At 39.5% G+C, this 57,671-nt stretch carries 46 protein-coding genes (2 of these 46 running past the window's edge); 21 read left to right on the top strand and 25 right to left on the bottom strand.

What is annotated here, in order from left to right:
- The 5 genes from trpB to B3600_RS05400 all read left to right on the top strand — a co-directional run.
- A protein-coding gene (gene trpB, locus B3600_RS05420) for a tryptophan synthase subunit beta (RefSeq protein WP_070562076.1) crosses the window boundary here: on the top strand, positions 1–453 show its end. Its footprint begins 732 nt before the window's first position; the window shows 453 of its 1,185 coding nt (coding positions 733–1,185); its start codon lies beyond the left edge, outside the window; it ends in the stop codon at positions 451–453.
- Between the two features lie 3 nt (positions 454–456).
- Positions 457–1,218: a tryptophan synthase subunit alpha gene (gene trpA / locus B3600_RS05415; protein ID WP_286752336.1), complete on the top strand. Its 762-nt coding sequence runs from the start codon at positions 457–459 to the stop codon at positions 1,216–1,218.
- 184 nt (positions 1,219–1,402) lie between these two features.
- Positions 1,403–3,868, top strand: a complete 2,466-nt coding sequence (locus B3600_RS05410) for a phosphocholine-specific phospholipase C (protein ID WP_286752335.1) — start codon at positions 1,403–1,405, stop codon at positions 3,866–3,868.
- Positions 3,869–4,038: 170 nt separating this feature from the next.
- Positions 4,039–4,638, top strand: a complete 600-nt coding sequence (locus B3600_RS05405; RefSeq protein ID WP_201639734.1) for an HYC_CC_PP family protein — start codon at positions 4,039–4,041, stop codon at positions 4,636–4,638.
- A 263-nt stretch (positions 4,639–4,901) separates the two neighbouring features.
- Positions 4,902–7,487, top strand: a complete 2,586-nt coding sequence (locus B3600_RS05400; RefSeq protein WP_286752334.1) for a TonB-dependent receptor domain-containing protein — start codon at positions 4,902–4,904, stop codon at positions 7,485–7,487.
- 55 nt (positions 7,488–7,542) lie between these two features.
- Here B3600_RS05400 and B3600_RS05395 read toward each other — a convergent pair whose 3' ends face one another.
- Together B3600_RS05395 and B3600_RS05390 are read right to left on the bottom strand one after the other, a co-directional pair.
- A complete protein-coding gene (locus B3600_RS05395; RefSeq protein ID WP_112373787.1) occupies positions 7,543–8,121 on the bottom strand; it encodes a Maf family protein in 579 nt (192 codons plus the stop codon).
- A 2-nt stretch (positions 8,122–8,123) separates the two neighbouring features.
- Positions 8,124–8,642, bottom strand: coding sequence for a KdsC family phosphatase (locus B3600_RS05390; RefSeq protein WP_070562067.1), 519 nt, complete (start codon positions 8,640–8,642; stop codon positions 8,124–8,126).
- Positions 8,643–9,559: 917 nt separating this feature from the next.
- On the opposite strand from B3600_RS05390, the gene B3600_RS05385 reads away from it, so the two are divergent.
- The 7 genes from B3600_RS05385 to B3600_RS05355 all read left to right on the top strand — a co-directional run bounded on the left by B3600_RS05385 (position 9,560) and on the right by B3600_RS05355 (position 18,806).
- Positions 9,560–12,985 carry a hybrid sensor histidine kinase/response regulator gene (locus B3600_RS05385; protein ID WP_286752333.1) on the top strand — a complete coding sequence of 1,142 codons (3,426 nt, stop codon included), beginning with the start codon at positions 9,560–9,562 and terminating at the stop codon, positions 12,983–12,985.
- Positions 12,973–13,812, top strand: coding sequence for a CheR family methyltransferase (locus B3600_RS05380; RefSeq protein ID WP_236560115.1), 840 nt, complete (start codon positions 12,973–12,975; stop codon positions 13,810–13,812). Before B3600_RS05385 ends, B3600_RS05380 begins: the two co-directional genes overlap by 13 nt.
- A gap of 6 nt (positions 13,813–13,818) precedes the next feature.
- Positions 13,819–14,379 (top strand): chemotaxis protein CheB, encoded by a 561-nt coding sequence (locus tag B3600_RS05375; RefSeq protein ID WP_070562064.1) that lies wholly within the window; start codon positions 13,819–13,821, stop codon positions 14,377–14,379.
- A 22-nt stretch (positions 14,380–14,401) separates the two neighbouring features.
- Positions 14,402–16,003, top strand: a complete 1,602-nt coding sequence (locus B3600_RS05370; protein WP_070562062.1) for a response regulator — start codon at positions 14,402–14,404, stop codon at positions 16,001–16,003.
- Between the two features lie 176 nt (positions 16,004–16,179).
- The gene (locus B3600_RS05365) at positions 16,180–16,713 is read left to right on the top strand and encodes a plastocyanin/azurin family copper-binding protein (protein WP_070562060.1); all 534 of its coding nucleotides are present in this window, start codon (positions 16,180–16,182) and stop codon (positions 16,711–16,713) included.
- Positions 16,714–16,928: 215 nt separating this feature from the next.
- On the top strand, positions 16,929–18,335 hold the full coding sequence (gene lpdA, locus B3600_RS05360) for a dihydrolipoyl dehydrogenase (RefSeq protein ID WP_070560648.1): 1,407 nt from the start codon (positions 16,929–16,931) through the stop codon (positions 18,333–18,335).
- Between the two features lie 66 nt (positions 18,336–18,401).
- A complete protein-coding gene (locus B3600_RS05355; protein ID WP_046674085.1) occupies positions 18,402–18,806 on the top strand; it encodes an acyl-CoA thioesterase in 405 nt (134 codons plus the stop codon).
- A 20-nt stretch (positions 18,807–18,826) separates the two neighbouring features.
- On the opposite strand, the gene B3600_RS05350 is transcribed toward B3600_RS05355, so the two are convergent.
- On the bottom strand, positions 18,827–18,955 hold the full coding sequence (locus tag B3600_RS05350) for a hypothetical protein (RefSeq protein ID WP_286752332.1): 129 nt from the start codon (positions 18,953–18,955) through the stop codon (positions 18,827–18,829).
- 19 nt (positions 18,956–18,974) lie between these two features.
- A complete protein-coding gene (locus B3600_RS05345) occupies positions 18,975–19,274 on the bottom strand; it encodes a DUF3817 domain-containing protein (RefSeq protein ID WP_046674086.1) in 300 nt (99 codons plus the stop codon).
- 245 nt (positions 19,275–19,519) lie between these two features.
- Between B3600_RS05345 and lpdA (B3600_RS05340) the strand changes: the two genes are divergently transcribed.
- The gene (gene lpdA / locus B3600_RS05340) at positions 19,520–20,908 is read left to right on the top strand and encodes a dihydrolipoyl dehydrogenase (RefSeq protein WP_070560650.1); all 1,389 of its coding nucleotides are present in this window, start codon (positions 19,520–19,522) and stop codon (positions 20,906–20,908) included.
- Positions 20,909–20,981: 73 nt separating this feature from the next.
- Here the strand turns inward: lpdA (B3600_RS05340) and B3600_RS05335 are convergent, their stop codons facing one another.
- The 4 genes from B3600_RS05335 to B3600_RS05320 all read right to left on the bottom strand — a co-directional run bounded on the left by B3600_RS05335 (position 20,982) and on the right by B3600_RS05320 (position 23,881).
- Complete coding sequence (locus tag B3600_RS05335; RefSeq protein ID WP_070560710.1) at positions 20,982–21,986, bottom strand: LacI family DNA-binding transcriptional regulator; 1,005 nt, start codon at positions 21,984–21,986, stop codon at positions 20,982–20,984.
- 127 nt (positions 21,987–22,113) lie between these two features.
- Positions 22,114–22,644: a hypothetical protein gene (locus B3600_RS05330; protein WP_070560652.1), complete on the bottom strand. Its 531-nt coding sequence runs from the start codon at positions 22,642–22,644 to the stop codon at positions 22,114–22,116.
- 77 nt (positions 22,645–22,721) lie between these two features.
- Positions 22,722–23,201, bottom strand: coding sequence for a hypothetical protein (locus B3600_RS05325; protein WP_070560653.1), 480 nt, complete (start codon positions 23,199–23,201; stop codon positions 22,722–22,724).
- Positions 23,202–23,230: 29 nt separating this feature from the next.
- Entirely contained in the window at positions 23,231–23,881 is a 651-nt protein-coding gene (locus B3600_RS05320; RefSeq protein ID WP_172462322.1) for an ABC transporter ATP-binding protein, read from the bottom strand.
- 172 nt (positions 23,882–24,053) lie between these two features.
- Here B3600_RS05320 and sucC point away from each other — a divergent pair, with 172 nt between their 5' ends.
- The 3 genes from sucC (at position 24,054) to B3600_RS05305 (ending at position 27,785) form a co-directional block, all read left to right on the top strand.
- A complete protein-coding gene (gene sucC, locus B3600_RS05315; RefSeq protein WP_046674091.1) occupies positions 24,054–25,247 on the top strand; it encodes an ADP-forming succinate--CoA ligase subunit beta in 1,194 nt (397 codons plus the stop codon).
- A 323-nt stretch (positions 25,248–25,570) separates the two neighbouring features.
- Entirely contained in the window at positions 25,571–27,016 is a 1,446-nt protein-coding gene (gene asnS / locus B3600_RS05310) for an asparagine--tRNA ligase (protein WP_286752331.1), read from the top strand.
- Between the two features lie 148 nt (positions 27,017–27,164).
- Complete coding sequence (locus tag B3600_RS05305) at positions 27,165–27,785, top strand: L-threonylcarbamoyladenylate synthase (RefSeq protein WP_070560659.1); 621 nt, start codon at positions 27,165–27,167, stop codon at positions 27,783–27,785.
- Between the two features lie 413 nt (positions 27,786–28,198).
- Here B3600_RS05305 and B3600_RS05300 read toward each other — a convergent pair whose 3' ends face one another.
- The 6 genes from B3600_RS05300 to tilS form a co-directional block, all read right to left on the bottom strand.
- Positions 28,199–28,363: a hypothetical protein gene (locus B3600_RS05300; protein WP_286710135.1), complete on the bottom strand. Its 165-nt coding sequence runs from the start codon at positions 28,361–28,363 to the stop codon at positions 28,199–28,201.
- A 100-nt stretch (positions 28,364–28,463) separates the two neighbouring features.
- Positions 28,464–28,790: a DUF721 domain-containing protein gene (locus B3600_RS05295; RefSeq protein ID WP_070560660.1), complete on the bottom strand. Its 327-nt coding sequence runs from the start codon at positions 28,788–28,790 to the stop codon at positions 28,464–28,466.
- The gene (recF, locus tag B3600_RS05290) at positions 28,783–29,886 is read right to left on the bottom strand and encodes a DNA replication/repair protein RecF (protein ID WP_070560661.1); all 1,104 of its coding nucleotides are present in this window, start codon (positions 29,884–29,886) and stop codon (positions 28,783–28,785) included. Before recF ends, B3600_RS05295 begins: the two co-directional genes overlap by 8 nt.
- A gap of 33 nt (positions 29,887–29,919) precedes the next feature.
- Positions 29,920–30,240 (bottom strand): DUF4834 family protein, encoded by a 321-nt coding sequence (locus B3600_RS05285; protein WP_286752330.1) that lies wholly within the window; start codon positions 30,238–30,240, stop codon positions 29,920–29,922.
- Between the two features lie 89 nt (positions 30,241–30,329).
- Entirely contained in the window at positions 30,330–30,824 is a 495-nt protein-coding gene (locus B3600_RS05280; RefSeq protein WP_070560665.1) for a hypothetical protein, read from the bottom strand.
- A gap of 192 nt (positions 30,825–31,016) precedes the next feature.
- Complete coding sequence (gene tilS / locus B3600_RS05275; RefSeq protein WP_286752329.1) at positions 31,017–32,348, bottom strand: tRNA lysidine(34) synthetase TilS; 1,332 nt, start codon at positions 32,346–32,348, stop codon at positions 31,017–31,019.
- Between the two features lie 99 nt (positions 32,349–32,447).
- Here tilS and B3600_RS05270 point away from each other — a divergent pair, with 99 nt between their 5' ends.
- Entirely contained in the window at positions 32,448–34,976 is a 2,529-nt protein-coding gene (locus tag B3600_RS05270) for an OstA-like protein (protein ID WP_286752328.1), read from the top strand.
- A gap of 157 nt (positions 34,977–35,133) precedes the next feature.
- On the opposite strand, the gene B3600_RS05265 is transcribed toward B3600_RS05270, so the two are convergent.
- The 7 genes from B3600_RS05265 to B3600_RS05235 all read right to left on the bottom strand — a co-directional run bounded on the left by B3600_RS05265 (position 35,134) and on the right by B3600_RS05235 (position 41,796).
- Entirely contained in the window at positions 35,134–35,709 is a 576-nt protein-coding gene (locus tag B3600_RS05265) for a non-canonical purine NTP diphosphatase (protein ID WP_112374049.1), read from the bottom strand.
- Positions 35,710–35,856: 147 nt separating this feature from the next.
- A complete protein-coding gene (locus tag B3600_RS05260) occupies positions 35,857–36,516 on the bottom strand; it encodes a hypothetical protein (protein ID WP_286752327.1) in 660 nt (219 codons plus the stop codon).
- A gap of 91 nt (positions 36,517–36,607) precedes the next feature.
- A complete protein-coding gene (locus tag B3600_RS05255) occupies positions 36,608–37,588 on the bottom strand; it encodes a deoxyhypusine synthase family protein (protein WP_286752326.1) in 981 nt (326 codons plus the stop codon).
- 129 nt (positions 37,589–37,717) lie between these two features.
- The gene (locus tag B3600_RS05250; RefSeq protein WP_286752325.1) at positions 37,718–38,557 is read right to left on the bottom strand and encodes a hypothetical protein; all 840 of its coding nucleotides are present in this window, start codon (positions 38,555–38,557) and stop codon (positions 37,718–37,720) included.
- Between the two features lie 51 nt (positions 38,558–38,608).
- Positions 38,609–40,084, bottom strand: a complete 1,476-nt coding sequence (locus tag B3600_RS05245) for an N-acetylmuramoyl-L-alanine amidase (protein WP_286752324.1) — start codon at positions 40,082–40,084, stop codon at positions 38,609–38,611.
- A complete protein-coding gene (locus B3600_RS05240) occupies positions 40,077–40,448 on the bottom strand; it encodes a BlaI/MecI/CopY family transcriptional regulator (RefSeq protein ID WP_070560671.1) in 372 nt (123 codons plus the stop codon). Before B3600_RS05240 ends, B3600_RS05245 begins: the two co-directional genes overlap by 8 nt.
- A gap of 250 nt (positions 40,449–40,698) precedes the next feature.
- Complete coding sequence (locus tag B3600_RS05235) at positions 40,699–41,796, bottom strand: mandelate racemase/muconate lactonizing enzyme family protein (RefSeq protein ID WP_115047246.1); 1,098 nt, start codon at positions 41,794–41,796, stop codon at positions 40,699–40,701.
- Positions 41,797–42,099: 303 nt separating this feature from the next.
- Between B3600_RS05235 and gltB the strand changes: the two genes are divergently transcribed.
- Both gltB and B3600_RS05225 read left to right on the top strand, forming a co-directional pair.
- Complete coding sequence (gene gltB, locus B3600_RS05230) at positions 42,100–46,614, top strand: glutamate synthase large subunit (RefSeq protein WP_046674106.1); 4,515 nt, start codon at positions 42,100–42,102, stop codon at positions 46,612–46,614.
- A gap of 17 nt (positions 46,615–46,631) precedes the next feature.
- Entirely contained in the window at positions 46,632–48,092 is a 1,461-nt protein-coding gene (locus tag B3600_RS05225; RefSeq protein ID WP_070560674.1) for a glutamate synthase subunit beta, read from the top strand.
- A 148-nt stretch (positions 48,093–48,240) separates the two neighbouring features.
- Here B3600_RS05225 and B3600_RS05220 read toward each other — a convergent pair whose 3' ends face one another.
- Positions 48,241–49,530, bottom strand: coding sequence for an esterase-like activity of phytase family protein (locus B3600_RS05220; RefSeq protein WP_286752323.1), 1,290 nt, complete (start codon positions 49,528–49,530; stop codon positions 48,241–48,243).
- Between the two features lie 347 nt (positions 49,531–49,877).
- On the opposite strand from B3600_RS05220, the gene B3600_RS05215 reads away from it, so the two are divergent.
- The gene (locus tag B3600_RS05215) at positions 49,878–52,916 is read left to right on the top strand and encodes a VIT domain-containing protein (protein ID WP_286752322.1); all 3,039 of its coding nucleotides are present in this window, start codon (positions 49,878–49,880) and stop codon (positions 52,914–52,916) included.
- 140 nt (positions 52,917–53,056) lie between these two features.
- Here the strand turns inward: B3600_RS05215 and B3600_RS05210 are convergent, their stop codons facing one another.
- From B3600_RS05210 to tgt, 3 genes are all read right to left on the bottom strand, one after another.
- Positions 53,057–53,968 carry a DMT family transporter gene (locus tag B3600_RS05210; protein ID WP_286752321.1) on the bottom strand — a complete coding sequence of 304 codons (912 nt, stop codon included), beginning with the start codon at positions 53,966–53,968 and terminating at the stop codon, positions 53,057–53,059.
- Between the two features lie 96 nt (positions 53,969–54,064).
- Positions 54,065–55,141 (bottom strand): LptF/LptG family permease, encoded by a 1,077-nt coding sequence (locus B3600_RS05205; protein WP_046674188.1) that lies wholly within the window; start codon positions 55,139–55,141, stop codon positions 54,065–54,067.
- 27 nt (positions 55,142–55,168) lie between these two features.
- Entirely contained in the window at positions 55,169–56,299 is a 1,131-nt protein-coding gene (gene tgt, locus B3600_RS05200; RefSeq protein ID WP_070560679.1) for a tRNA guanosine(34) transglycosylase Tgt, read from the bottom strand.
- A gap of 276 nt (positions 56,300–56,575) precedes the next feature.
- Here tgt and B3600_RS05195 point away from each other — a divergent pair, with 276 nt between their 5' ends.
- A protein-coding gene (locus tag B3600_RS05195) for a glycosyltransferase (RefSeq protein ID WP_115047238.1) crosses the window boundary here: on the top strand, positions 56,576–57,671 show its 5' portion. 47 nt of this gene lie beyond the right edge of the window; only the first 1,096 of its 1,143 coding nucleotides appear in the window; its start codon is at positions 56,576–56,578; the stop codon falls past the right edge of the window.

The raw sequence follows: 57,671 nt of genomic DNA, 5'->3' as shown, positions 1-57,671 counted from the left end.
TTCTATCATTACCTCGATGAAGAATCGGTTCAATTGTATGCCGTAGAGGCCGCTGGCCACGGTGTTGATTCAGGCGAATCCGCTGCTACAACAGCATTAGGAAAAGAGGGAGTTTTACATGGAAGCCGATCTATACTTATGCAAACAGCGGATGGCCAGGTCATCGAACCTTACTCCATATCGGCGGGACTCGATTATCCCGGTATTGGCCCCCAACACGCTTGGTTATTCAAATCCGGTAGAGGTAACTATGTCAGCGTAACTGACGACGAAGCGATGCGTGCAGGTCTTGAGCTTACGCGATTAGAAGGTATCATACCGGCTATTGAGAGTTCTCATGCGCTGGCTTATCTGGAAAAAATACCTTTTAAAGGCGATGAGACTGTCGTTGTCTGTCTTTCTGGACGTGGTGACAAGGATCTAGATAATTATATGAAATACTTTGATTTTTAAGGCATGAATACAATTGAGAAAAAAGAAGGTACCCCCCTTTTATCGATATATTTTACAGCTGGGTATCCAACATTGGACAGCACAATCCATATTGCAAAGAAATTGGAAGATGCCGGCGCGGACTTTCTGGAAATCGGTTTCCCTTATTCCGATCCAGTGGCAGATGGACCTGTCATTCAGCACAGTTCTGAAATTGCCTTGGCAAATGGTATGACTGTAGAAAAGTTATTTAATCAGTTGAATGACCTGCGTAAGCATGTCAGTATCCCCGTATTTTTGATGGGCTACTTTAATCCTGTACTTCAATTTGGTGTGGAAAGATTCTGTGAAGCATGTAAAAATGTAGGCATTAATGGTATCATTATACCCGACCTACCAATGGATGAATACGAAGAACTTTACAAAGAGACGTTCGAGAAAAATGGGATCGCCAATATATTCATCGTAACACCGCAGACTTCTGAAGAACGCGTCAGAAAAATAGACAGCCTTTCTAGGAGCTTTATTTATTTACTTTCTTCCAATGCAACGACGGGTAAAACACTTGATGTTGGAGACGATACAGCAGCTTACTTTAAGCGGATACATGATCTCCAATTAAAAAATCCATTGATCGTTGGCTTCGGTATCTCCGATAAACCGACCTTTCAAAAAGCAAGTAAGCATACGGCGGGTGCCATTATAGGTACTGCATTTGTAAAACGGTTAAAAGAACCGGATTATCTCGACCAAATCCCAGCATTTATCTCGTCTATCAAAGCTTAACCTACAGGCTAAAAATTAGCAAAGCATTATTTTTTTAATAAGAGTTCGATCTAAAGTCTTTTTTCTTGGATCGAACTCTTATTTTTAAGACGGTTTTTGAAAATGTATTTTTTCAAAGAGAATATCTTTGCTGCCTTAATTAACCAAGCAATAGGCGGCCCGTCAAATCTATACTGATATAACCATGGATACACGAAGAGATTTTTTAAAGAAAGCGGCTATGCTTGCCGGGGGAGCATCTCTCTCCCATGTTATTCCATCCGCTATTGCGAAGGCGATGGCTATTAATCCAGCATTGGGCAGCACCTTTTATGATGCCGAGCACGTCGTTTTATTAATGCAGGAAAACCGTTCATTTGATCATGCCTTTGGAACACTACGTGGTGTAAGAGGCTTCAATGACCCAAGAGCTATCCGTCAACCCAATCGAAATAAAGTATGGTTTCAGACGCAAAAATCCGGAGAAACATTTGCCCCCTTCCGATTGGATATCAAAGATTCAAAAGTTACCTGGATGGGCTGTCTTCCGCACAACTGGACCGATCAAACCGACGCAAGGAATAAGGGTAAAATGAACAGATGGTTGGATGTAAAACATTCTGGATTTAAAGAATTTGCCGATCTACCGTTGACTATGGGACATTATACCCGTGAAGACATTCCTTTTTACTACTCTCTGGCAGACTCTTTCACAATCTGTGACCAACACTTTTGTTCGAGCATCACCGGCACGAATCCAAACCGGCTTTATTTCTGGACGGCCAATATCCGGGAAAATCTGACAGGAAAAGCCTTAGTTTGGAATGGAGACTCCGAGTTTAGCGGGAAAGCAACATGGACCACTTTTCCTGAACGCCTTTCGGAATTAGGCGTAGACTGGAAAATCTATCAAAATGAAATTTCTTCAAGCAGTGCTGGTTATAGTGGAGAGGCAAACAGCTGGCTCGCCAATTTTGGTTGTAATCCGATGGAGTACTTCCCCCAATATCAGGTCAAATATCATCCCCGCTATCGCCAGCTCCTGACTCTAAAAAAAGAAGATCTCGAGCGCAAAATTAGCGAAACACCAGCTGCCGAAGCACTTGAAGATTTAAAGAAAAATCTCAAGCATATTCAAGAAGAATTACAGCGATATACAGCCGATAACTTTGAAAAGCTCGACGAGCGGACAAAAGATATTCATCGCCGTGCCTTTGTTAACAACAGTGCGCAGCAAGATTATATGGAATTGGAAACAATGCATTATCAAGAAGGGGGGCAACAGCGCGAGTTACAGATCCCTAAAGGAGATGTCCTGTATCAATTCCGAAAAGATGTTGAGGAGGGTAAACTTCCAACCGTATCTTGGTTAGCTCCGCCCCAGCTTTTTTCTGACCACCCCGATTCTCCTTGGTTCGGCGCATGGTATGTCAGCGAAATTATGGACATTCTCACCCAAAATCCAGAAGTTTGGAAAAAGACAATTTTTATACTTACTTATGATGAGAATGATGGGTATTTCGATCACTTTGCACCCTTTACAGCACCAAACCCTGATGATACAGAAAGTGGAAAAGTATCCGAGGGAATAAACCCTGCATTGGAATTTGTACGCCGCGATGAGCAATATTATCCTGAAAGCGGAAGAGAAAGCAATATCGGTCTTGGCTATCGTGTACCGATGATTATTGCTTCTCCGTGGACCAGAGGCGGTTGGGTCAATTCACAAGTGTTTGACCATACCTCCAGTTTACAATTCCTGGAGAAGTTTATTAATCACAAAATCAATAAAAATATAAAAGAAACCAACATCAGCACTTGGCGGCGTACTGTATGTGGAGACTTAACTTCGGCATTTAGACCCTATCATGGCGAAACCATGAACAAACCTATTGTGCTGGAGCGGGAACCTTTTATCCAAGAGATTCACCAAGCCAAGTTCAAAGGTCTTCCCATGGGGTTCAAAGCGCTTAGCGCAATGGAGATCAAACAAATAGAGCAAGACCCCGGCAGTTCACCCTATTTCCCAAAACAAGAAAAAGGGCTTCGGGATTCATGTATCCTTCCTTATGAACTTTATGTGCATGGCGAATACCAATCCAAAGGGGATTACCTGGTCACATTTGAGGCTTCAGATAAAATTTTTGGCAAACAGGCCGCAGGCGCACCATTTACAGTTTACCATGCTGCTAGCTACAAAGGAGAAGTTGGAACCTCCAGAAATTATGCGGTTGCTCCAGGAGATCATGTAACAGACCATTGGCCGCTAGATGCCTTCGACAAAAGAATGTACCACCTCGAAATCCATGGTCCAAACGGATTTTATCGGGAATTTAAAGGCGACGCGGATAATCCACATGTAAAGATCCGCTGTACGTATGAAAAAAGTAAAAATGAAGCAGCATTTACTGGCCGTTTGTCTTTCTCCTGTACAAACAATGGAAAAACAACCGAGCAACTTATTTTTGAGGATCTCAGCTATGGAAAGGAAAAAAGAAGTTTGCAACTTAAAGGTGGACAATCCATCACGATACATTTTGAATTGGCTAAACAAAACTTTTGGTACGACTTCAGCCTTACTTGCAATGGTTTTCTAAACTTCGAAGAACGATATGCAGGTCGTGTAGAGATTGGAAATGCCGGAAAAAGTGACCCTTTATTAAGCCGATAAACAACACGAATGGGAGCATCAAGAAAATGTTCCCATTCTTATAAAATCTTCCTTGAGTAGTCAAATTTAAGGGACTAAACTACATAGGCTGTTTCCCTGTAAAGTGCTCCTAAAAAACACCGAACATACTGTACTATTCCTGTATACGACGAGCCAGATGGTAAAATCCCTTGTACAATAGAATTGCCCCAACAATCAAAAAGATAGCTAGCAAATACGAGCTGACCGGATTGATAAATAATAAATTCATAACTTTGGTAAATTTTAGTTTTTCATTTGTTACTACAAGTTATAACATTTATCCAAAATATTACAAAAAAAAATTACATATTTTCTTTATTTTTGCTTCGATGAAGAAAATTGCACTATTAATCGGCCTATTTTTCTATTTGCTCGCAGCAAGTGGTGCCTCAGTGCATCTTCATTTTTGCCAAGGGGAAACACAAAGTGTATCGTTATCGGAAAGCCATAATATGGCCTGCCCTCTGTGTGCCAAGTCTGCAAAAAAACAGCAGAAACACTGTCATGAAACAGGAAGCTGTAAAGATGTTAAGATCGAAGCACAAAAGGTCGATAAATTCAGCAGAGTAACACAAAATCTTGATTTCAACCATTTTTCTCCTGCAATAATTACGCTTCATTGGATACTTAATTATTATCATTTCGCTGGGGAGGAAGACGATTTTTCTAAACTAACGTATACCGATTTTGCGAGTTACAATAGACAGAGCTCTCCTGTTTTTATTCTCAATCAAAATTTTAGAATTTAATATCACCTCTTTTCACTGAACGCAGTTCATTTTCTTGAATTGATCGAAGTCCACTATAGTTTTTATATCTCGCGAGAATAGCAGACTGTTATTCCCAACATTCATCTTTTCGTAGCTTATCACGGAACAAAAAAGTGGATTTTAAATAATTCAGCAAAAAAATTGTAGAACTGAAAAAAATAAATCCGTACCCCTTGCATGTGGTTGCGCGATATCATGAAGGTAAAATTAAATGCTAGTTGAAGCGAATACTCTTAATTAAAATGATGAATCAAATTTTCAAAAAAATATATACAACGACCATTCTATCCTTATTTTTTCTGGCATTTGTACAGGCACAGATCGACAGTACCCGCACACTTACAGTGGCTGGAAATTGCGCTATGTGTAAAAAACGTATTGAAACGGCCGCAAAAATGCATGGCGTAGAAACGGCCGTTTGGAATGCAGGAGACAACCTATTGCAAATCAAATATAACCCCCAAAAAGTTCAGTTGGAGGCAATCAAGAAAAATATTGCTCAGGTTGGTCATGATGTTGACAACCTGGTGGCCACTGATGAATCCTATGCTAAACTCCATGAATGCTGTATGTATCCGCGACTGGAAAATGGCAAAGTACCCGAAAAGAAAGCGGTGACAACCGATAACCATAATCATCCACATACCGTTACCGGTGTTGTTGTTGAAGAAAATGAAAAGGGGGATCTTAAACCCATCATTGGCGCCAATTTACACTGGGCCAACCTTCCAACCAAAAACACAAGGACAAACGAAAATGGTGTATTTAAATTGGACCACAAAGAAGGGTTCAACAAATTGGTTGTAAGTTATGTAGGGATGAAATCTGACACCATCACCATCAAAGATCTGCATGAAGTCATTATGATTACAGCGAAGGGTAATGTGTTGATGGAAGTCGAGGTTAAAGGAACACGACGCTCAAATTATATTGACCGTATGACACCTGCACGACTAGAAGTTCTTACCGGAAAAGAGTTATTCAAAGCGGCTTGCTGTGATTTAAGCGAAAGCTTTGAAACCAACGCCTCCGTCGATGTCGTCAGTGCTGATGCAGTAACAGGCAGTAAACAGATTCAAATGCTAGGCCTTAGCGGTATTTATACCCAATTAACCGTTGAAAATTTACCTGGGCCACGTGGGCTCGCTTCTCCTTTAGGTTTAAATTCTATTGCAGGGACATGGATTGAATCAATTCAAATTGCGAAAGGTATCGGTTCCGTAGCCAACGGTTTCGAAAACATGGCCGGACAGATCAATGTCGAATTGAAGAAACCTCAAAATTCAGAAAGATTGTTTTTTAATGCCTATGCGAACAACATGGGACGTACAGATGTCAACTTAAATCTTTCACAAAAAATTGGTCAGCATTGGTCCACTGCAGTGCTCCTGCATGACAATTTCATGTACAATAAATCCATGAACTTTAGTCACAATGGATTTAGAGATATACCCGTTGGCAATCTATTCTCTGGTGTCAACCGCTGGTTTTATGAAAATGGAAAAGGGCTTATGGTACAATTTGGGGTTAAATATCTCAATGACGACCGTACAGGCGGACAGATTGATTTTAACAAAAAGACAGATAAGGGTACGACAAATCGCTATGGTTTGGGATTTGATATCGAACGCGTAGAAGGTTTTGCTAAAATTGGTTATGTGTTCCCCGAAAATAAGCACCGCAGCATAGGTCTCCAGCTTGCAGGATCAAACTACAATCAAAAAAGCTATTTTGGGCTCAATAACTACGATTCGGAGCAACAAAATGGATATGCTAATCTCTTATTTCAAGATATTATCGGGACAGTCGCCCACAAGTATCGCGTTGGTGCCTCCATTAATTATGACAATTACAATGAGTGGTATTTAAAAGATCAAAACTTCAAAAGGAAAGAAGTGGTTTCGGGAGCATTTGCAGAATATACCTATAGTCCATCAGAAAAATTTGATGCCATTATTGGTCTTCGCCAAGACTACAACTCCCTGTATGGATGGTTTACAACACCACGCATCCATTTACGTTATGCCCCGCTTTCGGGAACAACAGTTCGAGCTAGCTCAGGAAGAGGTCAACGTACTGCAAATATATTTGCGGAGAACACGGCAGTATTGGCTAGTAGCAGAAAATTGGTTATCCAATCGCCTAATATATACGATAAGGCTTATGGCCTACAACCTGAAATCTCCTGGAATAGCGGAATAGCGATAGACCAAAGTATGCGGATCTTCGGACGTGAGGCTTCGGCATCAGTTGAATTTTTCCATAACAGCTTCTCTAATCAGGTCGTGGTCGATTACGAAAATCCCCGAGAGATCAATTTTTATAATTTGAATGGAAAATCTTTCTCCAATAGTTTGCAAACAGAATTTCGCTTGATGCCAGCACCACATTTTGAAACGAGGTTGGCCTATCGCTTACTTGATGTTCAAACTGATTTTGAAAGTGGCAGAAAGACCAAACCGCTATTGTCCAAACACCGTGGTTTTGTCAACCTGGCATATAATCACCATTCTGGCTGGAGTGTAGATTATACATTGAATGTCGTTGGACAAAAACGCATTCCATCAACAGCAGAGAACCCCGTTGAATATCAAATGCCTACAGCATCCAAGGCTTATGCGACAATGAATGCGCAGATTAGCAAAACTTTTGGGAAAGAGAAAAACTTCACCGTGTATGTGGGCGGAGAAAATCTGTCTAATTATTTCCAAAATATGCCAATCCTTGCCGCGGATCAACCCTTTGGAAACTATTTTGATACGTCAATGCTTTGGGGTCCTTTAACAGGACGCATGTTCTACACCGGCGTTCGTTATTTCATCAAATAACAGGTAAGCTAAAAAAAATCAAAGAGTAATAAAAAAGCGGCAAAAGCCGCTTTTTTTACATTAACTTTTTCAATTCTTGATAAAGCTTTGCTGTGGGTAATCCGACCACATTATTGTATTCCCCTTCTATCTTTTTTATGGCGATTAAGCCGATCCATTCCTGTATTCCATAAGAACCTGCTTTATCTAGTGGCGAAAATTGAGTAACATAATGATCGATTTCATCCAACTCTAGTTCGTAAAAATAAACAGTTGTCGTCTCGACAAAAGTGCTCATCTTACCCTCCCATGAGATCGCTACAGCAGTCAGCACCACATGTTTCTGACCAGACAAGTTTGTTAGCGTTTCTCTGGCTTCCTGTTCATCTTTGGGCTTACCTAAGATTTCGCCCTTATCCGATACCACAATAGTATCGGCACAGATAACCAAACAATCTTTTTTATCCGCAAATGCTTCCGCTTTACAAATAGCAATTTGACGAACGACCTCAGCTGCAGACAAATTCGGATCCACATATTCTGCCGTTTCCCGTACGTCGACTTCAAATGTCAGTCCAAGCCCTGCTAACAGCTGCTTTCTCCGTGGAGACTGAGACCCTAATATAATTGTTCTATTTTTTAGATTTTTCAACATCCCTATATGCTTTTTACCGTTTCATCCTCATACCAGTTGCCTTGTACTTTCATTACCTTTTCGATCAATTCACGTACAACTCCCTTTCCGCCACAAAAACCAGACACATAATGTGAAATTTTCTTGATCTCTTCTACTGCATCTGCCGGAGAAACAGCTATCCCAACGGACTTCATGCAGCTAAGATCAGGGATATCGTCGCCGATGTACATCAATTGATTTAATTCAAGCTTGTAATCACAAGCAAGTTCTTTCATTTTAGAAAGCTTGTCCGTAACTTTTGAATAGACTTCTTTGATCCCCAAACCTTTCATCCGCTGCTCGACGCCCTTCGAACCTCCACCTGTGATAATAAAAATCGGATAACCTTTCTTGATCGCCAACTGCATGGCATAGCCATCTTTTATATGAAATGTACGTAACTGATGCCCTTCTTCATTAACTTGCACAGTACCATCAGTCAGCACACCATCTACATCCAATACAAATGCTTTTATCGATTTAAATTCAGTCAATACCATAAATATATTTTTTGTAAAAGTAAGGCATTTCGAGTAATAATTCGCGAAGCGATACTGATCTAATTGACAACACTGTCAGATAATTATTCAGATAAGCCAAAATATCATTTGTGTGTCACAACATAGTTGTATTAGCAACTTATTCTTAAAAATATTTGGATGCTACGGTATATTTACCGTATCTTTGTAGAAGATAATTAAAGGTTATCTCGCTATGAAACACTAACAGCAAGCAGTCAGAAGAGTTATTGACTTAAAGTTTGCATAAGATTTAAAAAACAATCATTTTTAGTTTTCACGGCACAACACGGCAACTAATTTAGTTTAGAAGCCCTTAAAAAGTCTTTTCATAATTTAGGTTTATAATTGGTTAGTAACGAACCCTGGTGCCCATCATCAGGGTTTTGTTTTTATAAGTATTTTTTCTTCTTCTATTTTATAGATTCTACTATTTGATGATTATCATATCTTATTATCAATAATCGAAATAACAATCGGTTTGACAGACCTTCATATCACTTTAAAGCTTACTACAGTTTTCCATCTATTATTATACAGTGATCAGTCACTCAATATTCAGTTCATACTGAGTAATCACTGAACAAGCACTGAACAATCACTGAACAAATACTGTTGAAAGATCAAACCTGATCACTACTTGCCCCCAATGTGCTGCGACTAAGAATGAAAAGACAAAAAAATGGTCTAAGTTACGCTTACGCAATAAAAAGTCGATGTTGTGCGCAAATAGATTATATTGGTGGGGATCCTTGACTGCTGTATAGGTTTGTTTCTATGCTGACTTTTGATTATTTTAGGAATAGCAAGTTTTTTTGTTATTTTACATATATCTTTTTCCCCAGGTACCATCGAAACACAATACCTACAGAAAAGTAAAACGATAAACTCATTCTCACATGGATCGAAAAAATTATAGAAAGCAAATTACCATTGGAGTGATCATTTCTTTTTCACTTATCTTCCTTTCAGCCCTATATTTTTTCATATCGCTGCATCATAACTTAAATAACGAGCGAAGTATTGTTCGTGTCGCCGAAAATAGATTCAATATCATTAATGAAATCAAATCAAGTGTAGACGAGGTAAATGACATCAAACTTGATTACCTGAATAAGAAAGACGCTTCACTATTTATTCCTTATAAAATGGAATTAAAAAAAATGGATGAACTGTTACGATCTTTAAGTCTAAAAGATGATTTCTATCATGTTCAGCCAAACAGCACTGAAAACATCCGAAAGGATATTGTTGCATTTTACGACTTTGAGCAGGATATTGATAACACGAAGGAAACACAATCCATATCCCATAATATTCACGAGCGAAAAGCCTCGATATTAAATCAGATCGATCTCATGTCGAGAGACTTATTGGATCAAAGGGCAAGACTCTTAGAAAGATCTAGAAATGAACTACAACTGGCCCAGTACATTACTTACCTTTTCATCGCCATTGGCTTAAGTGGATTTTTCTATATTCTCGCCAAAATTTCCTCGATCTCTAGATTTCTGAGGTCTACAGTGAAAAGTCAGCAAGAATCCAACAACCGCCTCCAACTATTGCAAGACCAGACCAACAGTGATAACTGGATTTTGAATGCTATTAATGGCATCGACGAACAATTACGCGGTGACTATACAGACAAGAAAATTGCCGAAATAAGCCTACATGCTATTGCTTACACGACAAAAGCTTTAGGTGGGACTATTTATATTTTCGATGATAACTATCAGGAGTATCAGCTTTGCCACAAAATTGGCATTTCCTCCACACAGTTTATCAAACGAACGTTTAAGGAAAACGATGGTATTTTGGGCGAAGTCGCAAACAATCATGAAGTCGTTAAAATAAAGGACGTCGACCACAAGCATCTTATCTTAGAAACCTCATTATCCGACCGCTTAGAAACTGAGATTTATATTGTACCCTTCTCTTATGAAAACCAGTGTGTCGGTATCATGGAAATTTGTTGCCCAATTATTAATGCGAAGGACGAGCAACTGCGATTTAACTTCTTGGATAAAGCAAAAGATAACATTGCCGTTATCATAAAAGTAGCCCAAACGCATGGAAAGCTTGCTGATCTTTATGAGGAACTTCAACAACAAACAGAGGAATTAGAGACTCAACAGGAGGAATTGAGAACAACGAATGAGGAGTTAATCCATAAGACACATTTGTTGGAGGCTTCTGAGGAAGAGCTTAGAGTACAGCAGGAAGAGCTTATCCAAACCAATAATGAGCTGGACGAGAAGGCCAAATTGCTCTTTGCACAAAATGAAGATCTGGAAAAAGCCCGTCAGGCCATAGCTCAAAAAATAGAGGAAGTAGAGCTGTCGAGCAAATATAAATCTGAATTTATGGCCAATATGAGCCATGAATTGCGGACACCACTCAATAGTATTCTCATTCTTGCCAAATTACTTCAGGATAACAAAAAGAAAAACCTCAGTGAAGACCAAATAAAGTATGCTTCTGTTATTCATAGTGCCGGCTCAGATCTCCTACATTTAATTAACGAATTGTTGGATCTGGCAAAAATTGAATCGGGGAAGGTTGAAGTCCAAAAAGAACGTATCAACACGTACGACCTTGTCAATTATATTAAAGATTTTTTCAGCGATACCGCAGCGTCGAAAGATATTCACTTCTTACTCGATGTCAATGTAAATGCACCGCAGGAATTCATTGGCGATGAACATCGTATACAACAAGTCCTCAAGAATTTATTATCGAATGCGTTCAAGTTTACGAGTGAAAAAGGCGAAGTTTCTTTAGGAATAATAGCTGAAGCAGAAAATCTTCTTTTTACGGTCAAAGATAACGGGATCGGGATCGCCCCTGAAAAACAAGAGCTTATCTTTGATGCTTTTAAACAGGAAGATGGCTCAACGAGCCGTAAATATGGTGGCACAGGTTTAGGCTTATCGATATGCCGCGAAATTGCTAGCTTATTAAAAGGGAAAATAATCTTATCCAGTAAAGTTGGTGAAGGTAGTATCTTCACCTTCAGTATCCCGCTAGAACAAGAAATTCAAGTTCCGAAAGTACCATCTATCGAAAAAGAAAGTAATCCGCCAACACAAATTCCGAAGGAAAATCCTATAGTCGAAAAAACAAAGTCAATCGACAACGATGGAAAACATAATAAACTGCTGATTATTGAAGACGATTTCATTTTTGCAGATATTCTAAAGGACTACGCCGAACAAAACGGCTACGATGTATACATCAGCTATGATGGGCAGGATGGGTTACAAAAAGCACAGAATTTACGCCCTGCCGCGATTATCCTAGATATTATGTTGCCTAAAATGGATGGCTGGGAAGTTCTTCGTAACCTCAAAAAAATCGACAGCACCAAGGAGATTCCTGTACACATGATGTCGGCAGGAACATTTTTACATGACGAACCTATTTCTGCCGGGGCTATCGGGTTTATGGCTAAACCTGTGTCAGAAGAATCTTTGGCTGAAACATTCTTAAAAATAAAAGCATCGACTAGTCATCCACTGAAAAAAATTCTGCTTGTGGAAGATCAGGAAATCCAAAGCGATTTTATCAAACAATCTTTGGAAGAACAGCACATTCAGATATTTCAGGCCTTCAATGCGAGACAGGCTCTCGATTTATTAGATCAAGAGAAATTGTTTGACTGCATCATTATGGACCTAAACCTTCCTGACAAATCGGGCATTGAACTCCTGAATGAAATCAAATCGAACGATCAATTTAGGGATTTACCTATTATCATCAATACAGCAATGGAACTCACGACAGAGCAGACTTCCGAAATTTTGCATCACAGCCAAGCGATGGTCCTTAAGTCAGCGAAATCAAATAATCGCCTGATTGATGAAGTTAATTTATTCTTAAATAAAATCCGCAGCAATAAGCGCGAATACAATATGTTCAATCACGCCGGAGCTTCTGTCATTGCTGAAAACAATTTAGCTTCCAAAACAGTACTACTAGCAGATGACGATATGCGAAATATATTTGCCCTTAGCACGGCGTTTGAAAGCTATGATATGAACATTGAAATTGCCAATAATGGTCAGGAGGCATTAGATATTCTTGAACGAAATGAACAGATTGACCTTGTCTTAATGGATATCATGATGCCCGTGATGGATGGTTATGAAGCTATTGAAAAAATAAGGGCAAACAAGAAATTTGCAAACCTTCCAATTATTGCTGTGACAGCGAAAGCCATGAAAGGTGATCGGGAAAAAACAATTGCTGTTGGTGCAAACGATTATATTAGTAAACCGGTTGATGTTGACAAATTAATATCCCTAATGCGCGTATGGCTGAGTTAACTGATAAAATAGTAGCAATGATCAATTTTGAAGAGTTAGAAGAAGTTATTGATATAGTCAAAAATCTCCACGGATATGATGTGTCCGGCTATACAAGAGCTTCTTTAAAAAGACGTGTGACTAGAATAATGGAACTTAACAAGCTCAATCTACAGGAGCTAAAGTCCAATTTGATCAATCAGCCCGGATTCAGCACCTATTTCCTACAGGAAATTACAGTCAATGTGACTGAAATGTTTAGGGATCCCGATTTTTATAAAGCTGTAAAAACGGATGTATTTCCCTATCTCGCAACTTATCCACATATCAAACTCTGGAGTGCAGGTTGTTCGACTGGCGAAGAAGTCTATTCGCTAGCCATCTTATTAGAAGAAGCAAATCTTTACCAACGGGCGTTTATCTATGGCACCGATATCAATGGCAAAGTGTTAGAAAAGGCAAAACGCGGTATTTATTCGCTTACGAAAGTTAAGGAATACTCGGAAAATTTTATTAAGACGGAACCGAAAAACTCATTGTCAGATTATTATACAGCGATGTACAACGCCGCTACCATTAATAATAGTCTTAAAAAAAATGTCCTTTTCTCCATACATAGTTTGGTATCCGATGGCGTTTTTAATGAATTTCAACTGATTACCTGCCGTAATGTATTGATCTATTTTGATACTGAATTGCAAAATAAAGTCCTGGATTTATTCTATCATTCACTTTGCCATCTGGGCTTCTTATGTTTGGGAGCAAAAGAATCTTTAATCAACTATAAAGATGCTGCTAAATTTAAGATCGTAAACAAAAAACAGAATATTTACCAAAAAATTGGGTAGTAGGTAATGGAAAGAAAAATTCTTTTATTAGCGGGGTCTGCAGGTGGGTTTAGTGTGATTCTAAATATTTTAAAGTCATTGGAACGGCCAATTCGCATACCCGTTATTGTCATCGTACACAGAAACCCTAAGTATGCTTCTAGTATTGAGGACACGCTATCTAAAGCACTTGTTCAAAAAATAAAAACTGCAGATGATAAGGAAGCGATAGAAAATGGAACGATCTATTTTGCCCCTGCAGGCTATCATCTTTTAGTTGAACCAGACTATAGCTTTTCTTTGGATATCTCAGAACCTGTTCAATATTCCAGACCATCAATTGATGTGACTTTTGAATCCGTAGCCGAAATATATAAAGAAAATTGTACAGCTATTTTATTCTCTGGGGCGAATCAGGATGGTGCACAAGGATTATTAATGATAAAACGATACGGCGGGAAGACATTTGTACAAGACCCTGTGACTGCTGAAGTTCCCATCATGCCCGAAGCAGCTATTCAACTCGATGCGCAGGAACGCATTTTGAGCATTCAAGAAATAAAGGACTACGTCAAACAGTTGACTTAAAATTGTATTTAGATTTGCTAAAATGAAGAAGGTAAATATATTGATTGTCGATGATAAAATTGAAAATATTATCAGTCTAACAGCATTACTGGAGGATATCGAAAATATAAATATAGTGACGAGCACAGATCCCAACGAAGCTTTAAAAATCTGTTGGAAAGAGGATATTGATTTAGCACTTGTTGACGTACAGATGCCCGAGATCAATGGTTTTGAATTTGTTTCCTTCCTAAAGAAGAATCCGAAAACAAACCATATTATCCCTATTATGGTAACAGCAATCTCAAAAGAAGACAAATACCTTATTCAGGGACTAAATAGTGGAGCTGTGGATTATTTATATAAACCGCTTAACCCGGAAGCAACCATCGCGAAAGTAAAATCTTTTGTCCAGCAATTACTGATACAGCAAGAAATTAAAGAGAAAAACATAGCCTTAGAAGAATCAAAACAGGCGATTCTCAAAGCTAAAGAAGAGGCCGATCTTGCTCGAAAATCCAAGGAAACCTTTTTGGCCAATATGAGCCATGAGATCCGTACCCCGATTAACGGTATTATGGGCATTACACAGATGCTAAAAAACTCGCAGCTCACGCTAGAGCAAGAAAATTGGATCAATAAATTGGATTCTGCCTCTCAAAATCTGTTGACTATTATCAACGACATACTCGACCTATCTAAAGTTGACTCGGGTATGATGAAACTTAATATGGAATCTACCTCTGTACATGATATTACGGATGATCTAAACAATCTCTTCATTGATAAAGCGGTCTACAAAGGCCTGGATTTTTCAATTGATGTGGACGATCGGATCACAAGTTATTTTCTAACCGATCCACTTCGATTAAAACAAATACTGACCAACTTTATCTCCAATAGTTTTAAATTCACCTCGGAAGGTTCTGTTGTATTAAAGATTCAACTCCTAGCAGAAGATAACCATAGCATTTGTTTAGGGTTTCAGGTAATAGACACAGGGATCGGCATTGTAGAAGACGCCCTGGAGAAAATATTTATTGCGTTTGAACAGGGAGAGGATAGTATCACCAAAAAGTTTGGCGGTACAGGACTAGGTCTTGCGATTGTAAAACGTATTGCTGCGCTGCTCAACGGTCGGGTTTTTGCTTCAAGTGAATACGGTAAAGGAAGTATATTTTCTTTTGAATGTACCTTTGACAAAATCAAAGACAAACCGGTAGAGAAAGAAACGCAGGTACTCTATACGGAATTACCCAAGTTCAACTTTCCGATGATTCTCATTGCTGAAGACAATGAATTAAACAGTTTTATGCTGGCAAATATCCTGAAGAGCTGGAATTGCGAGATCACTTTGGCGACCAATGGCCTCATTGCATTAGAAGAAATCAATAAGAAAAAAATTGATCTGGTGTTTATGGACGCCCATATGCCACTCATGAGTGGTTTTGAAGCGATCAAGGAAATACGTCGAAACACGAATCCGATAATCGCAAACATGCCGATTATTTCCATTTCAGCCTCTGTGCTTCAAGCCGAACAACAGGAAGCGCTCGATGCTGGAGCCAATGAAGTTGTCGGAAAGCCATTCGATCCTATCAAATTATATAAAACAATTGATACTTTATTGTCAAAATTGAAATGATAGTTTCAATTTATCAATGAAATCATTAATTTTAGAACATAAACAATATGTTTTGATGTTATTTCTCAAGAACGCACATCCAGAAAGGAATCAAGTTCGTCATAACTTCATCACTAAACCGCTAGAGGCTGCGGAAATGCCTACAATAAATAAAAGATAAACAAACAATCATTCAAATGAAAAAACTTTTTATGATACCAGCAGTTGCAGTTGCTTTATCAATTGCATCTTGTGGTGGAAACAGTGACAAGTCTGAAAAATCAACTGGTACAGAAGCGACAACTTCAACCGAAAGCCAAGCAACAGAAACAGTGCCTGGTATTGAAAACGTAGCTATTTCCAACAGCTTATCTTTAGAAGGTAACGATCAAATGAAATATAATAAGGATCTTTTCCGTGTAAAAGCGGGTGAACCAGTAGAATTATCTTTCAAAAATGCAGGTACTATGCCGAAAGAGTCCATGGGACATAACGTCGTTATCCTAAAACCAGGTGTTGATCTTCCAACTTTTGGTGCTGAGGCTGCTGCAGCTGCTGCAGACGAATATATTCCAAAATCAGCTTTATCTTCAATTGTTTCGCACACCAAATTATTGGGACCTGGAGAAACTGATAAAATCACATTTACACTTGAAAAAGGAGTTTATACGTTTATTTGTAGCTTCCCTGGTCACTATGGTGTTATGCAAGGAAAAATTGTTGCAGAATAACAAATAAGTAAAAAAAGGATATTCATATTTTGAATATCCTTTTTTAGATTTATCCCCTTTATAAGCACCGCCCCGTTCCTCCCCAAGGTGCATAATTTCCATTCTTTTATCAAAAAAATGTAAAGTAAGGGTCTTTGGTCACAAATCGTAAGTTTTGATTTCCTATCCCATTAATAATCATTAAATTTGTGCTACAAAAAAATAAAACGTAATCAATGCAATACGACGTAATTGTAATCGGAAGTGGTCCAGGCGGATATGTAGGAGCTATCCGTTGTGCCCAATTAGGATTAAAAACAGCTGTTATTGAAAAATATAGCACATTTGGTGGTACTTGTCTTAACGTTGGATGTATTCCTTCAAAAGCGCTTTTAGATTCTTCGGAGCATTACCACAATGCTGCGCACAATTTTGATGCATTTGGCATCAGTTTGAAAGATCTGAAAGTAGACATGGCAAAGATGATTGCTCGTAAAGACGATGTCATTGCCCAAAATACTGCCGGTATCACCTTCTTATTTAAGAAGAATAAAATTGACAGTTTTCAGGGTGTGGGTTCATTTGTGGACAAAAACACCATCAAAATAACGAAAGCAGATGGTTCTACAGAGCAGATCACTGCTAAAAATGTAATTATCGCAACGGGATCGAAACCGACTTCATTGCCTTTCTTACCTGTTGATAAAAAAAGAATCATTACCTCAACCGAAGCACTTAATCTAAAAGAGATACCAAAACACCTTATTGTCATTGGTGGTGGTGTTATCGGTTTGGAACTCGGTTCAGTTTATGCGCGTTTGGGTTCAAAAGTATCTGTTGTTGAATTTGCAAAATCTATCATCGGTACAATGGATGGTGGCTTAGGAAAAGAACTACAACGTGTTTTGAAAAAATCATTGGGCATGGAGTTCTATTTAGGTCATAAAGTGACTGGAGCTTCCGCGAAAGGTAAAGTTGTAAAAGTAACTGCTGAAGATCCAAAAGGACAAGAAGTAACTTTAGAAGGCGACTACTGTATCGTAGCCGTTGGTCGTACCGCGTATTCTGAAGGTTTAGGATTAGAAAATATCGGCATCACAGTAGAAGAAAGAGGTAAGAAAATCCCCGTTAATGCCCATCTGGAAACAGCAGTGCAAGGTGTATTTGCAATTGGTGATGTGATCACTGGAGCAATGTTAGCACACAAAGCTGAGGACGAAGGTGTATATGTTGCAGAATATATCGCAGGTCAAAAACCACATATTGATTATAATTTGATTCCAGGTGTTGTTTATACTTGGCCTGAAGTTGCTTCTGTTGGCAAGACGGAAGAACAACTTAAAGAGGCTGGTGTAAAATACAAAGCTGGATCATTCTCTTTCAAAGCTTCTGGTCGTGCAAAAGCATCGGGTGACACCGACGGTTTTGTAAAAGTACTGGCAGACGCGACAACTGACGAAGTATTAGGTGTACATATGATCGGTCCTCGTGCAGCAGATATGATTGGTGAGGCAACCGTAGCTATGGAATACCGTGCATCTGCAGAAGATATCGCACGTATTTGCCACGCACACCCAACCTACACGGAAGCAATCAAAGAGGCGGCGCTAGCAGCTACAGCAAATAGAGCAATACACGCTTAGGCGATAAATATCGAAACGTAAGGGGAAAAGGAAACTTTTCCCCTTTCTCTTAACTACCTAAACACGATGAATTTTTACACAAGAAAGTGGGTCAAACCCGAAGACCTAAATCCCAATGGAACATTATTTGGCGGAACACTCCTGCGATGGATTGATGAAGAAGCGGTCATTTATGCTATCGTTCAATTAGGAAACCCCAAAGTGGTTACGAAATTTATTTCAGAAATTAACTTTGTAAGCTCAGCCAAACAAGGCGATATACTTGAACTGGGTATTGAAGCGATCAATTTTGGAACAACATCGTTAACGATGCGCTGCGAGGTCCGCAATAAAATATCCAGAAAAACAATTCTATCAATCGATAAATTGGTCTTTGTAAACCTGGATGAAGAAGGTAATCCTGCTCCCCACGGAAGGGATAGCATTACCTATGCGTATATGGGTATTGAGAAGACAGGTAGAGAGGATTAAACATCTCTCTCCTGTTCTTATTAATTGATATCTCCCGCAAAGGAGAGGGACACAAGTATTCGTCCATTGAATACAGGCGATTCCTCTGGTCTATTCGCAATCCAATTCCTTCTCTTACCTCTTCCTGAACCTTTATAAAAATCATGCATTTGAATTTTTATACAAACACTATGACTTCTGTCTTTTTCCTTCGATTTCTTTTTTAAGGTCCAATTCCACCCAAAAGCCAAAAATAGGGATCAAGGATGCTAAGAAATATTTTACCGCTTTTAATATAGGCCACTTGTATTCTACTGTTGACATAATCAGCATAACCACAAAAATAACAACAAAGAAGCCATGAATGGAACCGGCTATTTTGACAGCTTCGGGGATTCCCGCAAAATACTTCAAGGGCATAGCAATAAAAAACAAGCAAATGGTGGAGATAGCTTCCCACAAGGCGATCTGTCTGAATATTCTTAACATAATGATAAACTGTGTATTGTGAACTTCAAAAATAAGACACTAAAAACGCTTTAGCTATTATTTTTCCCCCTTTGACCAGGATGTGACATTCAGCTAGAAACAGCGACAGTGTTTTATCAGAAACCGCCAATTTTACAATAAATAGTTCATATTCATCAGAAAAAATGCGTACTTTTGAATGAATATATGCTTCACATATTTTGTCATTTGAAGCTATAACACTCAACTACAGAATATTTATTTATATGAATTACGACATCATTGTAATCGGTAGTGGTCCAGGCGGGTATGTTGCTGCCATTAGAGCCGCTCAGTTAGGGTTCAAAACAGCGATTATTGAACGCGAATCATTAGGCGGAATCTGTCTAAACTGGGGCTGTATCCCTACAAAAGCATTATTGAAAAGTGCTCAGGTATTTGAATATTTAAACCATGCCGCTGATTACGGCATCAATGTTCAAGGTGGTGAGGCTGATTTTGACGCTATTGTCAAAAGAAGTCGCGGGGTTGCTGAAGGAATGAGTAAAGGTATTCAGTTCTTGATGAAAAAGAATAAAATCGACGTCATCAATGGAACTGCAAAAATTAAAAAAGGTGGTAAAATCGATGTGAAAGGAGCAGACGGTTCTACTAAAGAATATTCGGCAAAACATACCATCCTAGCGACTGGTGCACGTTCACGTGAATTGCCTAATTTACCGCAAGATGGTAAAAAAATCATCGGTTACCGTCAGGCAATGACACTTCCTAAGCAACCAAAGTCTTTAGTTGTTGTTGGCTCCGGTGCAATCGGTGTTGAATTCGCTTATTTCTATAATGCAATCGGAACAAAGGTAACGATCGTAGAGTTTATGGATAGAATCGTTCCTGTTGAAGATGAAGAAATTTCAAAACAATTAGAGAAAAGCTTAAAGAAACAAGGTATCACCATCTTAACGAAATCTGAAGTTCAATCCGTTGACACAACAGGTGAGTTGAGCAAAGTTTCAATCAAAACAGAAAAAGGTATTGAAGTTATCGAAGCAGAGATTGTATTATCGGCTGTTGGTATCGCTCCAAATATCGAAAATATCGGCTTGGAAGAGGTTGGTGTAAAAACTGATCGCGGCCGTGTTGTTGTAGATGATTTCTACAAAACAAACATCGAAGGTGTATATGCTATCGGTGACATCGTTAAAGGCCAAGCCCTGGCTCACGTTGCCTCAGCAGAAGGGATCACATGTGTTGAAAAAATCAAAGGGCTACATGTTGAACCTATTGACTACAATAATATCCCAGGCTGTACCTATTGCTCCCCAGAAATTGCTTCTGTAGGTTATACCGAGAAAGCGGCAAAAGAAGCCGGCTATGAAATTAAAGTTGGTAAATTCCCATTCTCAGCTTCAGGAAAAGCTTCAGCTGCTGGTGCGAAAGATGGCTTTGTTAAAGTTATCTTTGACGCTAAATATGGTGAGTTTCTAGGCGCACACCTTATCGGAGCCAATGTGACCGAGATGATTGCAGAAGTTGTTGTTGCCCGCAAATTGGAAACAACAGGTCATGAAATGATTAAAACGATCCATCCTCACCCAACAATGAGTGAAGCGATTATGGAAGCTTGTGCTGATGCTTACGGTGAAGTGATCCACTTGTAGTATTAAAAAAAATAAAACTAAAAAGGGGAAANNTTTCCCCTTTTTAGTTTTATTGCCGAATGGATAATAGCGATTACATAACCAATCGTGACTTAAAGACGATCTGTTGATCGACAATTTCGGTATTGTCAATGCGTTCAAATAAGATTTCAGCAGCTTTACGCGCTTGCATGCCTGGAAATTGCTCTATGCGTCCCATTGGCGGATTTTCCATATATTGCCATAACGGATAGTTGGCATAACTAATAAAGAAAATATCTTGATTTAAGACAAGCCCCTTTTGTCTGGCTGCTTTCATCAAATCAAGTGTAACAAAGTCATTAAAAGATATAATGGCTGAAGGCCGCTCAGACATCGCGAATATATGATCCATCGCTTTCTCGTTTCCTTCCGTACTCAAATCCGTTTCGATGATATTCTTCTCCAGAATATCCATCCCATTCCTTTTCATTGCCGATAGGTAAGCTACTTTTCTGTCTTCACTAGCGGGCAGTGTTTTCGGCCCATTTACAAGCGCGATAACTTTGTGTCCACGGGCTACGAAGGCGTCCACAGCTTCGTTCATACCCGTAGAAAGATCACTTTGTACTTTATTGATATTGGGTAAACTAGGCACACAGTCAAAGAAAACAATCGGGATACCGGACGATTCCAATTTCTCAATAAATTCCAAATTGGTCGTCTTTTTACCTATAGACATTAAAATCCCGTCAACACGATGGTTTTTAAATGTTTTTAAAATTTGCTCTTCCCGATCAGGATCATCCAAGGATTGCCCCATCAGAACTGTATATCGGTGTTCTGATGCAACATTTTCAATTTCACTAATGGCGAAAGAAAAAAACGGTTCAGACAAACTCGGTAAGATTACAGCAATCGTAAAAGTTTTACGCTGCTTGAAGAATATAGCCGTCTGATTGGGTTCATAATTCAATTCTTCGGCCATTTTTTTAACCCGCATTGTTGTTACCAGTCCAATACTTGGGTGATCATTCAATGCTCTAGAAACTGTCGAAGGACTGATTTTGAGCTTCTTGGCAATTTCTTTAATCGTGGCAGGCTTGTTCACTTTATTCATAAATCCAAGGGCTTTATATAAAAATAGGGCTTTTATATCCCTAATCATAATTTTTTCTCAACAATATCGACAACGACTTTAATGGCAATTATTGTTGGTAGATTCAACAAAGATACTGACTGTAAACTTAGTCTACAAATTGAATTGCAGCCGTTTCAACGGTAAACTCCTTGGCGAGGAACTCCAATGGATCAATTTCCCTAAAAACAAGTTCATCTTTAAAATAAACCTTTATATCATCCCCATATTCACCCCAATCCACAAATTTAACTTTATTGAGTTGTTCTAGCGGATTTCCTTTCGTCAAAATACATACATGTTTATCTGCCGCTTTTAATTGCTTAAACAGCGTATTAATATGATCAAACAAATGTAACCGTAGCGGCAAAATTGCATTGACATGAAGCCGCTCAAAATTCTCTTTATATTTTGGATCAAATCCAAAAGTTTGCTGCGCATGTTCGAACAATAAATACTCACCTTGATGCTCAAGGTGATTTTTCATAAATTGAACCAAATCTGCTTGCGCAGGAACAGTCTCTGTAAATTCTATAAAACTAGCAAAAAGATAATATACTTGAAGTAAGTAATCCTTTTTAGGAAAAACAACATCATCCAATTCAAAAACATATACCTTTTTATCTTCTGGAAACATCATGATAAGTAAAAGCTTAAAATTAAGGGTTGTGTCGACATCGTTAAAACCTTAATGACACTGGCCACAACAATAAGATTCTATTTGGACACACAAATTAGCGCTAAGTCCTCGCCTGAATCCGAAGTGACAAACAATCCATCCAATGGCCTGTCAAATCTCGTCGAATCCAATAAATTGTTCCCCTTCGAAAGGAGTTTATAAGGCAATTCAGCAGGTGGATTTTCCATAACAGGAATAGTTTCAAGCTGCTGTTTATCGGGGACAAGAACGGAGATCTGATATTCCTCAAATAAAACCTTGGCAGTGGACAATGGCTCCAGCTCAAAACCACCCAGAGGCAACACATAATCAACCTCTTGGTCTAAACTTAATTTGAGTATCTCATGCGCAAAAGTAGGAAGAAGACCTTTTGGAATTTTAGCATATTTCCCTGAGGCTAAAAGCAATTCGGGAATATCTTCTGAACTTGCATATAATATTTCGAAATCAGTCCCAAGTCTTTTAGCGATACGCATCGCCAAAGGTCTGGTCCCGAAAGTTATGAGTATTTTCTTCATTAAAAATATAATTATAATCCCGATTACTTTTACACGACTAACCCATCGCGCATATGAATCGTTCGATCCGAAATTCGGGCAAGCTCCTCATTATGAGTAACGATAATAAATGTCTGTTGAAATTTATGTCTAAGATCAAAAAACAATTGATGTAAAGCTGCCGCGTTCTCTGAGTCAAGATTACCCGAAGGTTCATCGGCCAAAATAATGGAAGGATCATTGATCAAAGCGCGCGCCACAGAAACGCGTTGTTGTTCGCCGCCAGACATTTCAGCGGGCTTGTGGTCAATACGATGAGAAACCCCCAATAATTCCAGCAATTCTCTTGCTTTAGCTTCCGCCTCGGATCTCCCTTTTCCCTGAATAAAAGCTGGAATACATACGTTTTCCAAGGCCGTAAATTCAGGCAGCAAATGGTGAAATTGAAAAACAAAACCAATATGTTCATTACGGAAAGCACTGAGCTTTTTAGCATTCAATTTTTGAACATCAACACCATTGATGAAAACTGTCCCCTGATCAGGCTTATCCAAGGTACCAATAATATGCAACAGTGTACTTTTTCCAGCTCCTGAGGCACCAACAATACTGACGATTTCCCCTTTTTCAACAGCGATATCAACACCTTTCAAAATTGGTAATGATCCATAAGCTTTGTGAATTCCTTTGGCATGTAACATCATAGGACAAAGATAAATAAATTTACGATACCACGAGTTTGAATAAATAAGCTGTTATTTCTCTATTCCAGCCATTTTATTTTGTCTAAATGTCAAAAAATAGATAAAAGAGCAACTTATCCCTTGTCTTATCCCCCAAAAAATTATATTTTTACGCCAAATATTTTTGCAAATGAACATTCACGAATATCAAGGAAAGCAAATACTAAAGAGCTTTGGTGTGCGCGTACAGGAAGGTATCGTAGCAGATACTCCAGAGCAAGCTGTGGAAGCGGCCAAAAAAATGAAAGAAGACTACAATTCTGATTGGGTTGTTGTTAAAGCTCAAATTCACGCTGGTGGCCGTGGTAAAGGTGGTGGTGTCAAGTTGGCTAAGAACTTAGATGAAGTCAAACAAAGAGCAACTGACATCATTGGCATGCAATTAGTAACGCCTCAAACTGGACCTGAAGGTAAAAAAGTAAACAAAGTTTTGGTAGCTCAAGACGTTTATTATCCAGGCGAGAGCGAAACAAAAGAATTCTACATGTCTGTATTATTAGACCGTGCTAAAGGACGTAACATCGTTATGTACTCTACAGAAGGTGGTATGGATATCGAAGAAGTTGCAGAAAAAACACCACACTTGATTTTCAAAGAAGAAATCGATCCAAAAGTAGGCTTACAAGGATTCCAAGCACGTAAAATTGCTTTCAATCTTGGTCTTTCTGGTGCTGCACACAAAGAAATGGTAAAATTTGTTGCTGCTCTTTACAAAGCATACGATTCTACAGACTCTTCTATGTTTGAGATCAATCCGGTATTAAAAACTTCAGACGACAAGATCTTAGCAGTTGATGCGAAGGTAAATCTTGATGAGAACGCTTTGTACCGTCACCCAGATTACGCTGCTATGCGTGACGTAACTGAAGAAGATCCGACGGAAGTTGAAGCTGGTGAATCAAACCTTAACTACGTTAAATTAGATGGTAACGTAGGTTGTATGGTAAATGGTGCTGGTTTAGCAATGGCTACAATGGACATCATCAAATTAGCTGGTGGTGAACCTGCAAATTTCTTGGACGTAGGTGGTACTGCTAACGCTGAAACTGTAAAGGCTGGTTTCAATATCATCTTAAAGGACCCTAACGTAAAAGCGATCTTAATTAATATCTTCGGTGGTATTGTTCGTTGTGACCGTGTTGCTCAAGGTGTAATTGATGCTTACAGCGAAATCGGTAACATCCCTGTTCCAATCATCGTTCGCCTTCAAGGTACGAATGCTGAAGAGGCTAAAAAATTAATTGATGAGTCCGGTTTACAAGTTTATTCCGCAATCTTATTGAAAGAAGCTGCTGAATTGGTAACAAAAGTATTAAAAGGTTAGTTCCTTTAATCATCATAACAAAAAGCGCGGATTATAACTAATCCGCGCTTTTTTGTTTCTATCGGCTATTTCTGTACGCCATAACGAAAAAAAAGCGCTTCCTACCGATCCGATATTTCATAGCAAAGTGAGCTATGTGTCGTTTCCCCTGCTTTGCGTTTTCACCCATCTTTATTTCAGAAAATATTTTTCCTTTGCACATTAACGAACCATCTTCAAGTGAATTAAATCAACATTTATAACCAATAAACCAACAGAATAGCTTATTTTTGTATTGCTTTTCTAACAAAGCATCTTTTACAAGTCAATCTCCAAAAATTAAGATGGAACACACAAGAATAAAGGAACTATTGAATGCCACAGAATTTGGCAAAGAGGTCGTTGTTAAAGGTTGGGTAAGAACTTTCCGTAACAATCAGTTTATAGCAATCAATGACGGTTCGTCAATCAATAATATTCAAGCAGTAGTCGATTTTGAAAATACACCTGAAGATATCTTAAAACGGATCACCACTGGAGCAGCAGTTCGCGTAAAAGGTCAATTGGTAGAATCACTGGGTAAAGGGCAAAAAGTTGAGGTTAAAGCGACAGAAGTTAGTATTATTGGCGACTCTGATCCCGAAAAATATCCATTACAGCCCAAAAAGCATAGCTTAGAATTTTTACGTGAAATTGCGCATTTGCGTTTCCGTACCGGAACATTCAATGCGGTATTCAAAGTGCGTAATGCTTTAGCATTTGCAGTACACAAGTTTTTTCAGGAAAATGACTTTGTCTACATGCATACACCAATCATCACAGGTTCGGATGCGGAAGGTGCTGGAGAAATGTTCCAGGTTACAACCTTGGATTTAAAAAACCCGCCACGTAAAGAAAATGGAGATATCGATTTCAAAGAAGACTTCTTTGGGAAATCGACGAACCTTACTGTATCAGGCCAATTAGAAGGGGAGCTTGGCGCTATGGCCTTTGGAAACATCTATACGTTCGGCCCTACATTTAGAGCGGAAAACTCAAATACAACACGTCACTTAGCCGAATTTTGGATGATCGAACCAGAAATGGCTTTCTATGAATTGGAAGACAATATGGATCTGGCCGAAGCTTTGCTGAAATATGTCATCAAATACGCTTTGGAAACTTGTCCAGAAGAAATTGAGTTCTTAACAAATCGCTTATTGGAAGAAGAGAAATCGAAACCAGCTGCGGAACGGTCAGAATTAAACCTGGTAGAGAAATTGAACTTTGTTTTAACAAACGATTTTGAACGCGTAACCTATACAGATGCCGTTGAAATATTAAAGCGTAGCAAACCAAACCAGAAGAAACAATTCAAATATTTAATTGATGACTGGGGAGCTGATTTACAATCGGAACACGAACGTTATTTGGTGGAAAAACACTTCAAAAAACCTGTTATCTTAACAGACTATCCACGCGAAATCAAGTCCTTTTATATGAAGCAAAATGAGCCGGATGCACAAGGAAGAAACACAGTCCGTGCCATGGACATTCTTTTTCCAGGTATTGGTGAAATGGTCGGTGGTTCGCAACGTGAAGAAAATCTTGATCGCTTACTCAATCGCATGGCTGAAGTTGGTATTCCTGCAGAAGAAATGGAGTGGTTCTTGGATACACGACGCTTTGGTTCAGTCCCACATTCAGGATTTGGTGTAGGCTTTGAGCGCTTGGTATTATTCACAACCGGAATGACAAATATCCGCGATGTAATACCATTTCCGCGCACACCGAAAAACGCAGAATTTTAATCTAAAGAACAACAGCCAAAACAAAATATTTTGGCTGTTGTTCTTTTATATATAGTGTATCTGAATGCAGATAATAACCATTGCCCTATTGACATCCTACAATAGGGCCTGAGATTAGACCTAATTCAGGTGCTTAACAAAAATAAAAATGCTCATTAAGATATATAACGATAACCCCAATCCCAGGGCAATAGAACAGGCGGTTGATATTCTTCGCCGTGGTGGTGTAATTATCTACCCTACCGATACCGTATACGGTATTGGCTGTGATATCACGCAACAAAAAGCCATAGAACGCTTATGTGAAATTAGGGGGCTAAAACCAGAAAAGGCGAACCTATCATTTATCTGCTATGATTTAACAGATATTTCGCAGTACACAAAATCCTTCGATACCTCCGTATTCCGTGTATTGAAAAAAGCATTGCCAGGACCCTTTACTTTTATTTTTAACGCAACAACTAAAGTCCCTAAGCTCCTAAGTTCCAAAAAGAAGACCGTGGGTATCCGTGTTCCAGACAATAATATTGTTCGTGAAATTGTCAGACAATTAGGCAACCCTATTGTGACAGCCTCCATTCACGATGAAGATGAAATTATTGAATATTCTACCGATCCAGAATTAATTCACGAAAAATACGAAGATCTAGTTGATGCTGTTATAGATGGCGGTTATGGCGATAATGTCGCATCTACCGTGGTTGATCTTACAGAAGGAACTTTTGAAGTAATTCGTGAAGGAAAAGGTGACTTGGAGCAATTCCTATAAAAACCAACTTTCAATAGAAATTCTACATACTGACCTATTTGCAAAATTTTCCCCAGCGTCATTGTTGGTAATTTGTGCATAAACTACTCCCGTTAACATACTTATTAACAAAACAAGCTACTTATTAACATAGAGAATGTTAATAAGTAGCTTAATGACCTATGCGTATCAACATAAAATGTGCACAAGTAACCACTTATCAACATGAAATTGTTAATAACACAAAGTATAAGGTTTCCAAAAAATGACAAAATGTGCAAAACTACGTAGTTATACACATAAAAATGTGCATAAGTTAGCGGTCATCGACAAATTTGTTAAAAAGCGTGTTTATAAAAAAGCTATACTAACAGATCCCTGTGGAAAGTTAAGAACTATATGCTATCCGTCTTTTTATCGCTATGTTGAAAAGGTCAATTCTGCGCTTTGTTTCTATAAGTAGTTTTCCAGGAAAAAACAATCCAAAACAATTCACCTTGGACAAATCTAACCTGTGCATTTCCGACCGGTTGCTTTTCAAACTGTTTGATAGTTGGGCTCCATTCCTCTTCTGCTGTCGCGTCAATGAGAATACTCATTTTAATTCAATACGCTCGAAGTTTGAGAAAAGTTTTAAGGCACTAGCCTCAGATATAGGAAAAAAATATTAAAAGAGTTGCTCTAACATGAAAGGAGGTTTTATAAAATCACGACTTCTTCAATAATGACGTGACCTACATATTCATTTACTCTTCCTAGAATTTGCCTTCGCATAAGCGCCAATTCATTCTTAATAACAGCAGACTCTACCCGTACGAACAGTTTTTTATCACGAACATATAGCTGCTGTGTACGATTAGCAATAGCCTTACCAATTAATTGAGGCCAAACAGATGCGATCGAAGTTTCATCAAATTTCCTTCGTAGCTTATAAGCCTCCAAAAGACGCTCAACCCCCTCTTTAATCGTCATATCGTCGCTTGACCGAATGAATTCTAGGCTTTTTTTAGTTTGCTTCTTATACATTGACTTGTCCTCCTTCAATATCAAATATACGAACAGGGCGGCTGATTTCGTCAAAGATTCGCTGAATTCTCATGGAATCTGTATCCGTCAGGAAAATCTGTCCAAAATCATCTTCTGAAACCATCTGCATCAATTTATGTGTACGGCGATCATCAAGTTTATCAAAGATGTCATCCAAAAGAAGTAAAGGCTTAAAACCTTTTTTCTGTTGTAGATAAGAATATTGCGCAAGCTTCAGTGCAATTAGAAAAGATTTTTGTTGGCCCTGGGAGCCAAACTTTTTTAAGGGCATTCCGCCGTGAATGGTAAAGATCAGATCATCTTTATGTATTCCCTGAGTTGTGCGTTCCAGAATACGGTCACGTTCCAAATTCTTCTCCAAAATATTTAGAAAAGAATCAGCCATTAAAGGCGATTCATAGTGTAAGTGAACAGACTCTGCATCCTCGGTAAGGAACTGATAGTGTCGATCAAACTCTGGCTGAAATTCCTCCATAAAAGACCTTCTTTTCTGGAAAATAATATTTCCTACTTCTTCAAGTTGAAAATTGAGAATTTCGATTAGGCCTAGATCCAATACACTGGTTTGACGCGCTTGTTTAAGGAGACTATTACGTTGGGCTAAAAACTTATTATAAATAATTAGGGTATCTAAATATTTATTATCTGTCTGGGAAATCACATTATCGACAAACTTTCTGCGCTCTTCACTCCCATCTGTTACGATGATGCTATCATTGGGGGATATCATGACCAAAGGAAATAAGCCGATATGGTCAGCGAGTCGGGGATAATCCTTTTTATTTTTTTTAAACTGCTTTTTCTGATTTTTCTTAAGGCTACAAGAAATGAAATCACTGATTGATTCTTTATCAAACTCACCCTGTACCATAAACCAGTCATTACCTGATTTGATATGCTGCGAATCAATTGGATTGAAATAACTTTTACAGAGTGATAAATAGTGAATCGCATCCAAAAGATTGGTTTTACCAACACCATTATTCCCTGTAAACGCATTTACCTCGGGAAGAAATTCCAAAGATGATTCCGAGTAATTCTTGAAATTCAGAACAGAAAGTTGCTTCAGCCACATAGCACAAAGATACGCTATTTGGGTTGCTAAAAATTATTTTATTTCCTCAAAATCCACAAACTCACCAGCTGTTTCAGTCCCTTTACGTTCAGGGCCATCCTTCGGTGGAATGTAATCAACATGTACCTTCCCTTCGGGCTGAGACCTTTTACTTTCCTGTTGTCCTTGACCATTAAATTCATAATAAAATGTAGCGCCTGATCCTTGGCTACCGTATGCTCCACCCTGCTGCTGCGCTTTTTTCATCAACTTTTCAGCTGCCTTACGCATTGCAAATGGTAAAAATAATCTAAATAAGAATCTTACTACAAAGTAAACAGCGAATGCAATAAGTATAAATTTTAAAAATGCCATAGTTAATTCGTTGCTATTTTCTCAAATTTAACCAATAACTCGATAAACTGTTGTCTTTAAAATGTCAGATAAGAATTTATTAACAAATTTTAAGACTTTCCTAATCGCCCTTTTGTTTCCATAATTATTCGATAGAGCTCTTCCTGGCGCTGTGTTCCCAATACGTAAGTAAGACCATCTTTATCTGTTAAAAAAACAGCATTTTTGCCACCAGCAAAGAATTTAATCTTTCCTTTTGTATGCAGATTATAAACCGGATTATTGAAAAAGAATGTGCTATAAGGCGCCTTTTCTATTTTTGTAATAGAGGCAAGATCGATTTTGACGACACGAGTAGACCATAGTCCACTAATCAGTATATGGTCTTGAAATACTTCCGTACGGAATAATACCATATACATCATGACAATGGACGTGATGATAATACCTACTCCTACGATAAAGAACAATTGACTCGATATCAAATGGTCTAAATTCAAATAAAATGCTGTGAAACAAAAAAGTACGAGCACTAGACGCACGCTTATCCAAACACGGTCACGACCTAAATATTGATTTTCCGAATAAAGTACACCTTCTTTCATTTACTTAAAATTTAGCTATTAATTTGGAGACTTCACACCATTGTTTTCTAATAGCAGAGCTTCTCAATAACTTCGTTTTTACTTCTATAGATTTTGTCACCTCCAGGGCCCATTGTTTGGACTATCAAGCATATGGCATTAATTCTCAAAACAGAGACCCTTGGCGCTGATTAACATCAGCAATTTTTGCTGCTAATCAGTTTTGCAAACTAAAGTAAGGACTTTTTTTGTATTGGCGGTAATTTTATAACGATTGTCCATGCGATAATTGGCTACCCATAGGATATCTCCATTTCCATTCACTACGATCGGAATATTTTCTTTTTCAAATAAGCTGATCTTCTTATTGATAAAAAAATCGCTCAACTTCTTCCGCCCTTCCATACCTAAAGGATAAAAGCTGTCGCCAACTTTCCATGATCGAATCGTGAGCGGGAAAACTAATACATCATAATCCAGCTTTGCAACCTCACTCGCTTTGACGATAGCTAGATCCGCAGAAACATTGGCATGAAAACAATAGTGTTTCCACTCCACAGTTGAAGTTTCGGAGGTGATTAAAGCCTCGTCGGGAGAAATAAATTCCTTTTCACGAATAAAAAGTTCATTTCTATCCAAGAGCATATGGTAGGCATCGGATTGAAAAATACGCCCAGACTCTCTTGTCCAAGCCTGTTGAAGATCACTTAGTACCGCCTTTGAGAAATTAAAAGCCGAAAACAACTCATAGAGTAAAGGCAAATTATCAATATAGGGCTCCAGGTCTTCTTTCCGAACTCCCCAGCCCTCATCTATAGGATAAAACAGCTTTCTCCGGATAGGCTCCACAAATTGCTGCAACAGCTGATAAGATTCCTTAAAATGATTGATATTCTGCTCGAAGACTATCTCAAAATCTGGCTGAAGTTTTTTAAAATGTGGGATGATATCAATTCTTATTTTATTACGCGCATATTTTGTTGAAAAGTTGGATTGATCGTCTCGATAAGCAATCCCATACATATCAACAAAATGTTCAATCTCGCTTGCTTTCAGAAAAAGTAGTGGCCGAATGATGCGTTCCCGGATAGGGAAAATACCCTGGAGTCCTTGGAGACCCGTTCCACGTGAAAGGTTCAGGAGTACCGTTTCGATATGATCGTTCAGATGCTGGGCTACTGCAATTCGATCGAACTGCAGTTCATGTCGCAATTTCTCAAACCAAGTATAGCGAAGTTCCCGGGCCGCCATTTGAATCGAAATCTGATGGTCCTTTGCGTAAGCTTTTGTATCAAAGTGCTTCACGTATATTGGAACATTATTTTCCGTTGCAAATTTCCGAACTAAAGCTTCATCCTCATCAGATTCTGTTCCTCTTAATTGAAAATTGCAATGTGCAATCGCAATAGTATACCCTGCTTTTGCAAATAAATGTGCCATTAACATCGAGTCCTTTCCCCCACTCACCGTAAGCAATATTTTATCATGAGGCATCAACAAATGCTCCTTTTCAATATAGCCCATTAGTCTTTCCAGCACATTCATAGAACAAAGTTACGGTATATTTTGTCCGAATGATAAATTCAACTCTTAAAATTTGTGAAATCCAGTGAAGTAGCAATTAAAATCCATATTTTTGCCCTTGTGAAACAATACATTTATACACTTATTGTATTTATTTTAACTGGCTTGTCGGTCCAAGCACAGAAACAGGATGAACTAAAGCTTCTTTCGTCATCCCATATTATTACTGGGAAAGACGGCAATATTTTGTTTTACCGTCCAGTCTATGAACATGTGGGTTCAACGCTATCATCAGATAGTGGCTATTTACATAAAGACAACATTGGCCGACAATTTTTTGAAGCCTTTGGAAACGTAATCATTACTCAACCCGACGGTACACAGATATTTTCCAATAAATTACATTATGAAGCAGCAATGCAGCTCGCTACGCTTACAGGCGCTGTTCGAATGGTCAGCACTAGTGGATCGGTATTAACGACCGATCATCTTGTCTACAATATGCGAAGTAAAATCGGCAATTATTACAGCGGCGGGCGTATTCTATCAGGAAGCGATACAATTACAAGCCAGCGAGCTACTTATTTCGAAAATACAGGGGAATCTTATTTCAATCAAAAAGTTGTGGTTCGATCGACCAATGTAAAAGTCTACACAGACTCCATGAAATATAATGGTAATACACGCATTACTGATTTCTATGGTCCCACGAATATCAAGGGAAATAAAGGGGAAAACCTGTATACTGAAAAAGGCCGATACCATATGGCAACGGGCCAGGCTTATTTCTCTAAAAACAACCTCTACACAGAAGGGACAAAGTTTCTTAAAGGAGACAGCCTATTCTACGATAGACAAGTGGGAATCGGTAAAGCCGTAAAAAATGTGGTCTTTGTTGATACCTTAGACAAATTTTACGCCTATGGTGGATTTGGTTTGTACAACGGGAGGAACGAATCCATTACAATGACAGACAAACCCCTGATTATTTCGGTGGTCAAAAAAGATTCAACACAAAAAGATTCTGTATCTTCTTTGTCTCCTGCCCAACAAAAATCGGAGAAAGAGCGAAAAAATGAAGCCAAGGAATTGAAGAAGATTGAAAAAGAACAAAACAAAGATGAACTCAAATCAAATAAAGCCACATCGCAAGTTGTTCTAGAAGAAAAGGAACATCCAGGTAAGAATATCAAAAGCGATAATAGTAAAACCCTTAAGGCTGATTCACAAGTCGATTCTGTTTTTATGACAGCCGACACCCTCTTCTCACAGATGATATTTCGCCGAGATTATATTGCAAAAGATTTTAAATTGAATCGTGAAGGTGGGGCTATTGAAGATGACAATGAAGTCGATTATGGTGACCAGGATTCCAGCTCAACAACAGTTGATTCTACTGGTACATCAGATAACACAAGAGTTAACCTTCACAAGGGAATAGACAGTTTGTCTAAAAAAGACAGTGACAAACCGGTTCTTGAAAAGAGCATTAAAAAAGTACAAGATACACTTATAAATAAAAAACCGATTGCACCAAAGAAAACACCAGTTATTGTCGGCGATCAAAACAAGATAGAAATTGAAAAAAACCTCAAGGCTGATAGTGTTTTGCGTAAAAAAGCAATCATCCCCAAAGGCGGTGAATCCGATAAATTGATGGGAGCAGCTTTAAAAAATGCCCAAGAGAATAGAAGAGGTTCTCTCGCACAGGATACTGCTAAAACACGGATTATAAAAGCCTACTATAATGCACGATTATTTAAATCAGACTTGCAGGCTGTAGCAGATTCTATGTATTATGGTATGCAAGATTCGATGTTCAGGCTGATGGGAAAACCAATGATGTGGGCCGAAAACTCACAAATCTCCGGAGATACCATATTTTTACAGGTAAAGAATCAGAAATTGGACAATTCCTTACTCGTCGGTAATGCTTTCATGGTGAACGCAACAAGCGACTCATTAAAGTTCAATCAGATTAAGGGCCGTAAGATTACCAGCTTTTTCACCAATAACCGTATGGAACGTTTGTTTGTTGATGGCAATGCAGAAAATATCTTTTACAATATTGATGAAAAGACCAATGTAACCACTGAGCTTGTACATGATCGAAGCAGTCGTTTCAAGATCTTGATGGAAGATAATAAGTTGAAGGAATATGTATCTATTCGAAAAGTGGATGGCAAAGTCTATCCCATTGCTGAAGTCACGGCCGACAAAGAATTTCTTCCGAATTTCACCTGGCGTCCCGAAGATCGACCTAAATCAAAAGATGATTTATTAAATCGAAAAAGGGATCTTTCAAAAGCGTCATTTACGGTTCCGACTGCACCAGAAGGTGAAGAATCCGGGACAATGAAGTCTATTAAAAAAGGCGATAAAACAACGACCCCTCAAAAAGGTGCCGCTAAGAAAGCTGGTGCTACCGAAACGCTCGAGGAAGAAAAAGAGGTGGGTGCTGCAAACAATAAAACAAACGCTGTAACCAAAACAGCTAAGCCATCTGAAACAACGGATAAAGTTAGCGCTACAAAAACAAATGTAAAGACCGCAACCGACAAAGCAGCTGCGAAGTCTGACTCAACAACCAATAAATCGGCGATAATACCTGCTCAAGATAGTATTCAAACAAAAGTAAAAGCTAAATAACCGTCAATACTGAGTCGCACAAAAAAGCAGCGCAAAACAAATTGTTTTGCGCTGCTTTTTAATTTAAGGCTATCTCCTGATCGTATCAGACGCACTCATTCCTTAGCTCAGAGAAATGAAAATTTCTATTTATAACTCAAATGAGGTAGTTATTAACCTATTTCGTTTTTAAATATGTAGCAAGTTTACCAACAGCAATCGCTCGATGGCTAATGCTATTTTTTTCTGCCGCTGTCATTTCGGCAAACGTCCTATCATAGCCATTCGGAATAAAAATGGGATCATAACCAAAGCCATCAATACCTCTACGTTCTTCAATAATTTTCCCCTCGATACTTCCTTCAAAAAAGTGCTGCTGCTCATTCAAATATAATGAAATAACTGTTTTGAATCTCGCTGTACGATTGGTGTTATCGCCTAATTTTTGTAGGACAAGATCAATATTCTTTTCCATATCCCTTGATCCCGAATAACGTGCTGAATAAACTCCCGGTTCGCCATTCAATGCATCAATTTCCAAACCTGAGTCATCTCCAAAACAGTAAAGTCCATATTTATTAACCAAATAATCTGTTTTCTGCTTGGCATTTTCCTCAAAGGTCTCTCCTGTCTCTGGAATATCATCGCTACAGTCAATATCATTTAAACTCTTAATGATAAAAGCACTTCCCACGATCGCTTGGACTTCCTCCAATTTATGGGCATTATTGGTTGCAAATACAAGTTCTAGCATCTTCTTCAAATTTAGCTTTTTGTTTGTTCTTTCTCTTTGTTGACAGTGCTCCTCACGTTGTAGTATGTTACTATCTTTCCATGAATTCACGCCCCCAAAAATAAGCATTAAACCCCAATTTTTATTCAGAACAAGTATCTGATAAAATCAGGAAACAATAAAGGTCTTAAATTCGTTCCAGAACAGCTTCTTTTTATTCACATCGACAAACATCTCTTCAAAACTGAACGTATTAAAAACCGTTGCAATACGGCCTTTCATGTAGGAATTATGTTCAATAAATGGAAGTTTCAAAGACTCGGGTTCCACACCCAACAATATAATCTTAGTCGGTTGAAAAAACTGCATAATGCGCTTAAAATCATTCGGATTATGGGGATTTGCCAAATTGAGTACCGCAACGGTCTCTTTAGTCAATTTCAAGGCACCAATTGTTTTTTCAAAAGCGTCCAATGCTGCGGGAGAAAAGTAGGGATATTGCTCGTAGCGCAATATAAATAGTATGCCCTGATCCTTATTTCCTTGATAAATAAATTCACCTCCCAATACCTCCAGATTGTCAACAGTATCGCCAACCCTGCCGGACTCAATAGCCATAGCGGCCTGCTCCGCACCTACCCCCACTGCCACATACGAGGTATCCTTCGTTGTCGATGATGAGGGGTCAGCATATTGCACATGAGTACTGTTCTCCTCCTGTAAAGGATGTACAGACAGATCGGCTTTAAAATCAAAACCATTTCCAAAGATTGTTTCATCCATTAAGGTCTGAAGTGCAACGGGATTATCTGTTGTAAGATTGCTCATCGGGAAAAGAAATATTAGACCGTAAAGATAAAGAAGAAAAAGGGAAAAGAAAAAGGAGCGAAGAATCGCTCCTTTCTATATGTCAAAAAGATTAATGACCTAAGATATAGGAGAAAATTAATGGCGCAACGATCGTCGCGTCAGATTCCACGATAAATTTAGGTGTATCAATATCTAATTTGCCCCAAGTGATTTTCTCGTTTGGAACAGCACCAGAATAAGAACCATACGAAGTTGTTGAATCTGAAATCTGACAGAAATAAGCCCAAAAAGGCACTTCTTCCCATTCAAGATCCTGATACATCATCGGAACTACACAGATTGGGAAGTCACCAGAAATACCGCCTGCGATTTGGAAAAATCCAACACCTTTACCTGAGGAGTTGTTACGGTACCACTCTGTCAAGTAAATCATGTATTCGATACCCGATTTTACTGTACTTGCTTTCAATTTACCTTTTATCACATTGGAAGCGAAGATATTACCTGTCGTTGAATCTTCCCATCCCGGACATACGATCGGTAAATTTTTCTCAGCTGCTGCAACAATCCAAGAATCTTTTGGGTCGATCTCATAATATTGTTCCAACACACCTGAGTTAACAACTTGATAAAGAAACTCATGTGGTAAGTAACGCTCACCTTTAGCTTCAGCAGCATGCCAAACATCCTCGAGATGTTTTTGCAGACGACGAAAAGCTTCCTCTTCTGGAATACAAGTATCTGTAACACGATTATAGTGATTATCCAATAGCTCTCTTTCTTGCTCAGCTGTCAAATCTCTATAATTCGGAATTCTTTTGTAGTGTGAGTGTGCGACAAGGTTCATCACGTCCTCTTCCAAATTGGCACCAGTACAAGAAATAAAGTGTACTTTATCTTGACGGATCATTTCTGCTAAAGAAACACCCAATTCGGCAGTAGACATTGCACCTCCCAAAGAGATCAACATTTTTCCACCATCCAACAGATGCTCCTCGTAACCTTTTGCAGCGTCTACTAATGCAGCTGCGTTAAAGTGACGGTAATTATGCTCAATAAATTGAGAAATAGGTCCTTTTTGAGTACTCATGATATTTTCTAACTTTTATAAAATAATAAGTACCGCAAAGGTACTGAATATAATCTATTTTCGTCCCAATAGAGATTTAAAACACGTATAGACCACATTTTTTTAACAAATGTAAAAGGAATCGTATTCCTAGGCTGCACTTATAAATGTTCCATCGGCTGAAAAATCATTTTGATAGACGCCTATCTCCTCATAATTATTGCGAAGATAATTCCAGTTCAATTCAATAGACGACTGCTTGTCGATTCGATAACTCATGCCCAAACGACCATTTAATTCCTGCGTGCTATTCGTCTCTTTATTCAGCTGTCCGATCACATAATGAACATTTTCACGATACGCAAGTTCACGCCTACGGTCAACATCAAAATAATTCGAAGAGCGTGCAACGGAAAAACTGGAGTTTAAGGTCCATTTCTTCATTCCATACTGCAGCCCCACGCCATTATTACATTTCCAAAGCCTTCCTTTTGATGCTCCTAAAAAAACATTTCCTGTTAGACCTTTCAGGACATCCTTTTTGATACGAATATCAATTACTCCACCGGCCCCTTCCGCACTCCATTTTGCTGGTGGAATGGTCATGAGATCAATGCTCTCTAAAGAGCTTGCCGGGATAGATTTTAAATAGGCGATCAAAGAGGTTCCGTTGAGATAGGTCTGCTTGCCGTTGACGGTAATCAACACGCCCGTTTTTCCCTGTAAAGAAAAATTGCCTAATTCGTCTACCTGTATACTCGGAATGGCATTTAAAACAGCCAACGTATTTCCATTCAATAAAACGGGATTGCTGCCCGTTCGAATACGGACCCGATCCAAAAGTTGCTGTTCGAGAGGCCCTGATCCCTCAACAAGCACTGTATCTATCCTCCTTGAATCGGATCCAGTATTTAGCAGCATCGTGCTGTCGATTAATTGCTGTTTAGTTTTGGGGACTATTTGCGCCGATAACAGACATGGCAATGCCATGGATAACCCTATAAGTATCCTAAACTTCATGATATCTACGAAAATTAACGCTTAGTCTTCAAAGCTTTGGTCTATAGCCTGTGCTAGTTTATGGATAAATTCAGGTTTTACGTTTTTATCAATGGCATTGATGTTCTCCAGCTCAAGGAGAAGCGCCGGTATTTTAGCACCGCGTAAAATTGCAAGCTTTGTATTTATCGCTGGAGTACTCGCAGCCAGTCCATTCTGTTGCAACATTTGGCCCAAACTAAACGCAAATTTGCGGTTAAGCTCTTCTAGCATCGTATGACTAACCCCCGACTGATATAATATTCGTATAGGAAGAGATTGTTTGCCCTTTACATTGTCGAAATGGATTGATAACAATAAATCCCCTTCAACGTTCGATCGGTCTCTGAGTAATTTATATTCATCAGCCGCTCTTGACAATACGACTTTGTGCCCCTTGCGCTCCAGCTCCTGTTTCAAAAGCAAACAGGTTTCCCAGGTCAATGATTTTTCTTCCAATCCGAAAGATGAAATACCACCCGTGTCTTTTCCTCCATGTCCGGGGTCAAGAATGATCGTTTTAGACCGATTACTTCCTTCTTTTAAAGAAGTAGAAAACCAAGTGCTCTTCGGTGGATTAATAAAAGAGTAAAATAACAGTGAAAGACCTAGTAATGGAATAGTCAATACGTACTGCCATCTTGCCTTTTTGGAGGAAGGTTTTGACATCATAACCTGTACCCGCTCCACCAACTCATGTCTATTCTTAAATAAACTACTCTGCAACCCAGTGGGACATGGCTGCTGTGTTTGAGTCAGTAGAAAACGGGCATAGCCGCTGTTACCATATCGATTGGCTAACACCTCGTCTACCTGATATTCATGCAGCAAATACAGCTGTCTACGCAACCAATAAACAAATGGATTTAGCCAATAAAGGCAACGAAAAATTTCTATCAACCATTTATCCCGGCAATGATTAAAAACAATATGCTGACGCTCATGCTCAAAAATCAATTTACCTTCTGGCGTATTGAGCTGATCCTCTTCCATAACAATGACATGCTGCACAGAACAATTCGCATAATGTCCAAAAGGAGCAACCATTGTAAATCCGTCAAATTTATACTGACTTAACTGTCCAATTCGACGGTACAAGCGGATATAGCGAAACGCAAAGCGGCACAACAATACAAAAGATACAAGCAGATAACCATAAGCAATGCCATATCCGATCGAAAAAGAATGCCAGAAAGAATCGGCCATTTCTACTTCTGACACGAGACCACTCGCAGTTCCGATGGAATGAGTTAGTGTATTGGATTGTCCAAAAGCGAGAGCCGGACTTGCCGACGGAAGAAATAATTCACCCAAACGTACAGTTCCAAATGGCAGAAGCAGACTCAACAAACATAAACCTAGGATAAAATAACGGTTCCATTGAAAAAATGAAAGCTGTCTGAATACCAGAAAATAAAGAACTGCCCCGATTACCAGACTGCAGTTAACTTCAAATAAATAATAAAGTAAGCTATTCATGATCTTCTTGTTTTTTGATGAGTTGTTCTATTTTCTGAATATCCTCCGCCGAAAGCTTCTTTTCTTTTACCATAAAAGAGAGTAAATTCTCTACCGAATCATCAAAATAATGATCGAGCACTCTCGAGAATGATAATTTCCGGTATTGCATCTTCGAAATCAAAGGATAATATTGGTAAGTTTTTCCGAAGGCCTTATAACCTACATACCCTTTCTTTTCCAATATTCTTACAATCGAGGAGATTGTATTATAAGGAATTGAACTGCTTGGATCCAGATACTCAATAATATCTTTGACAAAGACCTCGTTGAGTTTCCAGATCACCTGCATGACTTCCTCTTCTTTTTTTGTTAATTCTTCCATAATTTGATGCGTTGTTTATACTAACATAAAGCTATAACTTATTTTTCAGTTTTACAACTTAAAAATAAGTTATAAAACTGAAAAATAAGTTCATCGAAGGAATTCAATCAAAAAAAGGCAATTAAAACCTACTTTTTCAACAACTTAGAGAAAAACAAATAGGCCGCTATCAAAAAGATAACGATAATAATCAGGACAATAATCTCTTGTGTCCCTATTCCCCAGTTCATACTATTCATATTTCTTCAATTTAAATGATCCATTTCTCGCATTGATCTAAAAATGTCTGTTCCATATCTGCTCCGATTCCAATTTGGTCTGAGATATGTATTTTGTATCCATCATATTGAATACCACCTATAACAGGGTCCTTCAGATGGCCAACCATACAGGTGTCCAGATCAAAAAACTTGACATTCGGTGCTGCATAAGCGAAATGTACTTTAGCTGCTAAAGCCAAGCGAGATTCCAACATCCCTCCGATCATACAAGTAATACCGTATTCCGCTGCAATATGGTTAATTTTTAAGGCTTCCTGTATGCCTCCTGATTTCGAAAATTTAATATTGATATAATCGCAAGCATCCGCTTTGCAGAGACGCTCTGCGTCATGGTGAGAATAAACGGATTCATCCGCCATCACGGGAACAATTGTTTCTGCACGCAATTGCGGTAAATATTCGTCGTCCCATGTACGCATCGGTTGCTCGCAAAATTGTATCTTATAAGGTTCCAACCCCTGTAATGCTTCTAATGCCTCCTCATAAGACCAGCCTTGGTTTGCATCAACACGAATAGGCATTTCGAATCCAACAGCCTTACGTATTTCACGTATACGCGCAATATCTGTTTTTGGATCCTTTCCCAACTTAACTTTCAACATGACCGCACCTTCGCTCTGTAAACGTTTTGCTTTCAACGCCATCTCTTCTGGAGACGCAATTCCCAAGGTGATATCTGTCGTAATCTCTCGCTTCGCTCCCTTTAGAAATTGATAAAGTGGCAGACCAGCATGTTTGGCCGCCAGATCATGCAAGGCCATATCAAAAGCTGATTTGATCGTCTTGTTACCGGCGATATATATGTCCAATTCTGCCAAACGCTCTTCTATAGCCAAAGGATCGCGCCCCTTCCAAATCTTTGCAAAATCCCGTGCCAGAACTAAACAAGTATCTTGTGTTTCTCCTACGATCATCGGAAAGGCAGAACATTCGCCCACACCATATATATTAGCATCTGTATATATACGTATAAAAGTATTTTGCGCATAATCCATCGTCCCTGTTGCGATAACAAAAGGTTCCATAGGAATGCTTAGTCGATAAATTTCAATTTCAGTTATTTTCATCTCACTCTTTAGTTAAGCCATGTCGATACAGCATAAAGGATATGCAATACTTTGCCTAATTTATATATATTCTTGCAATCTTGGGATGATTTTTCCATATCCCACAAAAAATATTGCCAAATGTTGCATTATTCAGGGATGCATCAAACTGAATTGACTGCGGCGAATATCAAATACAATATCGGCAACAAAACACATCAAAAGGAATGATAAAATCAAACTAAATACATTTTCATTATAATATTTATAATATTTCCGTTTTTTATTCCTATATTAGCAATGTATAATATTTGAAAAGGAAAGATGATTCAACAAAGACCGAAAACGGAGGGCCTCTACGACCCTAATTTTGAGCATGACGCCTGTGGGGTAGGCTTTGTCGCCCATATCAAAGGGAATAAATCACACGCACAAGTAAAAGATGCATTAACCATGTTGGAGAATATGGAGCACCGTGGTGCTTGTGGCTGTGACCCAGAAAGCGGTGATGGAGCGGGTATCATGATCCAGCTTCCCCATGAATTTTTATGGGAAGAATGTATCAACTTGGGTATACAATTGGAAGAGCCAGGTTATTATGGCACAGGTATGGTCTTTCTTCCAAAAGAAGAAGACATGAACAAAATATGTCGGGATTTGATTGAGGAAGCGGCAGCAGAAAGGGGTATGAAATTCCTTGGCTACCGTCCAGTACCAGTCAATCGTGAAGGTATTGGACCAACAGCGCTCAGTGCAGAACCTGAAATAGTCCAATTTTTTGTTAGCAGACCGGACGGCGTTTCAAACACTGAAGAATTTGAACGCAAACTTTTTGTACTACGTCGCCTGATCATTCAAAAAGTTAAACAACAACAAGAATACCCTCTCCCCCTTTACTTTGCATCGCTTTCTTGCAAAACAATTATTTACAAAGGTCAATTAACAACATACCAGGTCGGAACTTATTATCTTGATTTACGCGATCCTCGTGTGGTATCTGCTTTTGGCTTAGTTCACTCGCGCTTTTCCACCAATACTTTTCCTTCATGGTCCCTCGCTCAGCCATTCCGTATGCTGGCACACAATGGCGAGATCAATACATTGACAGGTAACCTGAATTGGTTTTACGCAGGTATGCGCGCTTTATCATCGCCGTATTTTACGGAAGAAGAGATGGAAATCTTACTTCCTATTGTTGACCGTGGTCAATCAGATTCTGCCTGCCTTGACAATGTAGCCGAACTTCTTTTACATAGCGGACGTAGTCTCACCCATGTGATGTTGATGTTGGTCCCTGAGGCTTGGGATGGCAATACGCAAATGGATCCTTTAAAACGTGCTTTCTACGAATATCACGCAACCTTGATGGAGCCTTGGGATGGTCCTGCAGCACTCTGCTTCACCGATGGCAAGCATATTGGTGCTACATTAGACCGCAACGGCTTACGCCCGCTACGTTATGCCGTAACCTCAGACGACCGCGTCGTTGTTGCTTCTGAAGCAGGGGCACTTCCGATCGAGGAGTCTACCATCATCAAAAAAGGCCGTCAACAAGCAGGCAAGATTTTCCTTGTCGACATGGAACAAGGCCGTATCCTCACCGATAACGAAGTAAAAGATCAATTGATCAACCAACAGCCTTATAGTGATTGGTTGGACAACTATAAAATTAAGCTAGAAGAACTGGAAGAACCTCGTGTAACCTACACCTATCTTTCCAAAGATTCTGTTTTCAAATATCAAAAGACATTTGGTTTCTCCCGCGAGGATCTAGAAACCATCCTGACCCCAATGGCATTGACAGGATACGAACCAACAGGCTCCATGGGGTCCGATGTTCCGCTAGCCATTCTTTCCGATCAACCACAGCATATTTCAAGTTATTTTAAGCAATTTTTTGCCCAAGTAACCAACCCACCGATCGATCCGATTCGCGAACGCTTGGTCATGAGTTTAGCAACATTTATCGGTAACGCAGGCAATATCCTAATCGAAGACAAGAAATTCTGTCACTGTGTAACCTTACCGCATCCGATCCTGACCTCCAAAGAACTGGAGAAATTGCGTTCGATCGATACAGGATTGTTCCAAGCAAAAACCATCCAGTCTTACTTCCGCTCAGATGGTAAACCTGGATCATTGGAAGCCGGTCTGGAACGCTTGTGCCGCTATGCGGATGATGCTGTACGTGATGGTTTTGAAGTACTCATTCTTTCGGATCGTGCGATTGACTCCAAACATGCAGCTATACCTTCATTACTTGCTGTTTCGGCAGTACATCACCACTTGATCAAAACAGGTAATCGTGGTGCTGTAGGCCTAGTGGTCGAAGCCGGTGATGCTTGGGAAGTACACCATTTTGCCTGCCTATTGGCATTCGGTGCCACAGCGATCAATCCTTATATGGCCTTGGCAAGTATCCGTACCATGAAGGAACAAAACACCTTGGATACCGAACTGACTTGGCCTGAACTATCCAAAAATTACGTCAAAGCCGTTAACAATGGTTTGTTGAAAATTTTCTCCAAAATGGGGATCTCCACATTGCAATCCTACCACGGTGCACAGATCTTTGAGGTACTTGGTATTGACAAGTCTGTTGTCGATAAATTCTTTTGCGGAGCTGTCTCACGTATCGGCGGTATGACCTTGGATGATCTGGCTAAAGAAGCTCTTTCAAAACATTGGCGCGGATTTGAAAAAAGCCGTACTCCACAAAATCTATTGCCAGAAGGCGGTATTTATCAATGGAAGCGTCGTGGTGAAGGCCACCTTTGGAATCCAGACACGATTCACCTATTGCAACAAGCCTGTCGCACTGGAGATTATGCGACCTATAAAAAATACGCGCAGAAAATCAATGAGCAAAAAGAACACATGTTTACCCTTCGCGGATTGTTGGACTTTGCAAAACATCGCAATTCTATTCCATTGGAGCAAGTAGAACCTGCTAGTGAAATTCTAAAACGTTTCGCAACCGGCGCGATGTCTTTTGGATCAATTTCCCACGAAGCGCATAGCACCCTTGCCATCGCCATGAACCGCATCGGCGCAAAATCGAACACCGGTGAAGGCGGCGAAGATGAATTGCGTTATCAACCGCTTCCAAATGGAGATTCTATGCGCTCGGCAATAAAACAGGTAGCCTCGGCTCGTTTTGGTGTTACGTCCAACTATCTGACACAAGCAGACGAACTACAAATCAAAATGGCGCAAGGTGCCAAACCGGGAGAAGGAGGTCAATTACCTGGCCCCAAAGTGGATGCCTGGATAGCAAAAACCAGACACTCTACACCGGGTGTCGGTCTAATTTCACCACCACCCCATCACGATATTTACTCCATCGAAGATTTAGCGCAGCTGATCTTTGACCTAAAGAATGCTAACCGTCAAGCAAGAATCAACGTAAAGTTGGTCTCTAAAGCGGGTGTTGGTACCATTGCTGCCGGAGTGGCGAAGGCCCATGCCGACGTGATTCTTATCGCAGGTTTTGATGGTGGTACAGGTGCATCCCCGATCAGTTCAATCAAACACGCTGGATTGCCTTGGGAATTAGGGCTTGCAGAAGCGCATCAGACACTTGTTAAAAACAAATTGCGCAGTCGCGTTGTGTTGCAGGCGGACGGTCAGGTAAAAACAGGTCGTGACATCATCATCGCCACACTATTGGGCGCTGAGGAATGGGGCGTATCTACAGCAGCATTGGTTGCCGGTGGCTGTATCATGATGCGTAAATGCCACTTGAATACATGCCCTGTAGGTGTTGCAACGCAAGATCCAGAACTGCGTAAATTATTCTCTGGAAAACCAGAAGATATTGTCAACTTATTTACCTTCCTAGCAGAGGAAGTCCGTGAAACGATGGCTTATCTTGGCTTCCGCACCATCAACGAGATGGTCGGGCGGGCTCAGTTCTTAAAGAAACGGGAAAATATAGACCATTGGAAAGCTAAGAAAATTGATTTCACAGACATTCTACATGTGGAACGCAACGAGCCTGGACAATCGTTATACAATACCGAAGAGCAGGATCACGGTATGGCCATGATTTTGGATTGGGGCTTATTAAAACAATCCAAGTTGGCTTTAGAAAGCAAAACGCCTGTATTTGGCACATTTAAAGTAAAAAACACAGACCGTACCATCGGAACCATGCTGTCCAATGAAATTTCAAAACTTTATGGTTCAGAAGGTCTTCCAGACAATACCATCAATTTCAAATTTGAAGGTTCTGCCGGACAGAGTTTTGGTGCATTTTCAACGAAAGGTCTTTCATTTGAATTACAAGGTGAAGCCAATGACTATGTTGGAAAAGGACTATCAGGAGCTCAGTTAGCCATCTATCCAGTTGCAGAAAGTGCTCTAGTACCGGAAGATAATATCATTATTGGCAACGTTGCACTATTTGGAGCAACATCTGGGCATCTATTCGTCAACGGACAGGCCGGTGAACGCTTCGCCGTCCGTAACTCTGGTGCAACAGCTGTAGTTGAAGGTGTTGGTGACCATGGCTGTGAGTACATGACAGGGGGGCGTGCGCTGATCTTGGGTGCTACAGGTCGTAACTTTGCTGCCGGAATGAGCGGTGGTATTGCGTGGATCTACGACATTAATGAAGATTTCCGCGAAAACTGTAATCAGGAAATGGTCGATCTGGATCCATTGGAAAGTGAAGACGAAACCGCAATTATCGCCTTACTGAAACGTCATATCTTGCTCACCAATAGCCGTAGAGCAGATTTCATACTACAAAATTGGTCAAGAGAAAAAAATAAATTCATTAAGGTATTCCCGAGAGAATACAAAAATGTCATTCGTCAAAAATTAGTTGAAGCATAATATAGGAAGCACAGATCATGGGAAAAATTACAGGTTTTAAAGAATTTGAGCGCGTGCTTCCAACAAAAGAAGCTGTGGAAGGTCGCGTACAGCACTATAAAGAATTCAATAAAGGGTATTCTGAGAACGAGCTCAATAAGCAGGCCGCGCGCTGCATGGACTGCGGTATTCCATTTTGTCATTCAGGTTGTCCACTGGGCAATGTCATCCCTGAATTTAACGATGCCGTATACGATGGAAAATGGGAAGAGGCCTATCAGATTTTGTCCTCCACCAATAACTTCCCTGAATTTACAGGTAGAATATGTCCGGCACCATGCGAATCAGCCTGTGTACTTGGTATACATAGTACTCCGATCACTATCGAGGAGATCGAAAAACATATTATCGAGATTGCTTTTAAAAAGGGTTATGTCAAAGCACATAAAAGTTATTTAAAAACAGGCAAACGCGTCGCCGTCGTGGGCTCCGGTCCAGCCGGACTAGCGGCTGCTGCTCAGCTCAATAAAGCAGGACACGATGTTGTTGTTTTCGAACGTGATGATCAGGTTGGAGGATTACTCCGCTACGGTATTCCGGATTTTAAATTAGAAAAATCGGTGATCGATCGCCGTGTCAATCTCCTGAAAGAATCGGGAATAGAATTCAAGGTGAATACAGAAGTTGGCAAAGACATCAGCTTTTATGAATTAAAAGCTTATGATGCTGTTATATTGGCAACAGGCTCTACCGTTCCATGGCACATGCAATTACCAGGGCATGAAGCTAAAGGCATACATTTTGCCATGGACTTTCTGACCCAGCAAAATAAAGAAGTAAGTGGAATTGCTATCGAACAAGACCGCATCCTGGCAACAGACAAACATGTTGTTGTCATCGGTGATGGTGATACCGGATCAGACTGTATTGGTACATCCAATCGTCATCGTGCAAAAAGTATCACACAGATTGCCCGCAAACCTACACCTTCTAAACAACGTCTAAAGAACAATCCTTGGCCAATGGACAAGCTCACATTCGGAACCTCCTCTTCTCAGGAAGAAGGCTGTGAAAGACTTTGGGCTACAGAAACGCAAGAATTTGTTAAAGATGAAGATGGCCATATCAAAGCTATAAAAATCAAAGAGGTTCAATACGAAGTTGATGAATTTGGAAAAAGAACCCGCTTAGGAGAATCCGAGATCCGTGAAATACCAGCAGACCTCGTCTTATTGGCTATTGGTTATCAACACACTGAACATACGCTCCTAGAACAATTGGGTGTACGTGTCGATGAAAAAGGAAATATCCTTGCAAATGATAAAGACTACCAAACGACAATTGATAATATCTTCACTGCTGGAGATTGCCGTAAAGGCCAGTCGCTTGTTGTTTGGGCCATCTCTGAAGGACGCGAATGTGCTCGAAAAGTAGACGAATACTTAATGGGGTATTCAGAGCTTGAAAGCAAGGACTTCCTGGCAACAATAAATGCTTAAAAGAAGGAAGTTCTCAATAGAGAGATCATACCAGTGATATGCTAAGCTACGTTTAGACTTCGTAACAAGGATAAAAGCTTGGACAGCACAAAACATAAAAAGGTCCGTTGAGAATTCAACGGACCTTTTTATAATTAATAGTTAGTCACTATTTCAATGGATCCTTAAGTTTAACAAAATAAATACTGTTTTTGTCTACGGTCTTTATATAAGGTAATATTTTCGTCGCATAAAAACCTTTTCCCGTTACCCCAAAATCATCATCATTACATACCGCGATCAGAGATGGATTAATGACAGCCAGGCCCTCAGCTTTATCATGCGGATACAATTCCTTGATATCCGTCATTAAATCGGCGACCAATGTCTTATTGACTGGTTTAATATTATATTTTGCCAATGTAGCCGCGTCTTTGAGTTCCTCCACAGTTTTACCATCAAATAATTTCCCCGTTGCCGTATTATTCGCATCTGAGATATCTGTTGCGCCAGAAAGATCTATTTTATAAATCTTCTTAAATACAGTAGAACGAGTTGTTTCTGTCGCGTATTCCCCGTCACGTTCCAATACAATAAATGTTGAATTGCTCACGGCAGCGATTTCACTTACTGCCTGCAAATCGGTACGCTCCATCATATAGACATATTGTTTCGTGACGCCGCTCGCAATATCCAGCGTAACAATACGGATTGCCAATGAATTTTTAATCGCATCTTTAGATGGATTATAAAGTGGAAATTGCATAATTCCGACCAGTGTTTTACCATCTGGTGTAAGCGTCAATCCTTCCATTCCACGATTAGGACGACGTTTGGCAAATACCAAAGGCAACTTTTTACCCGTAGACCACGGATTGATCCGCTCTATTTCCTTTCCCGAAGCGTCAAAATGAACGATATGTGGTCCGTATTCGTCACTGACCCACCAAGAACCATCCGCCGCTCTCGCTAGTCCCTCTGAATCGATTCCATCCTCACTTTTCCCTAGATCATTACCATCAACCCCCAATGCTTTTTCCCCAGAACCACCTTTCCCTTCTGGATTTGGTAGACCATTCAATTTCACACCATCTTTATTTTTCAATTCGATAAAAGATTCCAATGTTAGCGTATTGTCTTTTAATCTGAATTTACCGATCTGCGGTGTAAATGTTGGCGAAGCAAATACTTTACTATCATTTTCCGTCCCATCAATATTTGGTCCCCTATCCGTTAAAAGATAAAATATAGATTTATCAGTAGGATCTTGAGCCATCGATGATCCATAACCCCCATTATACACTTTTACCCCATTAACATCAATCAATACTTTGGGATCTGTTGCTATGGCCTTTTCGGGATAGGTCAGTTCAATCGGATCAGTAATCTGCGATACGTCATCTTTACTACATGAAGCACATAATAGGGCCAACGCCAATACACTGTATATTTTTTTCATCTGTCTAAATTTTTCAAATAATGCTTACTGTTATCCATATTCCGGACACGTTCAACTAGTTAAATTTCATCCTTATCGTCTTGCTTAGGCTATAACACAGCAGGTTTTGTCTACACAATCCATGCGCAGTGGGCAACCCAACGGTATTGCAAACATAAAAGCCAAATATTAGCCAATGATTAACATAAGTTTAAATAAACTGCATCAACCGTAAAAAACACGGTATAAAAATTAATTATCCTCGATTATGGAATTTTGAATTTCCCGGCATCACTACAAGAATAAATAGCTAATTGTGCAGCGAATTAACAGTATATTCTCTGCCCTCACCTACTAAAAATAGAAAGATGAAAAAGATCATAGTTGCCCTTTGCATAATTTTGGTATTTTCCAATGTGGATACGAAATCTCAGATCAGAACTACACGCGAAATACCAAGCTTAAAAATTAAAGATGGCGATGGCCAGCAAAACAAGGTGATATTGGCAGACCTAAAAATAGCTGTCGTCATATTCGGAAATATAGCCAAAACGACGATGACAATGGTCTTTGATAACAAGACCAACCGCGATCTCGAGGGCGAACTGACATTCCCTATGCCCGAAGGTGTCTCCGTGAGCGGCTACGCCTTAGATATCAACGGCAAATTACGACAAGCAGTTCCAGTCGATAAGAATAAAGGAACCGAAGTATTTGAAAGTATAGAAACACGCCGCATTGATCCGGGTTTATTGGAAAAAGTCGAAGGAAATAATTTCCGAACTCGAATTTACCCTTTACCAGCGAATGGGAAGCGTACCGTTCAGATTAGCTATTCAGAAAATCTGACCACAACATCGGATCAGGCTCGGTACTACCATCTACCCTTAAACTATAGTTCCCCCATTGAAAACTTCGCATTGGATATTCATGTCTTTCAAAATACCGATAAGCCAGATTTCACCGAGAAACCAGACGGTTCTTTGGCTTTCTCACAGCATAACAGCAATTACACAGCTTCTTTACATAAACAACAGTTTAAATCCCAGCGAAATTTAGTTCTTCAACTGCCGACAGGCAACAAGGAAGCATCTGGCCTATTTCAGGAAAATGGGGATAAAAGCTTCTACTTTCTTGCCAATGTAACGGCAAACGCGACAAAATCTACTCAAAAAAAATGGGGGCACAGTATTGGAATTATATGGGACCGCTCGCTCAGCAGTAAAAATAGAGATATAGAAAAGGAACTCGCCCTATTAGATCTCTTTTTTAAAGAAAACCCCAATATGACTGTCGATCTCGGCTTATTGGATATCCGCTTTGTAAAAGGTCATACGTTTCAGGTACGACAAGGTAATTGGAATGATCTCAAAAACTACATCAAAGGAATTGACTACGATGGCGGCACAGACTATAGTCAAATAAAAACCGGTGTAATACAGGCCAACAATTACCTGCTGTTTAGCGATGGCCTTTCTACATTTGGTCAAAGTAAAATCAACCTTGACAATCCAGTTTATTGCATTACTTCGTCCAATGGATCGGACTACGGTGTCCTAAAACAAATTTCCCAGAAACATCTTGGAAAGATGATCAATTTAGCCAATACCTCAACAACTGAAGCGTACCATAAGCTAAATACGATAGACCTTATTTACCTGGGGATAAAAGAAAAAAATGATTTTGAGGAAGTTTATCCTCAAAAAGGCACGCCAGTACAAGCCAATTTTTCTCTCGCAGGCGTAGGGAAACGCCCGGGATTAAAGCAGATCACCGTACTTGTAGGAGATGGGCAACAAGCACCGCAAGAGATTAGTATAGCGCTACAGCCTGACCATGGTGAAATTGACCTACAGCAGATCTGGGCACAAAAGAAAATTGAAGCGTTGGATCTTCAATACGAAGACAATCGTGAAGAAATTGAAACGCTTGGCAAACAGTTCGGTATTGTTACCCGAAATACCAGCCTGATTGTACTGGAAACCACAGAAGATTACGTACGTTATGCAATAACTCCGCCCGCCGAATTGCTTTCCGAATTCAATCGGCTCATCAAAGAAGAACATATAGAAAAGGAAGAACGTGTAGCAGACTTGTTGGATCAGGCTCAAGACATTACCAAACAGCTTCAGTCCTGGTGGAATACCGATTTTCAGCAAAAAAAGAAATACCCAACGCGTAAAAAATTGATTTCCATCCCTGAACTTGCTGTTGCCGAAGAAATGGCTACCGGAGTTGCTCCTGTTACACCTATACCGTCGCGTCCTTCAGCTAGCCCTGCCGCGACATCACGAGCCGAAGAACTCAGGTCATCAGCTCCCGCTAGCGAAAAAAGAGTGTCAGCCGAAGGCAATTCAAATACCGCCAAAGCTGTTACCAGTGAATTGGCGATGGCGGCATCTGATGATGTTCTTCAGGATTTCGCTGTTGTTCAATCCTTAGAAGAACGCGTAGCTGGCATACAAACGACAAGCAGCATCAACAGCATACATGGAAAAATAAGCATCCCTGAAATTAAAGAAGACCAAGCCTATTTACAGGACCTTAATCAATCCAAAGATCCTTACAAAAGCTATCTCCAACTTCGGAATCAGTATATGGGAACGCCAACTTTTTATTTCGATGTCGCAAACTTCTTTTTCAAAAGAGGAGATCACAACAAAGCCTTACTCATCTTAAGCGCACTTGCAGACTTACAAATTGAAAATGCAGATCTCTACAAAACCATTTCCTATAAGTTACGGGAATGGGGAGATTACGACAATGCACTGTTCATTACTGCTAAGGTATTAAAATGGCGTCCCATGGATCCACAAAGCCACCGCGATTATGCCCTCGTTTTACAAGACAAAGGTATGTTCAAGGAGGCGCTAGAACAATTATATGGGATTTTGACCCAGAGCTACTCCCCAGAAGCAGCCGATCGCGATGATGGTATTGAAGAAACATTGGTCATGGAAATCAATAATCTCATTAAAGCAAACAAAGCTGCAAGCTCCAAAGTTGCCGTGAACAAAAAATTGATTGCTGACCTACCCGTCGACATGCGTGTTGTCATTAATTGGAATTCACGAAACACCGATATCGACCTTTGGGTAACTGATCCAAATCAAGAAAAATGCTTCTATAGTAATCCTGCCACAGCCATTGGGGGCCGACTCAGCAATGACTTTACTGGTGGCTATGGCCCTGAACAATTTCTATTAAAAAAAGCTTTAAAAGGAAAATACAAAATTGAAGTTGACTTCTATAACGATGATTCCCTTACTTTAGCAGGACCTGCAGCAGTCATGGCCGAAATTTATACCTACTATAGCAGTGGCAAGCAAGAACGAAAAATCGTTACGATCTATCTTGACCGCAATAAAGAGCGCAATATTGGGATTGGCGAATTTTCATTCCAGTAGTTGAGCAGAGACAGAAGGTGTTCAAAAAAACAAATCAAACCCTTTGAAAATTAGCTCTATGAAATGATGCTTTAGGGGGACTGGTATAAAACCACATGAAATCGGGGCTATCCAAAAAGATTGGATAGCCCCGATTTCAATTAATGCAATTTACGGACAACCAGCTCCTTTTGCCTATGCTCTAATTTAGTTTTTACATAAGGGTAAGTGAACACTGCTCCCAAAACGATACAAGCGCCAAGATAAAACCCGCCGCTCATGGTCTCCTTTTGTCCAAATATCAACATCGCCAACAAAATACCATAAACAGGTTCCAGATTTGTTGTCAGCGCAACAGTAAAAGCAGATAATTCCTTCATGACAGCAACCCCCATAACATAGGCCACCGCCGTACAAACCACACCTAACAACAGCAGATAAATTAAATCTTGCTGTCCCAATTTCATTTCAGCATTGAAATCTCCTGTAAACAACATCAATATGCTGATCCAGAAGCATGCCCCCATCATCTCATAGAACGTAATCAAGGTCGGGCTCGATTTTTTAACCATGCGCGCATTGGCGATAGAAAATATACTCGCGCAAAACGCACAGCCGAGCCCCGCCAATAGACCAACGAGGTAATGTGTTTCAAAAGAAAAGATTGTATAAATACCGATGATAATGACCAAACCAACAACAATATCCAACAGCGCAATACGCTTTTTATTCACAATAGGCTCCAATATTGCCGTAAATAAAGTCACCGAGGATAGCGTGACCAATGTCACCGATACGGTAGATACTTTAATTGAATAAAAAAATAATACCCAATGCAGCCCAACAACGGCCCCCACCATAAAAAACTGGAGAAATTGTTTCCTCGAAACTACAATAGACTGTTTGGTTACCAAGAAATAGATCAACAGCGCGATAGACGCTATTGCAACACGATACCACACTAAATGAAGGGCAGATACGGAAATCAAGCTACCCAAGATTCCGGTAAATCCCCAAATAAGTATTGTTAAATGCAGAATTAGAATATTCCGATTTAATTGAATTTTAGTCATATTCTCTAGAATACATTTGTATAGAAATGATGAGCAATACCTATTATTTCCCTTTATAAGGCAGGCTCACTGAAGTTATTGAAAACTAACAAAAAATTACTTTGGCGCTTTTATCGCCAGGTATAGTGCTACCAAAAAGAAGGTAACATTCGGAATTAATACGGCTATCAACGGTGGCAGTCCCCCTTTCAAAGAAAACATAGTCGCAAACTGTATAAATACGATATACGTAAAACTTAGCGCGATACCAATACCAAGACTCAATCCTATCCCCCCACGCACTTTCTTGGACGACAGTGCCACACCCATCAAGGTCAATACAAAAGCTGAAAATGGATATACGTAACGCTTGTATTTCTCCAGTAATAAATCGTTCATGACTCCGGTTCCCCTGATCTCCTCCTTATGGATACGAATATTTAATTCGCGTGTATCCATGGCGGTAAACATATTATCACGTACCTCAAAATCAGAAGGTTTCATATCCAAGGTTGTGTCTTTAACAGCTCCTTTGTCCATGCGTTCATGTAGTCCATTGATAATACGATTGGTATACCCTTCGATCTTCCATTTTGTCGCCACCGAGTCCCACGTAATACGATCAGCCATCATTTTCTCCTTAAGGGTATCCCCTTTGAAAATTTCAAGTACAAATCCGTAGCCTGTTTTGGTAGAATTATCAAAGTTGTCTATATAAACATAGCTGTTTTTGTCCAGTTGCATATGGGTAGAAACCCTCGAGTTATCCTTAGGTGGCTTTACATAGATATTTTCAAAATCAACCTTCATCTTATTGGTCTTCGGAATAATAAAGATGTTAAATACCAAAGAAATGGCAAAGATTAGGGTTGCAGCGATCATGTAGGGACGAAGCAAACGGTTAAAGCTATACCCAGCACTTAGAATCGGGACAATTTCAGTTTGGTCTGCCATCTTTGAGGTAAAGAAAATAACCGCAATAAAGTTGATCAGCGGACAAAGAAAATTTAGGTAAAAGGGAATAAACCCTGCATAATACTCAAAAATAATCTTATCGAGGGGAGCATGATATTTTAAAAAATCATCCAATCGTTCGGACACGTCAAAAACCACCATGACAACAGTAAATATTGCCATAGTGAATAAAAAAGTACTTAGATACTTTTTGATGATGTAACGATCGATTAACGACAGCATTTTTTTAACTTGAGCTATTTAGTTTTACAAACGTTGATCCAATATTTTCACCATTTTGTTTTTCCAATCGTAGAAAGTTCCATCAATGATTCGCTCCCTAGCCTGATTCACCAACCAAAGGTAAAAATGTAAATTATGTAAAGAAGCAATTTGTGCTCCAAGAATTTCCTGCGATTTAATCAAATGTCTTAGATAAGCTTTCGAATAAAATTGATCTGCCTGCAGATCACTCTCCGCTTCTATTGGTGAAAAATCATCTTTCCACTTTTCATTTTTGATATTGATAATACCATTTTGCGTGAAAAGCATACCATTTCTAGCATTACGGGTTGGCATAACGCAATCGAACATATCCACCCCTAAAGCAATATTTTCAAGGATATTTACCGGTGTACCTACCCCCATGAGATAACGTGGCTTGTCATGTGGTAAGATATCACAGACAACTTCGGTCATCGCATACATTTCTTCCGCCGGTTCGCCTACCGACAATCCACCAATCGCATTTCCTTCGCGGTTAAACGAAGCGATAGTCTCCGCAGATTTTATTCTTAAATCTTTGTAAACAGATCCTTGAACGATTGGAAACAAAGTCTGGTCATATCCATAAAGCGGATCTGTACTATCAAAACGATCCACACAGCGTTTCAGCCAACGATGGGTCATATCCAAAGAACGACGTGCATACCCATAATCACATGGATAAGGCGTACACTCGTCAAATGCCATAATGATATCCGCACCGATAATACGTTGTGTATCCATGACATTCTCTGGTGTAAATAGATGTTTTGATCCATCAATATGGGAACGAAAGGTAACCCCTTCTTCTTTGATTTTACGTACTTCGGTCAACGAATACACCTGATAACCACCGGAATCCGTTAAAATAGGTCGATCCCAACCATTAAATTTATGCAGCCCGCCCGCCTTATTCAACACATTCAATCCTGGACGTAAATAGAGATGGTACGTATTACCCAGAATAATCTGCGCTTCAATATCGTTCTTCAATTCATGTTGATGAATTGCTTTCACTGTACCTGCCGTACCAACAGGCATAAAAATAGGTGTTTGAATGGGACCGTGTGCAGTTTCGACAACACCTGCACGTGCTTTTGACAATTTATCTTGTGCTTGTAGCGTAAATTTCATTAATATTTTTCCTCTGAGACTATTTCTATTTTAAAGGATGATTTGCCATGGACATGGCGATATCGGCATTTGGAGCAAAAAAAATAAAAACTCATTTTCAGTCAGTTGTAACTTAAAAAGTCGTTATAGCTTTTCTAATTTTCACCCAAGCTCGGATTCATCCCTAGAATACGTTGCAAAAATACTATAAAAAGATTTGCAAACAGGATGTTTCAAAAATAAATTATCATTTTTCCCCTATAAAAAAGTTGCGGAAAGCACTTATCTTTGTGAGCTATGCTTGACCTTCACGTATTTTTGGCCAATCTTCCATATATTGCTTTCGGAGTATTGGGTCTTTTCCTCTTGATACAATTGTACTACATCTTATTTGTATATAGCAAATTGAGTGGTTATCAAATTGAAACTGTACAAGAAGGAACTGAATTCCCACCGCTGTCCGTTATTATTTGTGCACACAATGAACAGGATAATATTCGGGAATTCCTCCCGAGTGTACTGAATCAAGACTATCCCAATTTTGAAGTCATTGTGGTCAATGACTTTTCGACTGACAATACGCCCTGGATATTGCATGAGTTCGAAGCAAAATACCCCCATTTAAAGATTGTGGATATCAAAGAGCATATTCGCTTGAAACATGGTAAAAAGTTTGCCGTTAGTATGGGTATCAAAGCGTCAAAGCACCAGACACTGGTGTTTACTGACGCAGATTGTGCACCACAATCCGATCAATGGCTCAAAGAAATTGCAGCTGCCTTCAGACCAGAAACAGAAATTGTACTTGGCTATTCTCCTTATTTTAAGCAAAAAAGCTTGCTAAATCTATTGATTCGATTTGAAACCAGCCATACGGCCATGAGTTACTTTGCCTATGCACTAAAGGGAGATGCCTATATGGGAGTAGGACGCAATATGGCTTACAAAAAAGACCTTTTCTTTCGTAACAAAGGTTTTGCAGCCCATATGCATATTAAGTCTGGCGATGATGATCTTTTTGTCAACCAAAATGCAAATCCGACCAACGTTAACATTGCACTGGCAGCCGAATCCATTGTCTATTCGGAACCCAAAGCGACCTGGAGGAGCTATTACAAGCAAAAAGCAAGACACTCAGGAGCCTCTACCATTTACAAAAAGCGACATCAGCGCATGCTGGGCACGCAGCTGGTATCAGCCGTCCTTTTTTATGTCGCCCTTATCGCAACAGCAATTGCCTTTCCAATGTACTGGTATGTTCCTGTTACAGCCTACCTCCTAAGGCTGATTGCACAATGGATAATATTTGCCAACATCTATAAAAAACTAGAAGTAAAGGAACTCATTTGGTGGCTACCTTTGGTAGACTTCATCTACTATTTCTATATTTGCA

It is taken from the genome of Sphingobacterium sp. UBA2480 (assembly GCF_002341965.1).
Classification (GTDB): domain Bacteria; phylum Bacteroidota; class Bacteroidia; order Sphingobacteriales; family Sphingobacteriaceae; genus Sphingobacterium; species Sphingobacterium multivorum.
Note: the sequence above shows the minus strand (reverse complement) of the source record. Positions and strands in the feature narration are given on the sequence as shown.

Coding starts and splice junctions, on each gene's coding strand:
- B3600_RS05395 (WP_112373787.1), bottom strand. CDS start 8,121: ATGTTGAAAAATCTAAAAAATAGAACAATTATATTAGGGTCTCAGTCT.
- trpA (WP_286752336.1), top strand. CDS start 457: ATGAATACAATTGAGAAAAAAGAAGGTACCCCCCTTTTATCGATATAT.
- tgt (WP_070560679.1), bottom strand. CDS start 56,299: ATGAAATTTACGCTACAAGCACAAGATAAATTGTCAAAAGCACGTGCA.
- B3600_RS05345 (WP_046674086.1), bottom strand. CDS start 19,274: ATGTTAAGAATATTCAGACAGATCGCCTTGTGGGAAGCTATCTCCACC.
- B3600_RS05400 (WP_286752334.1), top strand. CDS start 4,902: ATGATGAATCAAATTTTCAAAAAAATATATACAACGACCATTCTATCC.
- B3600_RS05295 (WP_070560660.1), bottom strand. CDS start 28,790: ATGTATAAGAAGCAAACTAAAAAAAGCCTAGAATTCATTCGGTCAAGC.
- lpdA (WP_070560650.1), top strand. CDS start 19,520: ATGAATTACGACATCATTGTAATCGGTAGTGGTCCAGGCGGGTATGTT.
- B3600_RS05350 (WP_286752332.1), bottom strand. CDS start 18,955: ATGCATGATTTTTATAAAGGTTCAGGAAGAGGTAAGAGAAGGAATTGG.
- B3600_RS05385 (WP_286752333.1), top strand. CDS start 9,560: ATGGATCGAAAAAATTATAGAAAGCAAATTACCATTGGAGTGATCATT.
- B3600_RS05380 (WP_236560115.1), top strand. CDS start 12,973: ATGGCTGAGTTAACTGATAAAATAGTAGCAATGATCAATTTTGAAGAG.
- B3600_RS05355 (WP_046674085.1), top strand. CDS start 18,402: ATGAATTTTTACACAAGAAAGTGGGTCAAACCCGAAGACCTAAATCCC.
- B3600_RS05250 (WP_286752325.1), bottom strand. CDS start 38,557: ATGGCATTGCCATGTCTGTTATCGGCGCAAATAGTCCCCAAAACTAAA.
- B3600_RS05370 (WP_070562062.1), top strand. CDS start 14,402: ATGAAGAAGGTAAATATATTGATTGTCGATGATAAAATTGAAAATATT.
- B3600_RS05325 (WP_070560653.1), bottom strand. CDS start 23,201: ATGAAGAAAATACTCATAACTTTCGGGACCAGACCTTTGGCGATGCGT.
- B3600_RS05410 (WP_286752335.1), top strand. CDS start 1,403: ATGGATACACGAAGAGATTTTTTAAAGAAAGCGGCTATGCTTGCCGGG.
- B3600_RS05235 (WP_115047246.1), bottom strand. CDS start 41,796: ATGAAAATAACTGAAATTGAAATTTATCGACTAAGCATTCCTATGGAA.
- lpdA (WP_070560648.1), top strand. CDS start 16,929: ATGCAATACGACGTAATTGTAATCGGAAGTGGTCCAGGCGGATATGTA.
- tilS (WP_286752329.1), bottom strand. CDS start 32,348: ATGAATGTGCTGGAAAGACTAATGGGCTATATTGAAAAGGAGCATTTG.
- B3600_RS05375 (WP_070562064.1), top strand. CDS start 13,819: ATGGAAAGAAAAATTCTTTTATTAGCGGGGTCTGCAGGTGGGTTTAGT.
- B3600_RS05330 (WP_070560652.1), bottom strand. CDS start 22,644: ATGATGTTTCCAGAAGATAAAAAGGTATATGTTTTTGAATTGGATGAT.
- recF (WP_070560661.1), bottom strand. CDS start 29,886: ATGTGGCTGAAGCAACTTTCTGTTCTGAATTTCAAGAATTACTCGGAA.
- B3600_RS05365 (WP_070562060.1), top strand. CDS start 16,180: ATGAAAAAACTTTTTATGATACCAGCAGTTGCAGTTGCTTTATCAATT.
- B3600_RS05265 (WP_112374049.1), bottom strand. CDS start 35,709: ATGCTAGAACTTGTATTTGCAACCAATAATGCCCATAAATTGGAGGAA.
- gltB (WP_046674106.1), top strand. CDS start 42,100: ATGATTCAACAAAGACCGAAAACGGAGGGCCTCTACGACCCTAATTTT.
- B3600_RS05285 (WP_286752330.1), bottom strand. CDS start 30,240: ATGGCATTTTTAAAATTTATACTTATTGCATTCGCTGTTTACTTTGTA.
- B3600_RS05260 (WP_286752327.1), bottom strand. CDS start 36,516: ATGAGCAATCTTACAACAGATAATCCCGTTGCACTTCAGACCTTAATG.
- B3600_RS05215 (WP_286752322.1), top strand. CDS start 49,878: ATGAAAAAGATCATAGTTGCCCTTTGCATAATTTTGGTATTTTCCAAT.
- B3600_RS05225 (WP_070560674.1), top strand. CDS start 46,632: ATGGGAAAAATTACAGGTTTTAAAGAATTTGAGCGCGTGCTTCCAACA.
- asnS (WP_286752331.1), top strand. CDS start 25,571: ATGGAACACACAAGAATAAAGGAACTATTGAATGCCACAGAATTTGGC.
- B3600_RS05320 (WP_172462322.1), bottom strand. CDS start 23,881: ATGTTACATGCCAAAGGAATTCACAAAGCTTATGGATCATTACCAATT.
- B3600_RS05240 (WP_070560671.1), bottom strand. CDS start 40,448: ATGGAAGAATTAACAAAAAAAGAAGAGGAAGTCATGCAGGTGATCTGG.
- sucC (WP_046674091.1), top strand. CDS start 24,054: ATGAACATTCACGAATATCAAGGAAAGCAAATACTAAAGAGCTTTGGT.
- B3600_RS05300 (WP_286710135.1), bottom strand. CDS start 28,363: ATGAGTATTCTCATTGACGCGACAGCAGAAGAGGAATGGAGCCCAACT.
- B3600_RS05390 (WP_070562067.1), bottom strand. CDS start 8,642: ATGGTATTGACTGAATTTAAATCGATAAAAGCATTTGTATTGGATGTA.
- B3600_RS05220 (WP_286752323.1), bottom strand. CDS start 49,530: ATGAAAAAAATATACAGTGTATTGGCGTTGGCCCTATTATGTGCTTCA.
- B3600_RS05335 (WP_070560710.1), bottom strand. CDS start 21,986: ATGAATAAAGTGAACAAGCCTGCCACGATTAAAGAAATTGCCAAGAAG.
- B3600_RS05245 (WP_286752324.1), bottom strand. CDS start 40,084: ATGAATAGCTTACTTTATTATTTATTTGAAGTTAACTGCAGTCTGGTA.
- B3600_RS05255 (WP_286752326.1), bottom strand. CDS start 37,588: ATGAGTACTCAAAAAGGACCTATTTCTCAATTTATTGAGCATAATTAC.
- B3600_RS05210 (WP_286752321.1), bottom strand. CDS start 53,968: ATGACTAAAATTCAATTAAATCGGAATATTCTAATTCTGCATTTAACA.
- B3600_RS05280 (WP_070560665.1), bottom strand. CDS start 30,824: ATGAAAGAAGGTGTACTTTATTCGGAAAATCAATATTTAGGTCGTGAC.
- B3600_RS05305 (WP_070560659.1), top strand. CDS start 27,165: ATGCTCATTAAGATATATAACGATAACCCCAATCCCAGGGCAATAGAA.